This window comes from Oerskovia sp. 140933 (assembly GCF_059651515.1).
Window position 1 is genome coordinate 57,672 of record NZ_JAMXIO010000014.1, and the last position, 45,927, is coordinate 103,598.

37 protein-coding genes (1 of these 37 cut by a window edge) are annotated in these 45,927 nt (G+C 72.8%); 10 read left to right on the plus strand and 27 right to left on the minus strand.

What is annotated here, in order from left to right; translation table 11 throughout:
- Nucleotides 1-742, minus strand: the 5' portion of a protein-coding gene (locus NHG27_RS09495) for an esterase/lipase family protein (RefSeq protein WP_497016142.1). The gene continues 2 nt to the left of window position 1, outside the view; only the first 742 of its 744 coding nucleotides appear in the window; it begins with the start codon at nt 740-742; its stop codon straddles the left edge of the window (only 1 of its three bases is visible, at nt 1).
- A gap of 119 nt (nt 743-861) precedes the next feature.
- Nucleotides 862-1,251 (minus strand): YccF domain-containing protein, encoded by a 390-nt coding sequence (locus NHG27_RS09500; protein WP_193719563.1) that lies wholly within the window; start codon nt 1,249-1,251, stop codon nt 862-864.
- A gap of 130 nt (nt 1,252-1,381) precedes the next feature.
- Between NHG27_RS09500 and NHG27_RS09505 the strand changes: the two genes are divergently transcribed.
- Nucleotides 1,382-2,131 (plus strand): YggS family pyridoxal phosphate-dependent enzyme, encoded by a 750-nt coding sequence (locus NHG27_RS09505; protein WP_497016144.1) that lies wholly within the window; start codon nt 1,382-1,384, stop codon nt 2,129-2,131.
- A gap of 10 nt (nt 2,132-2,141) precedes the next feature.
- Here NHG27_RS09505 and NHG27_RS09510 read toward each other — a convergent pair whose 3' ends face one another.
- The 7 genes from NHG27_RS09510 to lplAB form a co-directional block, all read right to left on the minus strand.
- Nucleotides 2,142-3,101: an N-acetylmuramic acid 6-phosphate etherase gene (locus NHG27_RS09510; RefSeq protein WP_497016146.1), complete on the minus strand. Its 960-nt coding sequence runs from the start codon at nt 3,099-3,101 to the stop codon at nt 2,142-2,144.
- Complete coding sequence (locus tag NHG27_RS09515) at nt 3,098-4,378, minus strand: anhydro-N-acetylmuramic acid kinase (protein ID WP_497016147.1); 1,281 nt, start codon at nt 4,376-4,378, stop codon at nt 3,098-3,100. Before NHG27_RS09515 ends, NHG27_RS09510 begins: the two co-directional genes overlap by 4 nt.
- Complete coding sequence (locus NHG27_RS09520) at nt 4,375-5,925, minus strand: glycoside hydrolase family 3 N-terminal domain-containing protein (RefSeq protein ID WP_497016148.1); 1,551 nt, start codon at nt 5,923-5,925, stop codon at nt 4,375-4,377. Before NHG27_RS09520 ends, NHG27_RS09515 begins: the two co-directional genes overlap by 4 nt.
- Nucleotides 5,922-6,758, minus strand: a complete 837-nt coding sequence (locus NHG27_RS09525) for a carbohydrate ABC transporter permease (protein ID WP_407671873.1) — start codon at nt 6,756-6,758, stop codon at nt 5,922-5,924. Before NHG27_RS09525 ends, NHG27_RS09520 begins: the two co-directional genes overlap by 4 nt.
- A gap of 89 nt (nt 6,759-6,847) precedes the next feature.
- Entirely contained in the window at nt 6,848-7,756 is a 909-nt protein-coding gene (locus tag NHG27_RS09530) for a carbohydrate ABC transporter permease (protein ID WP_497016162.1), read from the minus strand.
- A gap of 136 nt (nt 7,757-7,892) precedes the next feature.
- A complete protein-coding gene (locus tag NHG27_RS09535; protein ID WP_497016149.1) occupies nt 7,893-9,200 on the minus strand; it encodes a sugar ABC transporter substrate-binding protein in 1,308 nt (435 codons plus the stop codon).
- A gap of 284 nt (nt 9,201-9,484) precedes the next feature.
- Nucleotides 9,485-10,534 carry a lipoate-protein ligase LplAB gene (lplAB, locus tag NHG27_RS09540; RefSeq protein ID WP_193719557.1) on the minus strand — a complete coding sequence of 350 codons (1,050 nt, stop codon included), beginning with the start codon at nt 10,532-10,534 and terminating at the stop codon, nt 9,485-9,487.
- A 229-nt stretch (nt 10,535-10,763) separates the two neighbouring features.
- Here lplAB and NHG27_RS09545 point away from each other — a divergent pair, with 229 nt between their 5' ends.
- From NHG27_RS09545 to NHG27_RS09555, 3 genes are read left to right on the plus strand one after another with little or no spacing between them, the layout of a single operon-like run.
- Nucleotides 10,764-11,936: a BadF/BadG/BcrA/BcrD ATPase family protein gene (locus NHG27_RS09545; protein WP_497016150.1), complete on the plus strand. Its 1,173-nt coding sequence runs from the start codon at nt 10,764-10,766 to the stop codon at nt 11,934-11,936.
- Complete coding sequence (locus NHG27_RS09550; RefSeq protein WP_193719555.1) at nt 11,933-12,820, plus strand: MurR/RpiR family transcriptional regulator; 888 nt, start codon at nt 11,933-11,935, stop codon at nt 12,818-12,820. The genes NHG27_RS09545 and NHG27_RS09550 overlap by 4 nt, the downstream gene beginning before the upstream one ends.
- Nucleotides 12,817-15,714, plus strand: a complete 2,898-nt coding sequence (locus NHG27_RS09555) for an FAD-binding and (Fe-S)-binding domain-containing protein (protein WP_497016151.1) — start codon at nt 12,817-12,819, stop codon at nt 15,712-15,714. Before NHG27_RS09550 ends, NHG27_RS09555 begins: the two co-directional genes overlap by 4 nt.
- A 56-nt stretch (nt 15,715-15,770) precedes the next feature.
- On the opposite strand, the gene cimA is transcribed toward NHG27_RS09555, so the two are convergent.
- A complete protein-coding gene (cimA, locus tag NHG27_RS09560) occupies nt 15,771-17,435 on the minus strand; it encodes a citramalate synthase (protein ID WP_193719553.1) in 1,665 nt (554 codons plus the stop codon).
- A gap of 382 nt (nt 17,436-17,817) precedes the next feature.
- On the opposite strand from cimA, the gene NHG27_RS09565 reads away from it, so the two are divergent.
- The gene (locus NHG27_RS09565; RefSeq protein WP_193719552.1) at nt 17,818-18,387 is read left to right on the plus strand and encodes a hypothetical protein; all 570 of its coding nucleotides are present in this window, start codon (nt 17,818-17,820) and stop codon (nt 18,385-18,387) included.
- 94 nt (nt 18,388-18,481) lie between these two features.
- On the opposite strand, the gene NHG27_RS09570 is transcribed toward NHG27_RS09565, so the two are convergent.
- Together NHG27_RS09570 and NHG27_RS09575 are read right to left on the minus strand one after the other, a co-directional pair.
- Nucleotides 18,482-19,612 (minus strand): branched-chain amino acid aminotransferase, encoded by a 1,131-nt coding sequence (locus NHG27_RS09570; RefSeq protein ID WP_193719551.1) that lies wholly within the window; start codon nt 19,610-19,612, stop codon nt 18,482-18,484.
- Between the two features lie 205 nt (nt 19,613-19,817).
- Nucleotides 19,818-20,861, minus strand: coding sequence for a 3-isopropylmalate dehydrogenase (locus NHG27_RS09575; protein ID WP_497016152.1), 1,044 nt, complete (start codon nt 20,859-20,861; stop codon nt 19,818-19,820).
- A gap of 256 nt (nt 20,862-21,117) precedes the next feature.
- Between NHG27_RS09575 and NHG27_RS09580 the strand changes: the two genes are divergently transcribed.
- Complete coding sequence (locus NHG27_RS09580) at nt 21,118-22,383, plus strand: ROK family transcriptional regulator (protein ID WP_193719549.1); 1,266 nt, start codon at nt 21,118-21,120, stop codon at nt 22,381-22,383.
- A 169-nt stretch (nt 22,384-22,552) separates the two neighbouring features.
- Here NHG27_RS09580 and NHG27_RS09585 read toward each other — a convergent pair whose 3' ends face one another.
- The 7 genes from NHG27_RS09585 to NHG27_RS09615 all read right to left on the minus strand — a co-directional run bounded on the left by NHG27_RS09585 (nt 22,553) and on the right by NHG27_RS09615 (nt 31,456).
- Nucleotides 22,553-23,182 (minus strand): ASCH domain-containing protein, encoded by a 630-nt coding sequence (locus NHG27_RS09585; protein WP_497016153.1) that lies wholly within the window; start codon nt 23,180-23,182, stop codon nt 22,553-22,555.
- A gap of 316 nt (nt 23,183-23,498) precedes the next feature.
- A complete protein-coding gene (ilvC, locus tag NHG27_RS09590; RefSeq protein WP_193719547.1) occupies nt 23,499-24,527 on the minus strand; it encodes a ketol-acid reductoisomerase in 1,029 nt (342 codons plus the stop codon).
- A gap of 90 nt (nt 24,528-24,617) precedes the next feature.
- Complete coding sequence (gene ilvN, locus NHG27_RS09595) at nt 24,618-25,142, minus strand: acetolactate synthase small subunit (RefSeq protein ID WP_193719546.1); 525 nt, start codon at nt 25,140-25,142, stop codon at nt 24,618-24,620.
- A gap of 21 nt (nt 25,143-25,163) precedes the next feature.
- Nucleotides 25,164-27,083, minus strand: a complete 1,920-nt coding sequence (locus NHG27_RS09600) for an acetolactate synthase large subunit (RefSeq protein ID WP_193719545.1) — start codon at nt 27,081-27,083, stop codon at nt 25,164-25,166.
- Between the two features lie 438 nt (nt 27,084-27,521).
- On the minus strand, nt 27,522-28,499 hold the full coding sequence (locus NHG27_RS09605) for a hypothetical protein (protein WP_497016154.1): 978 nt from the start codon (nt 28,497-28,499) through the stop codon (nt 27,522-27,524).
- Nucleotides 28,496-29,500: an ABC transporter ATP-binding protein gene (locus tag NHG27_RS09610; RefSeq protein WP_497016163.1), complete on the minus strand. Its 1,005-nt coding sequence runs from the start codon at nt 29,498-29,500 to the stop codon at nt 28,496-28,498. Before NHG27_RS09610 ends, NHG27_RS09605 begins: the two co-directional genes overlap by 4 nt.
- A gap of 105 nt (nt 29,501-29,605) precedes the next feature.
- Nucleotides 29,606-31,456, minus strand: a complete 1,851-nt coding sequence (locus tag NHG27_RS09615; protein WP_497016155.1) for a glycoside hydrolase family 13 protein — start codon at nt 31,454-31,456, stop codon at nt 29,606-29,608.
- Nucleotides 31,457-31,576: 120 nt separating this feature from the next.
- On the opposite strand from NHG27_RS09615, the gene NHG27_RS09620 reads away from it, so the two are divergent.
- Entirely contained in the window at nt 31,577-32,041 is a 465-nt protein-coding gene (locus tag NHG27_RS09620) for a GatB/YqeY domain-containing protein (protein ID WP_497016156.1), read from the plus strand.
- A gap of 207 nt (nt 32,042-32,248) precedes the next feature.
- Here the strand turns inward: NHG27_RS09620 and NHG27_RS09625 are convergent, their stop codons facing one another.
- Together NHG27_RS09625 and ilvD (NHG27_RS09630) are read right to left on the minus strand one after the other, a co-directional pair.
- Nucleotides 32,249-32,911, minus strand: coding sequence for a 4a-hydroxytetrahydrobiopterin dehydratase (locus NHG27_RS09625; protein ID WP_497016157.1), 663 nt, complete (start codon nt 32,909-32,911; stop codon nt 32,249-32,251).
- A 173-nt stretch (nt 32,912-33,084) separates the two neighbouring features.
- Nucleotides 33,085-34,785, minus strand: coding sequence for a dihydroxy-acid dehydratase (gene ilvD, locus NHG27_RS09630; RefSeq protein ID WP_497016158.1), 1,701 nt, complete (start codon nt 34,783-34,785; stop codon nt 33,085-33,087).
- Nucleotides 34,786-34,865: 80 nt separating this feature from the next.
- Here ilvD (NHG27_RS09630) and NHG27_RS09635 point away from each other — a divergent pair, with 80 nt between their 5' ends.
- A complete protein-coding gene (locus NHG27_RS09635) occupies nt 34,866-35,480 on the plus strand; it encodes a hypothetical protein (protein ID WP_497016159.1) in 615 nt (204 codons plus the stop codon).
- A gap of 99 nt (nt 35,481-35,579) precedes the next feature.
- Here NHG27_RS09635 and ilvD (NHG27_RS09640) read toward each other — a convergent pair whose 3' ends face one another.
- Nucleotides 35,580-37,442 carry a dihydroxy-acid dehydratase gene (gene ilvD / locus NHG27_RS09640; protein ID WP_193719538.1) on the minus strand — a complete coding sequence of 621 codons (1,863 nt, stop codon included), beginning with the start codon at nt 37,440-37,442 and terminating at the stop codon, nt 35,580-35,582.
- Between the two features lie 422 nt (nt 37,443-37,864).
- Between ilvD (NHG27_RS09640) and NHG27_RS09645 the strand changes: the two genes are divergently transcribed.
- Nucleotides 37,865-38,464 (plus strand): DoxX family protein, encoded by a 600-nt coding sequence (locus NHG27_RS09645; protein ID WP_227748374.1) that lies wholly within the window; start codon nt 37,865-37,867, stop codon nt 38,462-38,464.
- Between the two features lie 85 nt (nt 38,465-38,549).
- Here the strand turns inward: NHG27_RS09645 and NHG27_RS09650 are convergent, their stop codons facing one another.
- Nucleotides 38,550-40,112 carry a peptide MFS transporter gene (locus NHG27_RS09650; protein ID WP_193719537.1) on the minus strand — a complete coding sequence of 521 codons (1,563 nt, stop codon included), beginning with the start codon at nt 40,110-40,112 and terminating at the stop codon, nt 38,550-38,552.
- A gap of 100 nt (nt 40,113-40,212) precedes the next feature.
- Between NHG27_RS09650 and NHG27_RS09655 the strand changes: the two genes are divergently transcribed.
- Nucleotides 40,213-41,589: a cryptochrome/photolyase family protein gene (locus NHG27_RS09655; RefSeq protein WP_497016164.1), complete on the plus strand. Its 1,377-nt coding sequence runs from the start codon at nt 40,213-40,215 to the stop codon at nt 41,587-41,589.
- Between the two features lie 85 nt (nt 41,590-41,674).
- Here the strand turns inward: NHG27_RS09655 and NHG27_RS09660 are convergent, their stop codons facing one another.
- The 4 genes from NHG27_RS09660 to gatC are packed head-to-tail and all read right to left on the minus strand — an operon-like array spanning nt 41,675 to nt 45,598.
- A complete protein-coding gene (locus NHG27_RS09660; protein WP_321575345.1) occupies nt 41,675-42,247 on the minus strand; it encodes a GNAT family N-acetyltransferase in 573 nt (190 codons plus the stop codon).
- A gap of 32 nt (nt 42,248-42,279) precedes the next feature.
- Nucleotides 42,280-43,788: an Asp-tRNA(Asn)/Glu-tRNA(Gln) amidotransferase subunit GatB gene (gene gatB, locus NHG27_RS09665; RefSeq protein WP_193719536.1), complete on the minus strand. Its 1,509-nt coding sequence runs from the start codon at nt 43,786-43,788 to the stop codon at nt 42,280-42,282.
- On the minus strand, nt 43,785-45,302 hold the full coding sequence (gene gatA, locus NHG27_RS09670) for an Asp-tRNA(Asn)/Glu-tRNA(Gln) amidotransferase subunit GatA (protein WP_193719535.1): 1,518 nt from the start codon (nt 45,300-45,302) through the stop codon (nt 43,785-43,787). Before gatA ends, gatB begins: the two co-directional genes overlap by 4 nt.
- Entirely contained in the window at nt 45,302-45,598 is a 297-nt protein-coding gene (gene gatC, locus NHG27_RS09675; RefSeq protein WP_030152198.1) for an Asp-tRNA(Asn)/Glu-tRNA(Gln) amidotransferase subunit GatC, read from the minus strand. The genes gatA and gatC overlap by 1 nt, the downstream gene beginning before the upstream one ends.
- Nucleotides 45,599-45,927: the final 329 nt, after the last annotated feature.

Genomic DNA, 45,927 nt, shown 5'->3' on the forward strand with positions numbered 1-45,927 from the left:
ACCCCGTCGGCGGCGTCCGCTGCGGGGGCGTGCCGACGAGGCGTTCGACCAGGAGCGCGTGCAGCCTCGGGTCGGCGAGGGGCCGGAAGTGCCCCGGGGTGTCGAGCACGACGTCCTGCGCACCGTCGAGGGCGCTGCCGCCGGGGATGTGCGGGTCCCACCGGCTGTGCACCGACGTGATGCGTTCGTTGACGGCCCGCTCGGCGGACAGCGCGACGATCGTGGCGTCGTTCGGGACGAACGCGCGGACCGCGGGGGCGAGGAACCAGCGCGCGTAGGCGGAGCCGGCGAACGGCGTGTTGATCGCGATCATCGCGTCGATGCGGGCGCCGGGGTCCTCGCGCACCATGGCGAGCTTGCCGATGAGCCCGCCCTTGCTGTGCGCGACGACGACCACGTCGTGCAGGTCCTGTTCCCGGAGGTAGCGGCCCAGGAGGGCTGCTCCGTCGGCGACCGGTCGACGGTTGTCGCGCAGGTCCGGGAGCACGTGGACCGCGACCCCGTGGTCGTGGAGCAGCGTGGCGAGCGGCAGGAGGAACCGCCAGGACTCGTAGACCCCGGGGACGAGCACCACGGGCGGGCCGACCGGGTGGCCCGGTCGGCGCAGCTCGTCGGGCCCCGTGCGGGACAGCAGACCGGCCACCTGCCAGCGGAGCACGCACGCGTAGTCGAGCGCGCGCCACCACGTGCGTCGCAGGGCTCGTCCCAGGTACGGCACCTGGCCCTGTCGAGCGTCGCCCATGTCTCGCTCCCGTCGTCGCCGGACCGGGGCTCGGCGGCCGTGGTCGCCATCGGCCACCCACGGCTGCTCCGTGCTCCGCGGCCGCCCGGACTCCCCGGGCCCCACCCGATCCTGGCGCGTCAGGCGCCGAGGCGCGCGTTCGTCGGCACGATCTGCTTGCCGAGGGGCAGCAGCGAGACAGGGACCATCTTGAGGTTGGCGATGCCCAGCGGGATGCCGATGATCGAGACGAACAGCGGGATCGAGGTCACGACGTGCCCGATCGCGAGCCAGATCCCCGCGACGATCACCCAGATCACGTTGCCGATCGTGGAGAACGCCCCGGCCGTGGGCTTGTCGACGACCGTGCGCCCGAACGGCCACAGCGCGTAGCCCGCGATGCGGAAGCTCGCGATCCCGAACGGGATGGTCACGATGAGGACGCAGCAGACGATCCCTGCGGCGACGTACCCGAGCGCGAGCCACAGGCCCGCGAAGATCAGCCAGATGACGTTCAGGATCGCGTTCATGCCCTGATTCTCCCCCACGGCCGACCTCGCGGCCCAGCCCCGCAGGCGCGGCGCCCACCCGTGGTGCGCTGCGACGTCGGGCAGCGGACGCCCCCACCCGGGCGACGGGCCCCGAAACTAGACTGCTGCGGTGCCCTCCCCCCACGACACCCCCCTCGACCCACCCCGCACCATCGCCGACCGGTACGCCGCGGTCCGTGCCCGGATCGACGCCGCAGCCCTCGCCGCGGGGCGCGCGCCGGCGGACGTGCACCTGCTCGTCGCGACCAAGACGCAGGACGCCGCGGCGGTCCGTGAGGTCGTCGCCGCGGGTGCGACCCTGATCGGCGAGAACCGCGTCCAGGAGCTCGTCGCCAAGGCCCCCGACCTCGCCGACCTGGTCGCCGACGGCAGCGTCCGGGTCCACATGATCGGGCACCTGCAGCGCAACAAGGTCAACCAGGTCCTGGCCACGGCCTCGGGCGTCGAGTCGGTCGACTCGCTCGCGCTGGCCGAGGCGCTCGCGAGCCGTTGCGCACGCGAGGGCCGCACGCTCGACGTCATGGTCCAGGTCAACGTGTCGGGCGAGGAGTCCAAGGCGGGCGTCGGGCCCGACGGCGCCGCGCACCTCTCCCGTCAGGTCGCGGCCCTGGAGGGTCTTCGCCTCACGGGCTTCATGACGATCGGCGCGAACTCCCCCGACACGGCGCTCGTGCGCGCAGGGTTCGAGCGGCTGCGCCGGATCCGTGACGAGGTGCTCGCGAGCGGCGCCCCGGGGACGGGAGAGGCGCGCGAGCTGTCGATGGGCATGAGCGGGGACCTCGAGGCGGCGATCGCCGAGGGCGCGACGGTCGTGCGCGTGGGGACCGCGGTGTTCGGGGCCCGCCCTCCCGTCGGCTGACCGGCGCCGTTCAGGCCCCGAGCGCCTCGAGCGCGCGGCGCACGCCGGGCGCTCCGGCCCCGCGCAGGGCCTCGCGCGCCCGCTCGACCCCGACCCCCGCGAGCAGCATGACGAGCGCGACCTGGATCTCGCCGTCCGCGCGGTGCAGGACCTGCTCGCACTCGTCCGTGCCCAGACCCGTGGCCTGGACGAGCATGCGCACGATGCGCGCCCGGAGCTTCTGGTTGGTGGGGCGCACGTCGATCATGAGGTTCGAGTACGTCTTGCCGAGCCGGATCATGGTCGCGGTCGAGAAGGTGTTGAGCACGAGCTTCTGCGCCGTGGCGGCCTTCATGCGGGTCGAGCCCGTGACGACCTCGGGGCCCGTGTCGAGCAGGATCGCGACGTCGACGCGTGCGGCGAGGCGCGCCTGCGGGTTGGCGCTCACGAGCACGGTCGCGGCGCCCCGCTCCCGGGCGACGTCGAGCGCTCCGCCCACGTAGGGCGTGCGGCCGCTGGCGGCGAGACCGACGACCAGGTCGCCCGCACGCACCTGGTCGGCGTCGCGCCGGCCGAGCTCGACGTCGTCCTCGGCCCCTTCGACCGCGAGCATCATGGCGCCCGCGCCGCCCGCGAGGTGCGCCTCGAACCACTCGGCCCCGACCCCGTACGTGGGCAGGAGCTCGACCGCGTCGAGGACTCCCAGCCGGCCGGACGTGCCGGACCCGAAGTAGTGGACCTTGCCTCCGCCGCGCAGGGCGGCCACGGCGAGGTCGACGGCCGCGGTGATGCGGTCGGCCTGGGCGCGCACGGCGTCGGCGACGCCCGCGTCCTCGTCGGTGATGCGGCGCACGACCTCGGCCGTGGGCAGCAGGTCGATGTCGGTCGTGCGCGGGTTGCGCTCCTCGGTGGGTGACGCGAGCCGGAGCACCTCCTGCCACTCGTCGTCGGACGTGCGTCCGGCCTCCGTGGCGGGGCGGGTGTCGGTCATCGGTGCGTTCCCTTCGGCATCGGGGCGAGCCCGAACGGGGTGTTGGCCAGCACGAGCCGGCGGATGGGTCCGGAGGACGCGGGCCAGACGAGCGGGGTGGGCGGGGTGAGCGATCCGAGGACCGCGGCGCGGCGGGCCCCGGTCGAGCGACGACGCTGCGCGCCCTGAGCGGTCCCGGCGACGCCGTGGGCCGAGAGGAAGCCCAGGAGCGCGAACAGGTACGCCTCCTTGGCGTCGATCGGCATGCCGAGCTGGTCGGCCGTGAGGAGCTCGCAGCCGTCGGGCAGGTGGGTGCGCAGCCGGGCGATCAGCGTCGGGTTGTGGGCGCCACCTCCGGAGACGACGACGCGGCGCACGCGCTGGTCGGCGGCACCCTGCTGTGCACCGGCGACGGCGAGCAGCCCCTCCACGACGGTGACCGCGGTCAGCTCGGTGAGGGTCGCGACGAGGTCGGGCCCCGTGAGCTCGGGACGCACCGACGCGAGCTTGCGCGGCACGTACGTCGCGTCGAACAGCTCGCGACCGGTCGACTTGGGGGCCCTGGCCGCGAAGTAGGGGTCGTCGAGCAGGGCGCGCAGCGCGACCTGGTCCACGGTCCCGGCGGCGCCCAGGACGCCGTCGCGGTCGAAGGGCTCGCCGGTGAGGGCGTGCGCGGCGAGGTCGACGAGGCAGTTGCCGGGGCCGGTGTCCCACCCGGTCACGGGCGCCTCGACCTCGCCGACGAGCGTGACGTTCGCGATCCCGCCGATGTTGAGCGCGGCGCTGAGCCCGGCGGGCGCGCCGTCGGGCGACTGCGGGTCGCGGCCGAGCCACAGCGCGTCGAGCACGCTCACGAGGGGCGCTCCCTGGCCGCCCGCGGCGATGTCGGCGACGCGGAAGTCGCTGATGACGGGGCGCCGGGTGCGCTCGGCGATCCAGGCGGCGTTGCCGAGCTGGAGGCTGCCGTGCGCGCGGGCTCCGACGACCCAGTGGTAGAGCGTCTGCCCGTGCGACGCGACGAGGTCGACGTCACCGCCCGCGACGTCGTCGACGGCCTGGCGCCCGGCCTTGCCGAACTCCTGCCCGATGAGCGTGTCGAGCTGCGTGACCTCGCCCATGTCGACCGCGGCGGGTGGCAAGGCCTTGAGGATGCGTTCGCGCAGCGCGGCGGGCCACTCGTACTCGGTGTGCCCGAGGGGCCGCATGCGCAGCACCCCGTCGGGGCCGAGGTGGAAGTCCGCGGCGGCGGCGTCGATCGCGTCGACGGAGGTGCCGGAGGACAGGCCGAGGACGATCATCGGGACACCTCCGAGGTGAGGGCGGTCAGCTGCCCGACGGCGGCGCGTGCGTTGGCGCGCCCCGTGCCGCACGCCACGACCACGGTGGTCCGGTCGTCGAACCAGGCGGGGACCGCGTCGGGGAAGCCGGTGTGCACCACGACGAGGTCGGGGCGCGCGGCGCGCAGGACGTCGAGCGTCGCCGCCTCGCCGCTGCCGGGGACGGGTTCGCGCGTGATGGCGACCAGAGGGCGGCCCACGCTCGTCGCGACCTCGACGAGCACGGTCTCCCACCCCGCCGGGTCGCTGAGGGCGTGGACCCTCGCGTCGGGGAAGGGTGCGAGGAGCGCGGTCTGGACGTGCTGCGCGGTGCGCCCGGCAGCGTGGTCGAACCGCTGGCGCAGGTCGACGACGTCGGGCGCGGGGCCAGACGGGTCGAGGTGCGCGGCCGGCCCGTGGGTGCGCACGGCCCGCTCGGCCGCCTCCTGCCCGACGGCGGCGAGCGCCTCGAGCGCGGCCGTCGCCTCGGCGGGACCGCAGGTCACGCCCGCGGCGACCTGGCGGTCGCGCACCCGGCGCAGCATGCGGGCGGTGCGGGCGCCGGACTCACGCAGGCGCTCGATCGTGACCCGGCCCTGCTCGACGGCCGCGAGGAGCGCGGACTGCGCCTGGCGGAACAGGGCCTCGTCGTCGCGGCCGACCGTGGTGCCGAGGCACAGCAGGTCGGCCCCGGCCTCGACGGCCTGGACCGCGACCTCCCCGATCCCGTCGTCGCCCGTGACCGCACCCATGTCGAGCGCGTCCGTGATGATCGGGCCGTCGAAGCCCAGCTCGCGGGCGAGGGCCGCCGCGGCCGGCTCGAGCGACACCGGGCGCGGACCGATCGCGGGGACCAGCAGGTGCGCGGTCATGATCGAGTCGAGGTCGACGTCGGGCTCGAAGGCCCGCACGAACGGCGGCAGGTCGCGCTCGCGGATCGTGGCGAGCGGGTCGTCGACCACGGGCAGCGACAGGTGGGAGTCGACGTCGGTCGCCCCGTGGCCCGGGAAGTGCTTGCCGCAGGCCCCGACGCCGGCCCGGTGGAGGCCGCGCGTGAACGCGGCCCCGTGCCGCGCCACGCGCTCGGGAGTCGCGCCGAACGCACGGACGCCCACGACGGGGTTCTCGGTGCGGGAGTTGACGTCGAGCACGGGCGCGAGGTCGAGGTCCACGCCGGTCGCGGCGAGCAGGCGCCCGAGGGCGAGCGCGACGCGCTCGGTCAGGTCCTCGTCGTCGACGACCCCCAGGGCCGCGGCCCCCGGGATGCTCGAGCCCGTGCCGGCCTCGAGCCGGCTCACGTCCCCGCCCTCCTCGTCGACCGCGACCAGGAGGTCGGGCGAGACCTCGTGGAGGTGCGCCGAGAGCCGGGCGGTCGTGGCGACGTCGGGCGTGTTCTGCGCGAAGTAGATGACGCCGGCGAGCCCCTGCGCGCAGGCCGAGAGCAGCCAGGCGGGGGCGTCCGTCCCTGTGAAACCGGGGAGCAGGACGCCGTTGACGGCGCGCAGCGCGTCGTGGTGCACGGTGGTCATCCCTTCACCGACCCGGCGGTCAGGCCGGAGGACAGGTTGCGCTGCACGAGGACGAAGAAGACGATCACGGGCAGCGTGATGAGGGTCGAGGCGGCCATGACGGCGCCCCAGTCGGTCGTGTTCTCGCCGAAGAACTTCTGCAGGCCGATCGGCACGGTGTACTTGGCCGACTGCTGGAGGAACGTCAGGGCGAAGATGAACTCGTTCCACGCCGTGATGAACGAGAAGACGCTCGTGGCGACGACGCCAGGAGCGACCAGGGGAAGCAGGATCTTCCAGAACATGCGACCCCACGACGCGCCGTCGAGGTACGCGGCCTCCTCGAGCTCGACCGGGACGGCCGCGACGAAGCCGCGCAGCATCCAGATCGCGAACGACAGCGAGAAGGCGATGTACACGATCGTCAGGCCCAGGAGCGAGTTGAGCATGCCGAGGGTGCGCATCTGCAGGAACAGCGGGATGACGAGCGCCTCGAGCGGCACCATCTGCACCATGAGGACGAGCACGAGGATCGCCTTGCGGAACCGGAACCTGAAGCGGCTCACCGCGACGGCCGCGAGCAGCGCGAGCACCGACGAGAACACGACCGCGCCGACCGCGACGACGATCGAGTTGCGCAGGTAGGCGCCGAACCCGCCGTCGTCGATCACGGTCACGAAGTTGTCCCACGTGACACCCGCGGGCAGGAGCCGGGCGCCGCGCGTCGGGGCCTCCGGGTCGATCGCCGAGGAGAACATCCAGTAGGCCGGGAACAGCGCGAAGACGAGCAGCGCGACGATGCCGACGACCTTGCCCGCGGTGGGCAGGGGGCGCTTGCGCGCCTTGACGCGCAGGACCTGGGGTACGCGGTCGCCGGGCGCCCCGGACCCGGGCGTGCGGGCGGCCGACCGCGGGGTGCTGGACGGGGTGCCGGTCAGGGCGCTCACAGCTCCTCCTCCTTGAACAGGGTGCGCATGTACACGACGGTGATCCCGAGCAGGATCAGGGTGAGCAGCACGGCGATCGCCGAGCCCATCCCGTACTTGCCCTGCGCGAAGGACTGGATGTACGACCACACGCCGAGGTTGAAGACCTCCTTGTTGCCGCCGTTGCCCCCCGGCATGAGGTAGATCTGCGTGAAGACCTTGAAGTCCCAGATGGTCGACAGGATCGTGACGACCGCGAAGACGGGGCGCAGGATCGGCGCGGTGATGGTCCAGAACCGGCGCCAGGGCGTGGCGCCGTCCATCATCGCGGCCTCGTGCAGCTCCTTGGGGATCGTCAGCAGGCCCGCGAGGACCGTGATGGCGACGAACGGGAACCCGTGGTGCACGACGTTGAGGGTCGCGATCGCGTAGAAGCTCAGGCGCTCGGTGAACCAGTTCGTGGTCGCCGGGTCGATCAGCCCGACCGAGTCGAGCACCGAGGAGACCAGGCCGTTGAGCGGGTCGAAGATCCAGATCCACACGTAGGTGCCCGTGATGGCGGGCACGGCCCAGGCGACCATGATCGCGGTCGAGCAGATCGTGCGCCAGAACGTCCCCAGGTTGTTGAGGAACAGCGCGACGGCCGTCCCCAGGACGACGGTCAGCACCACGCACGCGACCGCGAAGCCGATCGTGTTGGGCAGGACGACGGACCACAGGAACGAGTCGCCGAAGATCGCGGCGTAGTTGTCGAACCCGATGTAGTTCGACTCCCCCGAGGCGATCTGGCGCAGGCCGTAGTCCTGCAGCGAGATCATCACGACGCGGGCGAGCGGCCACAGGAGCAGGACGCCGAGGACGGCGAGCGCGGGAGCGAGGAGCAGCCACGGTCGGATCGGCGACCTGTGGCCGAGCACGCCGTGCATGCCGTGCAGGCCTGCGCCGCGGCGCGGGCCGCCGGCGGTGGGGCCGGCGGTGGACGAGGGGGTCGGGGCCGGGTCCCGGCGCGTCAGCTGGTCGGCCGACGCGCCGGGAACCGGGTGCAGATCTGCCATGGGCTCGTCAGGACCCGAAGGTCTCGTTCATGTCGGCGGCCGCGGTGTCGGCGGCCTCCTGCACCGTGGCGCTGCCCGAGAGGATCGACTGCAGCATGGTCTCGACCGTCTTCTTGCCCTGGATCTGACCGTAGAGCGGCGTCACGGGGACGGAGGCGCCGGCCTCGACCATCTGCTGGGCGAACGGTGCGACGAGCGGGTCGTTCGCCTCGATGACCTTCTCCAGGAGCGAGGTCTGCCCCGGGAAGTAGCCCGACTGCTCACCCCACGCCTCGGCGAACTCGCCCGTCGTCATCATCTCGACGAACTCCCACGCGAGGTCCTGCTTCTCGCTGGCCGCGAAGACACCCAGGTGCGACCCTCCCAGGAAGGAGTCCGAGAGGCCCTCGGTCTCGCCCGGGATGGGGAACGCGCCGATCTTGTCGGCCATGTCCGGGACGTCCGCGACGATCTTGCCGGGGGTCCAGCTGCCGGAGATCATCATGCCGACGTTGCCCTGCTCGAAGTTGGACAGGAGATCCGTCTCCTTCCACGTCGTGGCAGCCGCGGTCGACAGTCCCGCGCTGGTCGCGAGGCCCGTGTAGAACTCGAGCCCCTTGACGGAGTCGGCAGAGGCGATCTCGGACGTCCAGGTGTCGCCGTCCTTGGCGGCCAGGTCGCCGCCGGCGCCCCAGACGAAGGGCATGGCGCCGTACTGGCTGTCGCCCGCGACGGGGAAGGGGATCAGGCCGGGGTTCGCGGCCTTGAGTGCCTCGCCCGCGGCCTGGAGCTCGGCCCAGGTGGTCGGGACCTCGATGCCCGCCGCCTCGAAGAGGTCCTTGCGGTAGACCACCGAGCGCACCCCGGCGTACCAGGGCATGCCGTACTGGGCTCCGTCGAGCGTCGCGGACTCGACCAGACCGGGGACGAGGTCCTCCTCGAGGCCCGCTTCCTTGATCTTGTCGGACAGGTCGGTCAGTGCGCCGACGTCGGCGAACTCGCCGGTCCACGTGGTGCCGAGCTCCGCGACGTCCGGGGTGGTGTTGCCGGCGATGGAGGTCGTGAACTTGTCGTGGGCGCTGGCCCACGGCTGGAACTCGATCTGGAGGTCTGCACCGGTCTCTTCCTTGAAAGCGGTGGTGACCTCGTCGAAGAACGCGTCCCCGTCGGGGTTGGTGCCCTCCATGATCCAGACCGTGAGGGTCTCGCCGGAGTGGTCTGCGGAGGCTGCGTCCCCCGCGGCCTCGCCGCCGCCGTTGTCCCCGCCGCCACACGCGGTGAGGCCGAGCGCCAGGAGGAGTGTGCCCGTGACGGCCACCGTGCTGCGTCGCTGCATGCCGTGACTTCCTTTCTGGTCGGCGGCCGCGTCGCGGCCAGCCGTTCGTCCCTGCGGACCTGATCGTTCGCACGGGCGCCGGACAGTCGGCACCCTTCGACTCTGAAACAAACTTACATCAGGCTGGGTTGTCGTGAAGATTACCGCCACGGCCGGGCAGAAGGAAGCCCGGCGAGAAGTTGTGACCTGTTGGTGACCTCGGCGCGCCAGGGACCGCGGTGCGGCCGCACGCCGGAGCGCGCCCCGGCACGCGTCCGCGCGGGCCGGGGCGCACCCTCAGCGCGTCACGGCACGCGCGCGGTCCACTCCTCGGTGCCGAACTTCGTCCGGACGAGCTCCTCGGCCTGTGCCCGCTCCTCGGGTGTCACCGCACCGTCGACCGTGCGGTACCGCGAGCGGAAGTGCGCCTTGAAGGCCTCGATGACCTCCTCGCGCGCCATGCCGGTCTGCGAGCGCACCGGGTCGACGCGCTTGTTCGCGCTCTTGGTGCCCTTGTCGCTCATCTTCTCGCGGCCGATGCGCAGGACCTCGAGCATCTTGTCGGCGTCGATGTCGTACGCCATGGTCACGTGGTGCAGCACCGCTCCCCCGCGCAGGCGCTTCTGCGCGGCGCCCGCGATCTTCCCGGCCGGGGACGCGATGTCGTTGAGCGGCTTGTACGTGGCGTTCACGCCGACGTCGGCGAGCGCGCCCAGCACCCAGTCGTCGAGGAACGCGTACGAGCGCTCGAAGCTCAGGCCCTCGACGAGCGAGGCGGGGACCGTCAAGGAGTAGGTGATGGTGTTGCCCGGCTCGACGAACATGGCGCCGCCGCCCGAGATCCGGCGCACCACGGTGATGCCGTGCTTCGCGGCCCCCTCGGGGTCCACCTCGTTCCTGAGGGACTGGAACGACCCGATGATGACGGCGGGCGCCCCCCACTCCCAGATGCGCAGGGTCGGACCGCGTCGACCCGCGTCGAGCTCCTCGGTGAGGACCTGGTCGAGCGCGAGGTGCATCGCGGGCTGCTCGGGGCCCTCGTGGATGATCTCGAACACGTGGTCGTCCCAGCCGGTCGCGTGCCCGAGCGCCCGGCGCACGGCGATCGCGACGGCCTCGGGCGAGAATCCGACCATGGTGATGTCGTCCGTGAGGACCGCCTCGACCGCGCGGGTCAGGTCGGCCACGGTCGACGTCTCGGGCAGGCCGGTCAGCGCCGCGTTGATGTCGTCGAGCGCGTCGTCGGGCTCGAGGAAGAAGTCTCCGCTCAGCGCGACGCGGGACAGCCTCCCGTCGTCCGTCTCGACGTCGACCGCCACGAGCTTGCCACCGGGAACCTTGTACTCGCCTCTCATGGGCTCCACGGTACGTGTCGCGCAAGGGGAGCTGCCGCTCCGCCGGTCGCCCGTCCGACCGAGGCCTGGTGACCTACCCCACACGAGGAGTAGCCTCCAGGCAGCGGGCCCCCTCGGGAGCGCGCCCCGCGTCGGGCGACCGACGCGTCGGACGCGGCGACACCGGGTGAACCGTGGCGCTTTTCTCCATATCCTGGCATCTGTCTGAAAATTCATGCCACAATGAGGCGTGACCAGGACGCCCGACGCCGCACCGGACCGCACACCGGCCCGAGCAGCCCCGCGAGCCGCCTCCCCGGCCTCCCCCCGCTGGGTCGTCGCGATCGACGTCGGAGGAAGCGGCAGCCGCCTCGCCGCAGCCCTGGTCCCGTCCGCTCCGGCAGCCGGGGCGCCCGCACCCCTGCCTGCGACGGGGGCAGCAGCGGCGGCGGCGGCCGACGATCACGGGCAGCGGGTGACCCTCACGGGTCGCGCCGTCTCGGTCGGCCCGGGGGGCAGCGACGTCGCCGACGTCGTGCACGACCTCGCGACCGCGTTCGTCGCCCGGTGCTCCGGAACCGTCGACGGCCGGCCCACGGTCGCCGCCGCCGCGGTCGGCGCGACGGGCGTCGCGACCCTCGTCCCGGACCCGTCCGCGGTCCACGAGGCGCTCCGGTCGAGCCTCGGGCCCGAGCGCACGGCCGTCGCCGCCGATGCCGTGACCGCGCACCTCGGTGCACTGGGCGGGCGCGCGGGGGCCGTGGTCGCGGTCGGGACCGGCGCGATCGCCCTGGGCACCGACCTCGCCGGGACGTGGCAGCGCGTCGACGGCTGGGGCCACCTCCTGGGCGACCTCGGGTCGGCCACGTGGATCGGCGCGCACGGCCTGCGTGCCGCGCTCGCCGCGCACGACGGCCGCGCGACAGGAGCGTCCGCGGCGCTCCTGGACGCCGCCACGGCCAGGTTCGGTCCCGCCACCACGTGGCCCGCCCAGCTCTACACGCGCGCCGACCGCGCCCAGGTCCTCGGTTCCTTCACGCCCGACGTCGCAGCCGCGGCCGCCGCGGGAGACCCGGCGGCCGTGCGGATCCTCACCGAGGCGGGTCGGCACCTCGCCGAGTCGCTCGCGGTGGCCCTCGTCCCGGCGCTGCCGCCGCTGGCCGCCGCCACGGGCGGGGTCCTCGCGGCCGGCCCGTCCCTGACGGGCGCTCTCGCGCGCCGGTTCGCGGCCCTGCGCCCCGACGCCGAGCTCGTCCCCTCCGCGGGCACCCCGCTCGACGGCGCGCTCCACCTCGCCCGCCGGCTCGCGACGGGGCCCGGCGCCCTCGTCGCCCACCCGCCGTGGCTGAGCCTCGCCGGTCCCGCACCCGCTGCCCGTCCCGACCCCAGCCGTCCCACCCCACCCCCAGGAGACCCGACATGACCGGAGATGGACTCGTCCGCATCCGCCAGGCGCTACCGACCCTCCGCCCGGCCGAGGCCCGGATCGCGGAGGCCGTGCTCGCGGACCCGGCCGCCGTCGTCGGGTCCACGATCAACGAGCTCGCGGCGCGCGCGGGGGCCTCGCAGGCGACGGTCGTGCGCTTCTGCCGGGCGATCGGCTACGCGGGCTACCCCGAGTTCCGGATCGACCTCGCCCAGGCGACGTCCCGGCGCGAGATGGAGATGGAGCGGTCGAACGTCGCGCACGGCGAGATCAACGAGACCGACACCGCCGAGGACGTCGTCGCGAAGATCGCTTTCCACGAGGCGCGGACCATCGAGGAGACCGCGCGCATGCTCGACCTCGCGGCCCTCGAGCAGGTCGCCGCGGCCGTCGCTGCCGCCCCTCGGATCGACGTGTTCGGTGTCGGGTCGAGCGGGCTGACGGGGCAGGACCTCGCGCAGAAGCTCCAGCGCATCGGGCTCGTGTGCTTCGCGTCCCCCGACCCGCACCTCCAGCTCCAGTCGGCCGCGCTCCTCGGCCCGGGGGCCGTCGCGATCGGGATCTCGCACAGCGGCCAGACGGTCGAGACCAACCACGCGCTGGGCATCGCGCACGAGCGCGGTGCGACGACCGTCGCGATCACGAACTTCCCCGAGTCGCCGCTGGGGCAGGTGGCCCGCATCGTCCTGGCCACCACGGCGCGCGAGACGCAGTTCCGGTCGGGGGCCCTGTCGAGCCGTATCGCCCAGCTCGCGGTCGTCGACTTCCTGTTCGTCCGGGTCGCGCAGCGCCTGTACGAGCAGACGAGCGCCAACCTCAAGGCGACCTACGACGCGGTCCAGCCCCACCGGCTGGACGGGGAGCGCAAGGCGCGCGCATGACGGTCTCGGCCGCGACGCGACGCGCTCTCGAGATCCGGACGGATCTCCTGACGCGGGTCGCGCACGCGCACGACGCGTCGCACTACCTGCTGCGCCCCGAGGCCGTGGCCCGGGCGCAGGACGTGCCCGACGTCGTCGCGGCCTTCACCGAGGCCCGTCGCCGCGGGCTGCCGGTCACGTTCCGGTCGGGCGGCACGAGCCTGTCGGGACAGGCGTCGGGCGCCGGCCTGCTCGTCGACACGCGCACGCGCTTCACGCGTGTCGAGGTGCTCGACGACGGCGCACGCGTGCGCTGCCAGCCGGGCGTGACGCTCCGCTCGGTCAACGCGCGGCTCCTGCGCCACGGGCGGCGTCTCGGCCCGGACCCCGCGAGCGAGATCGCGTGCACGATCGGCGGCGTCGTCGCGAACAACTCCTCGGGCATGGCGTGCGGGACGGTCGACACCGCGTACCGCACGGTCGACGCGATGACGCTGGTCCTGCCGAGCGGCTCCGTGCTCGACACGGGGGCGCCCGACGCCGACGAGCGCCTGCGCGCCCTCGAGCCTGCGCTGCACCGCGGCCTGGCCGCGCTCCGCGACCGGGTGCGCGCGAGCGGGTCCATGCGCGCGACCATCGCGCACCAGTACTCGATGAAGAACACCATGGGCTACGGCGTCAACGCGTTCGTGGACCACGAGTCCCCCGTCAAGATCCTCGAGCACCTGGTCGTCGGCTCGGAGGGGACGCTGGCGTTCGTGGCCGACGTGACGTTCCGGACCGTCCCGCTGCTGCCCGCGGCCTCGACGACCCTCCTCGTCTTCGACGCGCTCGAGCGCGCGACCGACGCCCTGGCGACCCTCACCGGGTCGGGGGCCCGCGCGATCGAGCTGCTCGACGCGGCGTCGCTGCGCGTCGCGGCCGCGGACCCGCTCGCCGACGCGTCGATGCGGGCCTTCGCGACCGCGACGACCGAGACGGCTCTGCTCGTCGAGTACCAGGCCACGACCGCCGACGCCCTCGACCCGTTCGAGGAGGCCGCGCGCGGCGTCATCGCCTCGCTCGACCTCGCGACGCCGGCCGCCCTGACGCGCGACCCCGCGGCCCGCGAGCGCCTGTGGCGCGTGCGCAAGGGCCTGTACACCGCGGTCGCCGGGGCTCGGGCGCCGGGCAGCACGGCCCTGCTGGAGGACCTCGTCGTCCCGGTGCCCGACCTCACCGCGACGGTCCGCGACCTGGGCGGGCTCTTCGCGCAGCACGGCTACGACGACGCCGTGACGTTCGGGCACGCCAAGGACGGCAACCTGCACTTCATGATCACGCCGCACCTGTCGGTGGGCGACGAGGTCGACCGCTTCGCGGCCTTCACCGAGGACATGGTGGGGCTGGTGCTCGGCCGGGGCGGGTCCCTCAAGGCCGAGCACGGCACGGGCCGCATCATGGCGCCCTTCGTCCGGCGCCAGTTCGGCGACGACCTGTACGCCGTGATGCGCGAGGTCAAGGCCCTGTGCGACCCGGAGGGGATCCTCAACCCCGGTGTGCTCCTCAGCGACGACGACGAGGCGCACCTCCAGCACCTCAAGCTCGTGCCGCCCGTCGGGACGTCCGCCGCGGGAGACCTCGCGGCCGTCGTCGACCGCTGCGTCGAGTGCGGGTACTGCGAGCCCGCGTGCCCGTCGCGGACGGTCACGACGACCCCACGCCAGCGCATCGCGCTGCTGCGCGAGATGGTCACGGCCGCCCCGGGCGAGCTCCGCGAGCTCGAGCGAGCCTACGAGTACTCGGCGGTCGACACGTGCGCCGTCGACTCGCTGTGCGTGACCGCGTGCCCGGTCGGGATCGACACGGGCAAGGTCATGAAGGTCCGGCGAGCGCAGCGACACGGCGGCGTGGTCCAGCGCGCCGGGCGCGTCGCGGCCGACCGCTGGGGCGGAGCGGTCACGGGCCTGCGCGGGGCGCTCGGCGTGGTCGACCTGCTGCCCACCCCCCTGGTCGCCGCCGCGTCCAGGGCCGGGCGCGCGGTGCTGGGCGACGACGTCGTGCCGCTCGTCGGGGCGGACCTGCCAGGGCCGGGGCCGCGACGCGTCTCGCCCGCTCCCCGTGGCCGCGCGGCCGCCGACCGGGACGACGACGCCCCAGCGGCATCCGTCGTCTTCTTCCAGTCCTGCACGGGCTCGCTCTTCTCGCCTGCCGGCTCCTCCCCCAGCCCGGGGGGCGTCGGTCCGGCGTTCCTCGCGCTGTGCGACCGCGCGGGGATCGCGGTCGCGATCCCCGAGGGCGTCGAGGGCCTGTGCTGCGGCACGCCCTGGGTCTCCAAGGGCCTGACCGACGGCGCGGCCGCGATGGCCGGGCGGACCTTCGACGCGCTCTGGGCCGCGACCGACGCCGGCCGCCTGCCCGTCGTCTCGGACGCGTCGAGCTGCACGCACGGCCTCGAGGGGGTCGGCGGGCACCTGACCGGGGAGGCGCGCGACCGGTTCGAGCGGCTGCGGGTCCTGGACGCCGTGACGTTCGTGCGGCGCGACGTCCTGCCCGTGCTCGAGGCGACCGGCCGCGATCCACGAGCCACGGGGCGCGCGATCGGCTCGCTCGTCCTGCACCCCACGTGCTCGTCGATCCACCTGGGGGTCGTCGGCGACCTCGAGGCGGTCGCACGCGCGGTGGCCGACGACGTCGTGCTCCCCCTCGACGCGGGGTGCTGCGGCTTCGCGGGCGACCGCGGGATGCTCCACCCCGAGCTCACGGCCGCCGCGACGCGCGCCGAGGCCGCCGAGGTCGCGGCCCACGCGCTCGAGCACGGCGCCGCGGACGCGTACGCGTCGAGCAACCGCACGTGCGAGATGGGACTGAGCAGGGCGACGGGGCGGGACTACGTCCACGTCGTCGAGCTGCTCGAGGCCGCGACGCGACCCTGAACCCCGGCGGCCCGGCCGGGACATGCACGTCCCGCCCCGGGCCGCGCCCAGGATCGTCAGCGGGCCGAGACGCCCGCGTGGACCAGGCCGTAGATCGCCGAGTCCGTCAGCGCCTCCCAGGCCGCCTCGATGAGGTTCGGCCCCACGCCCACCGTCGACCAGGACCGGGCGCCGTCGGTCGTCTCGATGAGCACGCGCGTGATCGCGTCGGTGCCCTGCTCGGTGTCGAGGATGCGGACCTTGAAGTCGATCAGCTCGAACGCCTCGATCTCCGGGTAGACGCGCCGCAGCGCGAGCCGCAGCGCGTGGTCGAGCGCGTTCACGGGCCCGTTGCCCTCGCCCGTCTTGACGATGCGCTTGCCGCCGGCGTGCAGCTTGACCGTGGCCTCCGCGGTCGCCTCGGTGCCGCGCCCCCCGGCCCGCTCGACGATCGTGCGCCAGCTCTCCACCCGGAAGTACTGCGGCCGCTCGCCCGCGATCTCCTCGCGCAGGAGCAGATCGAACGACGCGTCCGCGGCCTCGTACGTGTAGCCGCGGGCCTCGTCGTCCTTGACGCGGTTGGTCACGCGCGAGAGCACGTCGCCCTGGTCCGTCAGGTCGAAGCCCATCTCCCGGCCCTTGAGCTCGATCGAGGCGCGCCCCGCCATGTCGGAGATGAGCATGCGCATGTCGTTGCCGACGAGCGTGGGCTCGATGTGCTGGTAGAGGTCCGGGTCGACCTTGATCGCCGAGGCGTGCAGCCCGGCCTTGTGCGCGAACGCGCTCGCCCCGACGTACGGCTGGCGGGCGTACGGGGAGATGTTGGTGATCTCGCTGATCGCGTGCGCGATGCGCGTGGTCTCCTGCAGGCCGCCGTCGACGAGGAGCGAGCGCCCCTGCTTGAGCTCGAGGTTCGCGACGACCGTGATGAGGTCCGCGTTCCCGGTGCGCTCTCCGTAGCCGTTGACGGTCCCCTGGACGTGCGCGGCGCCCGCGGCGACGGCCGCGAGCGAGTTGGCGACCGCGCAGCCCGAGTCGTTGTGCGCGTGCATCCCCAGCAGCGGGTCCCCGGGCTGGGCGTGGAGCCCGTCCGGGATCCCGACGACGTCGCGCAGCTCCGTGACGATCTCACCCACCAGCTCCGGCAGCATGCCGCCGTTGGTGTCGCACAGCGCGACGACCTCGGCCCCCGCCGCGAACGCGGCCTCGACCGCGGCGCGCGAGTAGGCCGGGTCGAACCGGTAGCCGTCGAAGAAGTGCTCGGCGTCGAGGACCACGCGGCGCCCCTCGGCCACCAGGAACGCGACCGTGTCGGTGATCATGGCGAGGTTCTCGGCGCCCGTGGTCCGCAGGGCCCGCTCGGCGTGGCGGATGTCGGACTTGGCGACGAGCGTGATCACGGGCGCCTGCGATGCCAGGAGGGCACGGACCTGCTGGTCGTCGGCCGCCCGGACCCCGGCCTTGCGGGTCGCGCCGAACGCGGCCAGCACCGCGTTCTTGAGCGTGAGCTCGCTGGCCGCACGGGAGAAGAAGTCGGTGTCCTTGGGGATGGCCCCGGGCCAGCCGCCCTCGATGAACCCGACACCCAGCTCGTCCAGCAGGGGGGCGATCGCGAGCTTGTCGGCGACCGACAGGTTCATGCCCTCCTGCTGCGCGCCGTCGCGCAGCGTCGTGTCGTAGACGTGGAACGTCGGGGGTGCGCTCGCTGTGGCAGGAGCAAGGGGGTTCACCTGGGAAGTCATCGTGCCGCTCTCTGGGGTTCCGGGGTCCAGCGGTGCCGCCTGGGCGGGACCACTCTAGGCGGACCGGGCGAGGCGCTTGCGCGTGCCGCCCGGCGATTCCTCGTTCCCACGCGCCGGGCGGTCGCTCTCGTGAAGCTCGTGCCCGGCGCTTCGCTGTCCGACGAGGGTGGGGTCGGGCAACAAAAAAACCCCCCGAGGGTGCGGGAGGTTTGCGCGTCCGGTGTGGTGGCCGGGCGCGCTACTCGATAATGAGGTGGGAGACGAGGTGTGTCACAGGACACATGCTGCCACAGGAGTTGCCAGGATGGAACGGTGTCCACAGGCTGAGCACCTCGACCAGTGAGCGCCCGGAACGGCAGCCTGCAACGACAGGAGACGCATCATGAGCGACCCGAACTTCCCGCCCCGCAGCAACGTGCCACCGCCGGGGACCCCCGGATACCCCGCGGTGCCGCCGGCCATCCCGCCCGTCGTCCCACCCGACCCGCACGCGGACTTCGTCCCGCCCGAGCCCGTCAACCCCGCGGACCCGCGCCTCGCGGTCGAGGTGGGCCGCTTCTGGGCAGGTGCCGCCGCCACCGCACTGGTCGCCGCGCTGATCGGGCTCGTGGCGGTCATCATCCTCGAACGGATCTTCTCGCTCTCGCTCGTCCCCCCGCCGGACCTCTTCGCGACCGGCTCGCACCAGGCGGCGTTCGCGATCGACGGCGCGGTGCTGGCCCTCCTGGCGGCAGGGCTGCTCCACGTGCTGATCCTCACGACACCACGGCCTCGCGCGTTCTTCGGCTGGATCATGGCGCTCGTGATCGTCGTCATCACGGCCCTGCCGTTCGCCTGGACCTCGGACCTCACCGCGGCGGCCCTGTCCGGGCTCGTCAACCTGCTCATCGGGGTCGCGATCTGGTCGCTGCTCGCGGGGGTCGCGGGGCGCACGATCGTGCGGGCGGCCTGAGCCCGGGCCGAGACGCCGGGTGCGGAGCGGGTGTCGTCGACCGGGTCGATCGACCACACCCGCTCCGCCCCCCGGGGCAGCTCTGCGGCGAGCCTCAGGCCAGGCGCGTCATCCAGCCGTGGCGGTCGGCTGCCCGGCCGTTCTGGATGTCGGTGAGCTCGCCACGGATCGCGAGGGTCAGCTCGCCCGCGCCGCCGCCGCCGATCGTGTGGTCGAAGTTCGACCCGCCCAGGCGGCCGATCGGCGTCACGACCGCCGCCGTGCCGCACGCGAAGACCTCGGTCACGGCGCCCGACCGGATGTCGGCCAGGAGCTCCTCGAGCGGGATGCGCCGCTCGGTGACCTCGTGGCCGCGGTCGGTGAGGAGCTGGATGATCGACGAGCGTGTCACGCCCTCGAGGATCGAGCCCGTCAGCTCGGGCGTCTCGACCGACCCGTCGGCCTTGACGACGAACACGTTCATGCCGCCGAGCTCCTCGAGGTACGTGCCCGTCGACGAGTCGAGGAAGCAGACCTGCTCGAAGCCCTTCTCCTGCGCGAGGGTCTGCGGCAGCAGGCTCGACGCGTAGTTGCCGCCGCACTTGGCGTCGCCCGTCCCCCCCGCGCCGGCGCGGCTGTACTCGCGGTCGACCCAGATCGAGACGGGCTTCACGCCGCCCGAGAAGTACGGCCCCACGGGCGAGGCGATCACGAGGTACTCGGCCTCGAGCGAGGCCCGCACGCCGAGGAACGACTCGGAGGCGTACATGAACGGACGCAGGTACAGGCTCGCCTCCTCGCCGCTCGGGACCCACTCGATGTCGGTGCGCACGAGCGCCGTGATCGAGCCGATGAAGTCGTCGACCGATAGCGCGGGCAGCGCCAACCGGTGGGCCGACCGGGCGAAGCGGGCGGCGTTGGCCTCCGGGCGGAAGGTCCACACGGAACCGTCCTGGTGCCGGTACGCCTTGAGGCCCTCGAAGATCTCCTGGGCGTAGTGCAGCACCGCGGTCGCGGGGTCGAGCTGGAGGGGGCCGTACTTCTCGATGCGGCGGTCGATCCAGCCGTCGGTCGAGTTCCAGCTGATCCGGGCCATGTGGTCCGAGAACACGGTGCCGAACTTCGGGGCGGAGATCGCGGCCGCCCTGGCCTCGGGTGAGGTCGGGGTGTCCGAGGGGCGGATGTCGAAGAGCGCGACGAGGTCCTCGGCCGAGGAAGCGGGCTGCGCTGTGAGGGGGGAAGTCATGTCATGGGCCTTTCACCTGGCGACCCGGGTGGGTTCCTCGCCTAGTTTTCCATGACGGAGCGCCCTTCGGCGCCCGCAGGGCGGGCGAGAACTCCCGGGCCTTCGACGAGGACGTGGGAGCGGTGAGGACGGCAGAGGGTGCGCGCCGCCGTCGGACCCCTGCGCGGGGAGTCGACGGCGGCGCGACGGCGGGTCGGGAGTCCGATCAGCCGGCGACGCGGGCAGCGAGCTCGCGCCCCACCTCGGCCGTCGACCGTACTCGGTTCCCCCGCTCGGCGAGGTCCGCGGCGACCGCGGCCTCGACGCGCTGCGACTGCTCGGCGAGGCCGAGGTGGTCGAGCAGCATCGCGACGGACAGGATCGTGGCGGTGGGGTCCGCCTTGCCCTGGCCGGCGATGTCGGGAGCCGAGCCGTGCACCGGCTCGAACATGGAGGGGGCCGTGCGGTCGGGGTTGATGTTGGCCGAGGCCGCGAGGCCGATGCCGCCGGTGATCGCGGCGGCCTGGTCCGTCAGGATGTCGCCGAACAGGTTGTCGGTGACGATGACGTCGAATCGCGACGGGTTCGTCGTGAGGAAGATCGTGGCGGCGTCCACGTGCAGGTAGTCCGTGGTGACGTCCGGGAACTCGGCGTTGACGGCCTCGACCGTGCGGCGCCACAGGTGACCGGCGTGGACCAGGACGTTGTGCTTGTGCACGAGCGTCAGGTGCTTGCGGGGACGGGCCTGGGCCCGCGCGAACGCGTCGCGCACGACGCGCTCGACGCCGAACGCCGTGTTGACGGAGACCTCGGTCGCGAGCTCGTGCGGGGTGCCGACGCGCAGCGCGCCGCCGTTGCCGACGTACGGGCCCTCGGTGCCCTCACGGACCACGACGAAGTCGATCTCGCCCGGGTCCGCCAGCGGGGACCTCACACCGGGGTACAGCTTGCCCGGGCGCAGGTTGACGTAGTGGTCCAGCGCGAAGCGCAGCTTGAGGAGCAGCCCGCGCTCGAGGACGCCCGACGGGACCGTGGGGTCGCCGATCGCGCCCAGGAGGATCGCGTCGTGCGTGCGGATGGCCGCGAGGTCCTCGTCCGTGAGGGTCTCGCCGGTCGCGTGCCAGCGGCGCGCACCCAGGTCGAAGGGGGTCGTGGAGACCTTGACGTCGGAGCCCGTGAGCGCCGCCTCGAGGACCGCGAGGCCCTGCTCGACGACCTCGATGCCGATGCCGTCTCCGGCCACCACTGCCAAGTCGATGTTGCGCGTCATGCCGTGAACCGTACGCCTCGATGCCAGTCCTCGGGACGCACATCTCACGCCTTGAACGTCCTAGCCGTCCAGAACCGCACCATCTCGCGGGTCGGGCGGAGGCGTCTCGCCTGGGTGCGCTCCCACACGCCGGACGACGCGCCGGGGGACGCTCGATGGTGTAATGGAGCACGCCAGGGTTCCGACTTGCGCAGAACGCCAGAATACGCAACTCTTAGGAAACTTTCCTAAGACGTTGGCAGAGAGGCCGCACGCCGTGTCCCGCTTGCACATCCCGGGAACCCCCGGGTTGCTCCGCACGATCAACGATCGCGCGGCCCTCGAGCTCCTGCTCGACTCCGGTCCCATGACCCGGTCGCAGATCGGCGACCTCACCGGCGTCTCCCGTCCGACATCCTCCCAGATCGTGGCCCGGCTCGAGGCCGCCGGCCTCATCGAGTCCACCGGAGCCGTCCAGGGCGCCCGCGGCCCCCAGGCCGTCACCTACGCCGCCCGCACCGACGTCGTCGTGGGGCTCGCGCTCGACGTCCTGCCCCGCGGGGTCCAGGCCAGCGTCGTCGACGCCCGGGGCACCGTCCTCGGGAGCGCGGACGTCCCCACCTCCGAGGACCGCACCGCGGTGAGCGACGTCCGGGCCGCCTGGGACGCGGCCTGCGCCGACGCCGGCGTGCCCACCACGCGCGTCGGGGCGGTCGTCGCCGGCGTGCAGGCCGCCGCCGACCCGAGCACCGGGGACCTCTGGCTCGTCGGGGACCTGCCCGGCTGGCCGCGCCTCGCCGTCCGCTCCCTCCTGGAGCAGGAGTTCGACGTCCCGGTGCGCATCGAGAACGACGTCAACCTCGCCACCATCGCCGAGCGTGACGCCGGACGGTGCGCCGAGGAGAGCTTCTCGCTCCTCTGGATCGGCGGCGGCATCGGGCTCGGGACGCTGATCGACGGTCGGCTCCACCACGGCGCCACGGGGGCCGCGGGAGAGCTCGGCTACCTGCCGGTACCCATCACGGTCCGCGAGTACGACGACCACTCGCTGAACCTCCAGGACCTGGTCGGCGGCCGCCGGTTCGAGGAGCTCGCCGCACGCCACGGCGTCCCCGGCGACGGCTACGCCGACTACCTGGCGGCCATGGTCGCCGCGCCCGACAGCCCCGAGGTCGTCGCGCTCGTCGAGGACTTCGGCCGCCGCATCGCGACCGTGATCCAGCCGGTCGTCGCGGTCGTCGAGCCGCACCTGGTCGTCCTCGGCGGCCCCACCTGCATCGCGGGTGGCCAGCGCCTCGCCGACGTGACCCGCAGCCACCTCACGGACACCGAGCAGGGCGTGGCGGCGATCGTGCCCACCATGGTGCCCCTGGCTCCCGTCCTGCGCGGCGCCCAGGCCGTCGTCGCGGCGGACGTCCGCTCCCTCCTGCTCGACCGCGTCTCGACCCACCTCACCGACCACGGCTCGCACCCGGCCCCCGTCCAGACGGTGCGCGTCGGCGCGGTCACCTCCGGCGCCTCGGCGCCCTCACGCTCGGGGTAGTTCCTCTCACTGCCCCGACGGGCGGTGGTCGCGGCCTGGGACGGCGACCACCGCCCACCCTTTGCCGCCGCGCCCTGCCCGACGGCGCAGCTCCCAGCCGGCCGCCCCTCGCCCCCGCACCGTCGCACCGGGCCGACCCTGCGCCCGGCCCGCCGCCGCTCGGACGAGGTCAGCGAGCCCGCGGGAACCGCAGCTCGAACCTCTCGCAGACCACGGGCATGTCCTCCCGGAACTCGTGACCGACGAGCACGCGCGTGAAGTAGTCGCGGTGACCGGCGCGCCACGACTCGAGCGTCCGGTCGTCCTCGCCCTCGGCCGCCGCGAACTCCGCCGTGACCTCGTCGAACGGCACGATGTCGATCGACGTCGTGCGGATCAGCGCCCGCGGGTGCCCGTCGCCGTCGAGGATGATCGACAGCTCCCCGACCTGCGGCAGCGGCACGTCGTCGCCGTACTCCCAGTGCGACGACGACGTCGCGGTCTTCTCGCCCGCGAGCACCGCCGCCAGGAGCCCGTCGGCGAGCTCGGGGTTGTCGCCGAACGACCACGCAGGCGGCGGGACGGTCGCCGAGATGCCGAAGCCCGTCACGACCCCGACCTTCCCCTCCCCCGCCCGGACCCGCGCGGTCTCCCAGAACTCGAGGATCTCGGTCCCCTGCGGGTCCTCCTCGACCGTGCCGGGCTGTCCGACGACCGGGTCGCCCGACAGGTCCCTCACGTCGTCACGTCCCACGGAGGAAGCCGCCGGCTCCGTCCCCTCGCTCGCGCCGTCCGGTCCGCGGTCGTTGTCATGGCTCATACCTCCATGGTGGACCACGGACGCCCCGAGTGCCCGCCTTGTCGTGCTTTGACCACCGCGCGTCGCGCACTTCCACCCGCGCACGCCCGCACCCCGGCCCCCGTCAGCCCCGCCTGCTCCCTGGTCCTCCCCGAGGCGACCGGGACGGGCCGAGGAGGCTCCGCCGTCGGGCCGGGCGCCCCGGGCTCCCGACGACGAAGGAGGGTGACCCGTGCTGCGGATCGTGGTCGGGTCTGGCGGGAGGCCGCCAGGCCGGACGGAGGATCGTGCAGCACGGGTCACCCTCCTCAGAAGGTTCGCCGCAGCGAGGCGAGGGTCAGCGACCGACCGAACCCTCGGTGTAGTCGTCGTCGCCCGACTTCGCCCACGCGAACATGCCGCGCAGCTCGCGGCCCGTGGCCTCGATCGGGTGCGCCTCGCCCTTGGCACGGAGCTCCTTGAACTCGGGGGCGCCCGCGTCCTGGTCGTCGATGAAGCGCTTCGCGAACGCACCCGACTGGATGTCCGCGAGGACGGCCTTCATGTTCTCCTTGACCCGCGGGTCGATCACGCGCGGGCCCGAGACGTAGTCGCCGTACTCGGCCGTGTCGGAGACCGACCAGCGCTGCTTGGCGATGCCGCCCTCCCACATGAGGTCGACGATGAGCTTGAGCTCGTGCAGGACCTCGAAGTAGGCGATCTCCGGCTGGTAGCCGGCCTCGGTGAGGGTCTCGAACCCGTACTGGACGAGCTGCGACACGCCACCGCACAGGACGGCCTGCTCACCGAACAGGTCGGTCTCGGTCTCCTCGGTGAAGGTCGTCTTGATGACGCCGGCACGCGTGCCGCCGATCGCCTTCGCGTACGAGAGCGCGATGTCCCACGCGTGGCCCGACGCGTCCTTCTCGACGGCGATGATGTCGGGGATGCCGCGGCCCGCGACGAACTCGCGACGCACCGTGTGGCCCGGCGCCTTGGGGGCGACGAGGATGACGTCGACGCCCTCCGGGGCCTCGATGTAGCCGAAGCGGATGTTGAAGCCGTGCGCGAACGCGAGCGTCTTCCCGGCGGCGAGGTTCGGCTTGATCTCGTCGTTGTAGATCGAGCGCTGGTGCTGGTCCGGCGCCAGGATCATGATGAGGTCGGCCCACTCGGCGGCCTCCGCGACCGTCTTGACCTCGAAGCCCTCGTCGGTCGCCTTGGCGATCGACTTCGAGCCTTCCTTGAGCGCGATGACGACCTGGACGCCCGAGTCACGGAGGTTCAGCGCGTGCGCGTGACCCTGGCTGCCGTAGCCGACGACCGCGACCTTCTTCTGCTGGATGATCGAGAGGTCGGCGTCGTCGTCGTAGAAGAGCTCTGCCACGGTGTTACTCCTTGGGTTCTTGTGGTGATGGCGAACACGATAGTTCGACGTCGGTGGGCAGCACGGGCGTGTCCACCGGGAGGACAGGGGTCAGGCGGACCGGTGGGCGCGGTCGAGCGCCCTGTCGGTGATGGAGCGCGCGCCACGGCCGACGGCCACGGTGCCGGACTTGACGATCTCACGGACGCCGTACGGCTCGAGCGCGCCGAGGAGGGCACCCAGCTTCTCGGGCGTGCCGGTGGCCTCGATCGTGACGGCGTCGGGGACGACGTCGACGACCTTGGCGCGGAAGAGCTCGACGACCTCGAGGACGCCCGTGCGGTTCGCGCCGTCGGCGCGGACCTTGACGAGCAGGAGCTCGCGCTGGACCGAGGACGTCTGGTCGAGCTCGACGATCTTGATCACGTTGACGAGCTTGTTGAGCTGCTTGGTGACCTGCTCGAGCGGGTTCTGGTCGACGTCGACGACCACGGTGATGCGCGAGATCTCCTCGTGCTCCGTGGGGCCCACGGCGAGCGAGTGGATGTTGAACGCGCGGCGGGCGAACAGGCCCGCGACGCGCGTGAGCACGCCGGGCTTGTTCTCCACGAGCACGGAGAGGGTGTGACGGGACATGGTTTGCGGCTCTCCCCGGTCTCAGTCTTCGCGGTCCCACGCGGGCGAGATGCCGCGTGCGTACTGGATGTTGTCGTTGCTGACGCCCGAGGCGACCATGGGCCACACCATCGCGTCGCGCGAGACGTTGAAGTCGACGACGACGGGTCGGTCGTCGATCTCCATGGCCCGCTTGATCGCGGCGTCGACCTCGCTCGGCGACTCGACCCGGATGCCCTCGCAGCCGTAGGCGTCGGCGAGCTTGACGAAGTCCGGCACGCGCCGCGTCCCGTGCCCCGTGTGCAGGTCGGTGTTGGAGTAGCGGGACTCGTAGAACAGGGTCTGCCACTGGCGGACCATGCCGAGCGAGGAGTTGTTGATGAGCGCGACCTTGATGGGGATCTCGTTGATCGTGCAGGTCGCGAGCTCCTGGTTGGTCATCTGGAAGCAGCCGTCGCCGTCGATCGCCCACACGGTCTTGTCCGGCCGACCGACCTTGGCGCCCATCGCGGCCGGGATCGAGTAGCCCATGGTGCCCAGGCCGCCCGAGTTGAGCCACGTCCGGGGGTGCTCGTAGCGGATGAACTGCGCGGCCCACATCTGGTGCTGGCCGACGCCCGCGACGTAGATCGAGTCGGGGCCGGAGATCTCCCCGAGGCGCTGGATGACGTGCTGCGGCGCGAGGTGCCCGTCCTCGGGCTCGGAGTAGCCCAGCGGGTAGGTCTCGCGCCAGTCGTCGATCTGGCGCCACCACGCTGCCAGGTCCGGCTTGCCCTTGGCCGCGTGCTCGCGCTCGAGCTCGGGGAGCAGGTCGGAGATGACCTCGCGCAGGTCGCCCACGATGGGGACGTCGACCTCGCGGTTCTTGCCGATCTCGGCGGGGTCGATGTCGGCGTGCACGATCGCCGCGTGGGGCGCGAAGCTCGACAGCACGCCCGTCACGCGGTCGTCGAAGCGTGCGCCCAGCGCCACGATGAGGTCGGCCTTCTGGAGCGCCGCGACGGCGGGGACGGTGCCGTGCATGCCGGGCATGCCGAGGTTCTGCGGGTGCGAGTCGGGCAGCGCGCCGCGGGCCATGAGGGTCGTGACCGTGGCCGCCCCGGACAGGTCGACGAGCCTGCGCAGCTCGGCCGACGCGTCGGCGCGGATCACGCCGCCGCCCACGTAGAGCACGGGGCGCCGGGCGGACGCGAGCAGGCGCGCGGCCTCGCGGATCTGCTTGGAGTGGGGCTTGGTCACGGGGTGGTACCCGGGGAGCTGCAGCTCCTGGGGCCAGGAGAACGTGGTGCGCGCCTGCATCGCGGACTTCGCGATGTCCACGAGCACGGGGCCGGGGCGCCCGGTCTGGGCGATGTGGAAGGCCTCGGCGATGACGCGGGGGATCTCGTCGGCGTCGGTGACGAGGAAGTTGTGCTTGGTGATCGGCAGGGTGATGCCGACGATGTCCGCCTCCTGGAAGGCGTCGGTCCCGATCAGGGACGCGCCGACCTGGCCCGTGATGGCGACGAGCGGGATCGAGTCCATGTTGGCGTCGGCGATGGGCGTGACGAGGTTCGTCGCACCGGGGCCCGACGTCGCCATGGTCACCCCGACGCGACCCGTCGCGTGGGCGTAGCCCGAGGCCGCGTGGCCGCCGCCCTGCTCGTGGCGCACGAGGATGTGGCGGAGCCTCTTCGAGTCCATGAGCGGGTCGTACGTCGGCAGGATCGCGCCGCCGGGGATGCCGAAGACGACGTCCACACCGGCTTCCTCGAGCGAGCGGACGATCGACTGCGCGCCCGTGACCTCCTCCGGCCCGACGGCGGCGCTCACGGGGCGCTCACCCGTCACCGAGGCGCGTGCCCGGCTCTCGGGGCGGGCGGCGAGGCTCGCGGGGGAAGGGGCTGGCTTCGGCGCCGCGGCCTCGCCGGCGGGCGCGGGAGCGCTCGGCGTCGGCGGAGCCGGGTGGGGACCCTGGACCATCGGTATCTCCTGTTTCTCGGTGGCGACTGGCTGCCACCGGCTGGATCGAGCTCACCGTGGTGGTGCTGGTGGTGCTGGTGCTCTCCGTGCTGTTCTGCCGCGGGGTGGTGCGGGCCGGGTGACCGGCTCCGGAGCGGGGTGTGCCCGGAGGGGTGGTCATGACGGTCGTGGTCGTGACATGAAAAAACCCCTCGTACCCGGTGAGGGCTCTTCGAGGGGTGAGCGCGCTGACGAGACCTGGTTGCTTGGCCTCAGCCGGCGCGCTCAGGAAGTACTACGAGAAGGATCGTCTGCACGTTCTGCACCTTACGCCCTCGGTCCTGCGATGTCATGCGTCGAGCCGGACGTCTCAGGGAATGGGACGTCCGGCTCGACGGGGGTGGGCCGACCGGGGGCGACCGATGCTGGTGGCGGGCGGCCTGCCCGGGGGGCGGTCGTTCAGGACACGTCGCGCCGGCGGAAGAGGACGACCGCGAGGACCGTGAGCGCGGCGACCGCACCGAGCAGCACGAGGCCGCCCTGCGTCTGGGTGATCTCCCGCTGGACGTACTCGCACACCTGCCCCTGCTCAGTGATGCTGCAGACCGGCACCGCGTACTCGGAACCGCCGAAGATCCAGGCACCGAGGTTGTCGCGGAGCAGCCACCGCTGGAGCTCGGGCTGGACCTGCGGCACGACGAGCGACTCCACGACCAGGAACCAGACCGCGACGACGCCGATCGCCGCCGCGGTGTGGCGCAGGATGGTCCCCAGCGCAGCGCCCGCCAGCGCGACGAGCGCCGCCGCGGCGAGCGTCCGGCCCGCGACGTGCGCCAACGTCGTCCAGGTGGCGTCCGTGTCCCCCACCCGGCCGAAGGCCGCGTAGACGGCGTAGACGCCGGCCACGCCCAGCAGGAAGGTCGCCAGCACGACGGGGAGCGCACCGATCGCGGCGGCGGCCGCCTTGGACCAGTAGACCCGTGACCGACGCGGCTCGAACGTGAGCCACAGCCCCATCGCACCCGTGCTGATCTCGGCCGCGACGAAGGACGCCCCGACGAGCAGCGCGAACGCCACCCCCACGAGGGGCAGCGCCGAGACCTGCTCCTGCCCGGTCGTCGCGAACGTGGGCGTCTGCCCCACCCAGTCCTCCCAGGAGGGGGCCGCCATCTGGTCGCACCCGTAGTCGCTCGCGGGGTCCTCGGCCTGCCTCTCCTCGCAGTCGGCGACCCACTCGTCGCCCTCGGCCTCCCACAGGTCGACCTGGTCCTCGAAGAGGGCACGCATCTGCGCCTGCTCCTCGGCCGGCATGGGCCGCGCCTGCGTGAACGCGACGAAGACCAGCAGCATCGTGACGACGAGCAGCCCGAGGGCTGCCCACCTCACGGCCCCGCGGGCCCGGAACCTCGTGAGCTCGACCCGGAGCAGCCGCATCACGCCACCACCGTCTCGACGTCGGTCCGCGGGCCCGCGCTCGTCCCGCCAGGGCCGTGGTCCGCGGTCAGCTCGAGGAAGACCGACTCCAGGTCCACCGCGGCTGGTTGCAGCTCGTCGACCCACAGGTCGTGCGCCGCGAGGATCCGGGTCACGACCGACGGGTCGGGCACGGCGTCGACATGGAGCAGGTGCCCCTCGGGCCGGACCCTGTGCCCCGCGGCCTCGAGCACCCGCGCCGCACGGTCGCGCGCCCCGCCCTCCCGCGCCGCGTCCCCGCCGGGGTCCGAGACCCCGACCCGGACGGACCTGCCGCCGCTGCCCACGAGGTCCGCGACCGAACCGCTCGCGAGCAGCCTGCCCCGCGCGATGATCGAGACGGTGTCCGCGACCTGCTGGACCTCGGCCAGGATGTGGCTGCTGACGAGCACCGTCCTCCCACGGTCCGCGAGGCCGCGCATGGTCTCGCGGACCTCCCGGATCCCTGCCGGGTCGAGTCCGTTCGTCGGCTCGTCGAAGATCAGCAGGTCCGGGTCCTTGAGGAGCGTCGCCCCGATCGCGAGCCGCTGCTTCATGCCGAGCGAGTACGTCTTGTACCGGTCGCCCGCGCGGTCCTCGAGCCCGACCTCCGCGAGCACCGCGTCGACCCGTCCCGCGGGCGCACCGATCGCCCCGGCCAGCAGCTCCAGGTTCCGGCGGGCGCTGAAAGTCGGGAAGAACTTCGGGTGCTCGACGATCGCGCCGACCCGCCCGACGACCTGCGGCAGGTGCCGGGGCACCTCCTGCCCGAACAGGTGCATGGTGCCCTCGTCCGCCCGCACGAGCCCCAGGAGCATCCGGATGGTCGTCGTCTTGCCGGACCCGTTGGGTCCGAGGAACCCGTGCACACCCCCTGCCGGGACGTCGAGATCGAGATGCTCGACGCCCACCGAGCGCCCCTTCACGCTGCGGTACGACTTCCGCAGCCCGCGCGTCCTGACCGCCAGGTCCCCTGCTGCCGCCATCGGCTCTCCCCCTTCGACCGTGCCCACGCAGGCTCCTGCATGGCTGCCGTCCGTCCACGACGACGGCGCGGGCATCCTAGCGGCTTCGGACCGAGCCGGGCCGGCTCATCCGCGCCGGTGGACGGCCGCCTCCCACGGGCGCAACACCCGGGCCTCGCCGGGGCCTTGCCGCGCCGCGTCGTCGTGCGTCGCGATCAGGACCTCGGCGCCCTCCCACCCGGCGAGGGCGTCCGCCGGGACCTCCTGCTCGGAGCCGCTCACGTTGACCAGGACGAGCAGCTCGTCGCGCGACGCCGTGCTCGCGGCGGACGCTGCGCCGTCGGGCCCCTCGACGACGGGCGGCAGGTCGAGCGTGCGCGTGAAGGCGTACACGGCCTCGTGGTCGGGCAGGAGCATGCGGAAGTCACCCAGCGCGACGACCGGGACGTCGTGGCGCAGCGCGACCAGGCGGCGGTAGAAGTGGAAGACCGAGCCGGCGTCCGCCCGCTCGGCCTCCGCGTTGATCTCCACGTGGTTCGGGTTGACGGCGAGCCACGGCGTGCCCGTCGTGAAGCCCGCGTGCTCCGACGCGTCCCACTGCACGGGGGTCCGGGCGTTGTCGCGGCTCATGGCGCGCAGCGCGGCGAGCATCTGCTCCTCGGTCGCGACGCCCGTGTCGACCAGCTCGTGGAAGTGCCCCAGGGACTCGATGTCCTGGTACTGGTCGATCGACGTGAAGCCCGCGTTCGTCATCCCGAGCTCCTCGCCCTGGTAGACGTACGGCGTGCCGCGGTGCAGGTGCAGCAGCAGCGCGAGCGCCTTGGCCGAGGCGACGCGGTGCTCGCCGTCGTCGCCGAACCGCGACACGATGCGCGGCTGGTCGTGGTTGTTCCAGTAGAGCGAGTTCCAGCCGCGCTCCGCGAGCCCCGCCTGCCAGCGCCCGAACGTCGCCTTGAGGTCGGTCAGGCGCAGGGGCTTGACGTCCCACTTGCTCGAGCCGTGGTCGAGCCCGACGTGCTCGAACTGGAACACCATGTCGACCTCGTGACGATCGGGGTCCGTGAACAGCACGCCGTCCTCGATCGTCACGCCCGGGGTCTCCCCCACCGTCAGGAGCTGCTCGGGTCGCCCGGCGAAGACCTCGCGGTGCATCTCCTGGAGGAACTCGTGCACGCGCGGACCGCTCGTGTAGAACGGGCTGCCGTCGCCGTAGACGCCGTAGTGGACCTCGCCGTCGGGCAGCCCCGGGACCTTCGAGATGAGGTTGATGACGTCCATGCGGAACCCGTCGACGCCGCGGTCGAGCCACCACGTCATCATGTCGTGGACCGCGCGGCGGACGTCCGGGTTCTCCCAGTTGAGGTCCGGCTGCTTGCGCGAGAACAGGTGCAGGTAGTACTCGCCCGTCGCCTCGTCGTACTCCCACGCCGAGCCCCCGAAGAACGAGCGCCAGTTGTTGGGCTCGGCCCCGGGCGTCCCGGGCTCCATGCCCTCGCGCGCCGGACGCCACCAGTACCAGTCACGCCGCGCGTCAGTACGGCTGGAGCGCGACTCGCGGAACCAGGCGTGCTCGTCCGAGGAGTGGTTCACCACCAGGTCCATGACGACCCGCAGGCCCCGGTCGTGCGCCGCGGCCAGCAGGCGGTCGAAGTCCTCGAGCGTCCCGAACATCGGGTCGATGTCCTGGTAGTCGCTGATGTCGTAGCCGTTGTCGTCCTGGGGCGAGCGGTACACGGGCGAGAGCCACACCACGTCGACGCCCAGGGCCACGAGGTGGTCGAGCCGCCGCTCGATCCCGGGCAGGTCGCCGATCCCGTCGCCGTCCGAGTCCTGGAAGGACCGCGGGTAGATCTGGTAGACCACCGCGCTCGTCCACCAGGGCGGCTCGCCCGACGACCATCCGCCCGCAGGGTGCGGGGCGGACGCGGTGGCAGGGACAGGGGTGCTCGGCACGTCGCGTGCGGTCTCGTCGGTCACGACATCGAGCCTCTCACCCGTTCGGGAGCGGTGCCCGACGCCGGGCCGAGGACGGTGCCCGCACGTGCACGCACGACATTCCAGTAGGGTCCGAGCCGCCGGACCAGGCACCATGGACCCATGACCACCACGATCGAGCGGCTGACCGCCGACCTCACGACCGCCATGAAGGCCCGCGACGAGTTCGCCAAGAACACCCTGCGCCAGGTCATCGGTGCTGTCCGCACCGCCGAGAAGTCCGGGACGACCGCGCACGAGCTGACCGACGCAGAGGTCCAGACGATCCTGGCCGCCGAGGTCAAGAAGCGCCGCGAGAGCGCGCAGATCTACACCGACGCGGACGCGACCGAGCGTGCCGACAACGAGACCCGTGAGGCCGACTTCATCGAGAAGTACCTGCCCGCGAGCCTCACGCCGGCCGAGCTCGACGCGCTCGTGGCCTCCGCGATCGCCTCGACCGGCGCCTCGTCCATGAAGGACATGGGCACGGTCATGAAGACCGCCACGGCTGCGGCGGCAGGGATCGGTCGCGTCGACGGCAAGGCCCTCTCGCAGGCCGTCCGTCAGGCCCTCGGGGCGCTCTGACCCGGCTCGATACGGCGCCGCGGGAGACCCTGGTGCGCGAGGTGGTGCCCGCAGGGGCGCGCCCCGCGTGCCAGGGTCTTCCGCGTCCCGGGGCTCACCGGTCCCGGCACCCTCGAGCGACGTGGCCCGCCGCGCGACGTCCTGGTCCGGGGCTGCCGGACGCTGGTCGCCCCCGCGCCGGACGGAGGTGCACGCCGCGGCGACGGGTCAGTCGCGCGACTGCCACGTGCACAGGCACGCCTCGTTGCCCTCGACGTCGACCAGGACCCAGAACGCGGGCGCGCGCCGGTCCGAGACCAGGTGACCGCCCGCCGCGATGGCCGCGGTCACACGAGCCTCGACCTGGTCGTGCGGTACCGACACGTCCAGGTGGATGCGGTTGCGCTGGGGACGAGGAGCATCCATCTGCTGGAACCAGACCGGTGGCCCGTACCCCGCGGGGTCGGTGAGCCCCAGGCCCTCGTCCTCGGGCGGCGCCTCCGCGTAGCCGAGCACCGCTCGCCAGAAGGGCCGGACGGCGGGCCGGTCCAGGGCGTCGATCGCGATCTCGACCTCGAGCAGGCCGTCCGTCTCGGCAGGATGCTCGAGCTCCTTGGCCACGAGCGAGATCCGCCGCGCCAGGGTCAGGTCGCGCCGGCTCAGGCCGCCCACGTCGTGCGAGGACACGCGCACCGTGACGGTCGCGTAGCGCAGATCGACGTCGGGGTGGTGGTTCATGCCCTCGGCCAGCTCGCCGATCGCGTCGATCAGCTCGACGCCCGCGGTGAACGAGCCGGTGCGGAAACGGGTCTGCGCGGTGCCCAGGACGACGCGCCAGTCCTCCACCCCGTCGCTGTCGTGGAACTGTCGGGCGGTGATCGCGTCGCTCATGGCTGCTGCTCCGGGTGAGGGATCGGGGAACCGAGGTCGATCGAGGGCCGACGGGCCCCCGACCACTATCCCGCAGCCCGGTGCACGTCGCCAGCACTCGCGACCGCTGGTGCCGAGCACGGGGTCGAGGCCGTTCTGCCCGTCGGGACGACCACCACCCCGCGCGTGACCCCCTACTCGAGGATCGCGCCGCGCGAGGCCGACTGCACGAGCTTGGCGTACTTGGCGAGGACTCCCCGGGTGAACGTGGGGGCGAGGGGAGCCCAGCCGGCACGGCGGGCCTCGATCTCGGCCTCCTCGACCAGCAGGTCGAGCGTCTTGCGCGCGACGTCGAGGCGGATGCGGTCGCCGTCGCGCACGAACGCGATGGGGCCCGCGTCGACGGCCTCCGGAGCCACGTGCCCCACGCACAGCCCGGTCGTCCCGCCCGAGAAGCGCCCGTCGGTCAGGAGCAGCACGGTCTTGCCGAGCCCGGCCCCCTTGATGGCTCCCGTGATCGCGAGCATCTCGCGCATGCCCGGCCCGCCCTTGGGGCCCTCGTACCGGATGACGACGACGTCGCCGTCCGTGATGGTCCCGTCCTCGAGGGCGTCGAGGGCCGCGCGCTCGCGCTCGAACACGCGGGCGGTGCCCTCGAACACGTCGGAGTCGAAGCCCGCGGACTTCACGACGGCCCCCTCGGGGGCGAGCGAGCCGCCGAGGATCGTGATGCCGCCCGTGCGGTGGATGGGGTTGTCGAGCGCGCGCAGGATCTTGCCGTCGGGGTCGGGCGGCGCCAGGTCCGCGAGGTTCTCACTGACCGTCCGGCCCGTGACCGTCAGGGCGTCGCCGTGGATCAGCCCCGCGTCGAGCAGCGCCTTCATGACCACGGGCACGCCGCCGATGCGGTCGACGTCGTTCATGACGTACCGGCCGAACGGCTTGAGGTCGCCCAGGTGCGGGACCCTCGCGGCCACCCGGTCGAAGTCGGCGAGCGTCAGCTCGACCTCGGCCTCGTGCGCGATCGCGAGCAGGTGCAGGACCGCGTTGGTCGAGCCGCCGAACGCCATGACCACGGCGATAGCGTTCTCGAACGCCTCCTTGGTCATGATGTCGCGCGCCGTGATGCCGCGGCGCAGCAGCTCGACGACGGCCTCGCCCGAGCGGTGCGCGAAGTTGTCGCGGCGGCGGTCCGCGGAGGGCGGGGCGGCCGAGCCGGGCAACGACATACCCATGGCCTCGGCGACCGACGCCATGGTGTTCGCGGTGTACATGCCGCCGCACGCACCCTCGCCCGGGCAGATGGCCCGCTCGATGCGGTCCAGGTCCCCCTTGCTCATGAGTCCGCGCGAGCACGCCCCGACGGCCTCGAACGCGTCGATGAGCGTGACGTCCTTCTCGGTGCCGTCCTCGAGCTTGACCCAGCCGGGCATGATCGAGCCCGCGTAGAGGAACACGCTCGCGAGGTCGAGGCGGGCGGCGGCCATGAGCATGCCGGGCAGCGACTTGTCGCAGCCGGCCAGCAGCACGGACCCGTCGAGCCGCTCGGCCTGCATGACGGTCTCGACCGAGTCCGCGATGACGTCGCGGGACACGAGCGAGAAGTGCATGCCCTCGTGCCCCATCGAGATGCCGTCTGACACCGAGATCGTGCCGAACTGCAGCGGGTACCCGCCGCCCGCGTGCACGCCCTCCTTGGCCCCCTGCGCGAGCCGGTCGAGCGACAGGTTGCACGGCGTGATCTCGTTCCACGAGCTCGCGATGCCGATCTGGGGCTTGCCCCAGTCCTCGTCCCCCATCCCGACGGCGCGGAGCATCCCGCGCGAGGCCGTGGCCTCGATGCCGTCGGTCACGGTGCGGGAGCGGGGCTTGATGTCGATGTCGTCGCTGGCCATACCCGAGTATCTCCTCACGCGGTGCGGCGGGCCACAAGACGCCCGGCGGGCGCGGCGAGGGCGTGTGGCAGGATGCCCGCGTGACTGCAACGACGCCGCACCGTTCACCTGCCGACGCCCGCCCTCACGCCCTCGCGGCCCGCTGGCGGCGGGCCGTCGGTCTGCTCCCCCTCCTGCTCGTGGCCCTCGTGGGCTGCACCGGCACCGGCACCGGCACCGGGACCGCGGGCGGCGGGGCGGCCCCTGCACCGTCGGCCTCCGTGCCCGCACCGGGAGCCTCGGGCTCCCCCGGTGGGGGGACGCCCGGCGAGCCGGCCCCCGCCGTGCCGTCGCCCGGCGCCGTCACGGGCACGTCGCCGGAGGACGCCTTCCGTGCGTGGCTCGCCGCGAGCCGTGCGCCTGACGTGGAGACCGCCTGCGGGTACCTGGCTCCGGCGCTCGTCGACCGGATGGTCGCGGAGATGACGGCGCAGGGCTGGCCCGGCATCACGGACTGCGCGTCGATGACCACGACGACGGCCGGGCTCTACGCGGCCGTCGGCGACGTGGCGGAGGTCGAGGTCACGGTCCGGGAGGAGCGCCCCGACGCGACGGTCCTGGCCGTCGCCTACGCGGGAGGGGACTGCGGCACGGCCGTGATGGCTCCCGCAGGGACGTCGTGGGTCATCACGGAGCAGTCCGAGGAGCAGTGCTGACGCGCGACCTCCCCTGCCCCGCCCGCCGCTGACCGGCCCCGACGGCGACGGGCCCGCACCCGTGGCGGGTGCGGGCCCGTCGTCGGGCAGGTGGCGGGCTCAGCGCCGCTTGAGCAGCGACACGTCGCGCACCGCGCCGCGGTCGGCGGACGTCGCCATCGCGGCGTAGGCCTGGAGGGCCGGGGACACGTAGCGGTCGCGGTCGACGGGCTGCCACGGGTTCTCGCGCGCCTCCATCTTGGCGCGGCGCTCGGCGAGGACCTCGTCGGAGACGTTGATCCGGATGAGTCGCGTGTCGACGTCGATCTCGATCTCATCGCCGTCCTCGACCAGGCCGATCACGCCGCCCGCTGCGGCCTCCGGGGACACGTGGCCCACCGAGATGCCGCTCGAGCCGCCGGAGAAGCGGCCGTCGGTGATGAGCGCGCAGACCTTGCCCAGGCCGCGGCCCTTGATGAAGGACGTCGGGTAGAGCATCTCCTGCATGCCGGGCCCGCCCGCGGGCCCCTCGTAGCGCACGACGACGACGTGACCGGGCTGGACCTGCTTGGTGAGGATCTTCTCGACGGCCTCGTCCTGCGACTCGCACACGAGGGCCGTGCCGACGAAGTGGAAGACGTCGGGGTCGACGCCGGCGGTCTTGAAGACGGCGCCGTCCTCGGCGAGGTTGCCGCGCAGCACGGCCAGGCCGCCCTCGACCGTGTACGCGTTCTCGAGGTCACGGATGCAGCCGTTCGCGGCGTCGGTGTCGAGGTGGTCCCAGCGGTTCGAGGTGGAGAACGCCTGCGTCGTGCGCACGCCGCCGGGGGCCGCGTGGAACAGCTCGACGGCCCGCTCGGTGGCCTTGCCGCCACGGACGTCCCAGTCGTCGAGCCACTCGCGCAGGGTGGGGGTGTGCACCGACGTCACGTCGTGGTCCAGGAGCCCGGCGCGGTCGAGCTCGCCCAGCAGCGCGGGGATGCCGCCCGCGCGGTGGACGTCCTCCATGTGGAAGTCGGGGTGGTTCGGCGCGACCTTGGACAGGCAGGGGACCTGGCGGCTGATGCGCTCGATGTCCGTCAGGTCGAAGTCGATCTCGCCTTCCTGGGCGGCCGCGAGGACGTGCAGGACCGTGTTGGTCGAGCCGCCCATCGCGACGTCGAGCGTCATGGCGTTGGCGAACGCGGCCTTGGTCGCGATGTTGCGCGGCGCGGCCGAGTCGTCCTCCTCGTCGTAGTACCGGCGCGCGAGGTCGACGATGGTCCGGCCGGCCTCGAGGAACAGCTCACGGCGGGCGGAGTGCGTCGCGAGGGTCGAGCCGTTGCCGGGCAGCGACAGGCCCAGGGCCTCGGTGAGGCAGTTCATCGAGTTCGCGGTGAACATGCCAGAGCACGAGCCGCACGTGGGGCACGCGGCCTCCTCGACCTGCGCGAGGGCCTCGTCGCTGACGTTGTCGTCCGCGGCGTAGTTGATCGCGTTGACGAGGTTCAGGCGCGTGGAGGCCACGCCGTCGGCGACGACGACCTTGCCGGCCTCCATGGGGCCGCCCGACACGAAGATGACGGGGATGTCGAGGCGCAGCGCGGCGTTGAGCATGCCGGGCGTGATCTTGTCGCAGTTGGAGATGCACACGAGCGCGTCGGCGCAGTGCGCGTTGACCATGTACTCGACCGAGTCCGCGATGAGGTCACGGCTGGGCAGCGAGTAGAGCATGCCCGCGTGGCCCATCGCGATGCCGTCGTCGACCGCGATGGTGTTGAACTCCTTGGAGACGCCGCCGGCCTCGCGGATCGCCGACGCGACCAGGTCGCCCATGTCCTTGAGGTGGACGTGGCCCGGTACGAACTGCGTGTACGAGTTCGCGATCGCGATGATCGGCTTGCCGAAGTCCTCCGAGCCCATGCCGGTGGCGCGCCAGAGCGCGCGGGCACCGGACATGTTGCGGCCGTGGGTGGACGTCCGAGAGCGCAGGGGGCGACTCATGGCGGTTCAGCTCCTTCACGTGGTGCTGCGGCCTGGGAGGTGACCGCTCGGACACACTACGCCCGCCCCGTGCGTGGGACGTCGGTCGTCCGGCTCGTGGTCCCCGCCGGGGCAGCGCTCCCACGGCGCTGCGTACGGGGGTTCCCCCTACGTAGCACCCCCGATACGGGAAAACCCGTCAATTCGCTCAAAGTGTTGCGGGCCGCTTCACCCGGGTGGGAGGTTGGCACGGCTGCCCCGGCAGCGCAGATGCCCGCCGAGACGTGCCGAGGACATGCCCGTGCACGCCCGTCGCCTGCCGGTCCTCGCCGACCGCGGGGGCGCTCGCAGCCCTCGCCGCCAGTCCTCGAACCACGCCCCCGGTGCCCCCGGCGTCCGTCGCCCGCACCGCACGGGCCACCATCGATCAGGGAGACCAGACCATGAGCCACGCCACCGCACTTCCGAGCCGGAACCCGCGCGCCACCGCGACCGACCCCGCCCGCACCTCCGAGACCGGGGTGGCCGCCCCCGACGACACGACGCGCCCCCGGGTCGTCACGAGCGCCGCGGCGCGCGGAGCTCTCGCGCTCCTGCGCATCGCGGTCTCGATCGTCTTCCTGTGGCCCGTGCTCGACAAGACGCTGGGCCTGGGCTACGCGACGCCGTCCGAGCGGGCCTGGCTCAACGGGGGCTCGCCCACGCAGGGGTACCTCTCCTCGCTCGAGGGGCCGCTGGCCGGGACCTTCGGCGCCCTGGCCGGACCGGCGACCGACTGGCTCTTCATGCTGGGCATGGGCGCCACGGGGCTCGCGCTGCTGCTGGGCGTCGGGACCCGGGTCGCCGCGGTCTCGGGCACGCTCCTCATGGCGATGCTGTGGGCCACGACCTGGCCCCTGGCCGCGGGGTCGAACAACCCGATCGTCGAGGACCACGTCGTGACGGCTCTCGTCGTGATCGTCGTGGCGCTGACCCGCGCGGGCGAGACGTTCGGCCTGGGCGGCCTCGCCGCGCGCGTCGGTGTCCCGGGCTGGATGCGCTGACGTCCCGTCCCGACGGCGCCCCGCGCCCGGGTGCATCGCTGCACCCGGGCGCGTGGCGTCGTCGGGCAGCCGCGTGCCCGCGGGGTCAGGACGTCGCGGCCACCGCCTCCTGCTCGTCCGCGTGGCGGATGTGACGCGTGACCCACGGCGCGAGCGCGAACAGGACGAGCGCGAAGGCCATCGTGATGGCCCCCACGACACCGAAGTACGCGGTGTCCGAGGCGCCCTCCGTGACCTGCACGATCTGGGCCGTGATCGCCTGCCCGGCCGCCGGGGCCAGGAACCACAGCGCCATGGCCTGGCTCCGGAAGGCCCGCGGCGCGAGCAGCGTCGTCGCGGCCAGCCCCACGGGCGACAGGCACAGCTCGCCGAGCGTCTGGATGACGTACACCGAGACCAGGACCCAGGCGGGCGCCTTCTCGTCCGCGAAGATCGCCGACGCGCCGGAGAGCCACAGGAACGAGAGCGCGGCGAGCGTGAGGCCCATCGCGAACTTCACGGCTGTCGGCGGACGGTCCTTGGTCTTGACCCAGATCCAGGCGAACACCGGCGCCAGGATCACGATCGAGAACGGGTTCACGGACTGGAAGAACGCGGGCTCGATCGCGATGCCGAAGAAGGAGAGCTCGGTCCGGTTCTTCGCGAAGCTCGACAGCGTCGTGGCCGCCTGCTCGAAGATCATGAAGAACAGCATCGCCGCGACGAACAGCGGGATGTACGCGGTGAGCCGGGACCGCTCGGGTGCCGTGACCTTGGGCGAGCGGAACATGACCAGGAAGTACGCGATGGGGGCAGCGAACGCGATGTAGGACAGGGTGTCGATGAACGTCGAGATCCCGAACGCCCCGGACACGGCCCAGGCGAGCAGCCCCGCGACGGCGATGCCCGCGAGGATGAACAGGCCCAGACGCGCGAGCTTGGGGTACTCCTCGCGCGTGAGCGGGTTCGGGACCGAGTCCCCGGCCCCGCCCAGGTACTTGCGTCCTGCGACGAAGAACACGAGCGCGATCGCCATGCCGACCGCCGCGACCGCGAAGCCCGCGTGGTAGCCCCACATCCGGTTGACGAACCCGACGATGATCGGCGAGACGAGCGAGCCCAGGTTGATGCCCATGTAGAAGATCGAGAACGCCGAGTCGCGGCGCGGGTCGTCGCGCGAGTACAGCTCGCCCACCATGGACGACACGTTGGGCTTGAGCAGACCCGTGCCGAGGGCCACGAGCGCGATGCCGAGCATCGAGAAGCCCGCCCCGGGGATCGTCAGCGCGACGTGTCCCGCCGCGATGATGATCCCGCCGTAGAGCACCGAACGGCGGGAGCCGATCATCCGGTCGGCGAGCCAGCCGCCCACGACCGACAGCAGGTAGACGCCCGTGCCGTAGATCGAGACCAGGGCGAGCCCGGTCACCTCGTCGAGGGCCAGGCCACCGTTGGCGACGGTGTCCGTCAGGTAGAACAGGAGGATGGCCCGCATCCCGTAGTAGCTGAACCGCTCCCACAGCTCGGTGGTGAACAGCGTCATCAGCCCGATGGGGTGCCCGAAGAATGCGCGATCACGGGGGACGGTGCGCGTCGGGGGCGCCGTCTCGGACTCGAGCCGTGGGTCCGGGAGGTCGGGCTGGACGGGTCGCTCGTCGTTACCGCTCATGGATCGTATTTTCCCACCGGCCGGTTGGTCGGGCCAATCCGGGTGGTCGTGGCGGACGTCACCACCGCGGCCCGGCTAGCGTGGTCGGATGCCTTCCTCCGTGCCGACCGTCCTGTGGTTCCGCCGCGACCTGCGCCTGACCGACAACCCGGCCCTCGCCGAGGCCGTGGGCGAGGCGCGCACGACGGGGGGCGACGTCGTCGGGCTGTACGTCCTGGACCCCGCGCTGTGGGCGTCGGCCGGGCCCGTGCGGCAGGCGTACCTGGCACGGAGCCTGCGGGCGCTGCACGGCGCGACGGGCGGCCGGCTCGTGGTGCGCCACGGCGACCCGCGCACGGTCGTGCCGGCGGTGTGCGCCGAGACCGGGGCGCGGTCGGTCCACGCCGCCGCGAGCTACGAGCCGTACGGGCGTCGTCGCGACGACGCGGTCGAGGAGCTCCTCGCCGCCGACGGTGTGGGCCTGCGCCGCACGGGGTCGCCCTACGCGGTCGCGCCCGGGCGGGTCCTCACCCGGGGCGGGACGCCGTTCCAGGTCTTCACGCCGTTCCGCACGGCGTGGCTCGAGCACGGCTGGCGCTCCCCCGCTCCCCTGCCCGACGACGTCGCGTGGGCCGCCCTCGCGTCCGACGGCCTCCCGGACTCGCCTCGGACGGGAGCACGCCTGCCTGCGGCCGGCGAGGCCGCGGCCCACGACCGCTGGCACGCCTTCCTCGCGGACGGGCTCGCGGACTACCCGACAGACCGCGACCGACCGGACCTCGCCGGGACGTCGTACCTGTCGCCCGCGCTCAAGTGGGGTGAGATCCACCCGCGGACGCTGCTCGCGGACCTCGCGGCGGCCGTGCGCTCGGGGTCCGTGCCGGAGGAGTCCGCCGCGACCTACCGCTCGGAGCTCGCGTGGCGCGAGTTCCACGCCGACGTCCTGTTCCACCACCCCGGAGCCGCCCGGCGCTCGCTGCGGACCGTGGTCCCCGACGACGCCTGGGCCACGGGCCGGACCGAGGACGCGCTGCTCGCCGCGTGGCGCGAGGGCCGCACGGGCTACCCCATGGTCGACGCCGGGATGCGCCAGCTCCTCGCCACCGGGTGGATGCACAACCGCGTCCGGATGCTCGTCGCGTCGTTCCTCGTCAAGGACCTGCACGTGCGCTGGCAGCGCGGGGCCGAGCACTTCATGGCCCACCTCGTCGACGGCGACGTGTCGCAGAACCAGCTCAACTGGCAGTGGGTCGCGGGGACCGGGCGCGACGCCGCACCCTACTTCCGCATCTTCAACCCCGTCACGCAGGGCCTGAAGTTCGACCCAGACGGGGCCTACGTGCGCGAGTGGGTACCCGAGCTGCGCGGCATCACCGGCAAGGCCGTGCACGAGCCGTGGAAGGTCCCCGGTGGTGCTCCCGGGTATCCCGAGCGGGTCGTGGACCACGCGGTCGAGCGCAAGGCGTCGCTCGAGGACTTCGCGCGCGGACGCGGCTGAGGGCCCGTCGACCGCGCCCGGTGACGGCAGGACGGGCGCGACCCGGAGGTCACGCCCGTCCTGACAAGCCGCTGGGGCACCCGATTCAGAGCCCCGCGCGGAACTCGTCCTCGAGGATGCTCATCACGATCGCGTCCGCCCAGCCGTCGCCGTCCCGGAACGCGTCCCGGAGCCGACCCTCCTCACGGAAGCCCAACGACTCGTAGAGCATGCGCGCCCGCGGGTTGATGCTGAGCACGTCGAGGCTCACGCGGTGCAGGTGCGGCCCCTCGGGGTGGTCGAACGCGAAGCGCAGCACCTCGAAGATGGCCTCACGCCCGTAGCCGCGCCCCCGGTAATTCGAGAGCAGGACCAGGCGGAGGTTGGCCGAGAGCGCGTGGTCGTCGATGTCGTTGAGGACGATCTCCCCGAACATCTCGTCGCTCACGAGCTGACCGTCGCGCTGCGCCGCCGACGTGATGGCCCAGTCGTAGCGGCCCTCACGGTCGCTGACCGTCGCGGCCCACTCGTCGATCTGCTCGCGCGTGAACTCTGCCGTGGTCCCCGTGAGCCGGTTCGACTCCGGGTCCTGCACCGACTCCCACATGCGCTCGGCGTCGCGAGCCTCGATTGGCCGCAGCCGCACCATCTCTCCGAAGAGCTCGGGTCCGCGCGTCACGCGGCCACCTCCCTTGTGCTCCGGGGCACGGCTCAGCCGATCCGCTCGATGACCAGCTCGCGGACGCGCCCGGCGTCGGCCTGGCCCCGGGTGGCCTTCATGACGGCGCCGATGATCGCACCGATCGGCCCCAGGTTGCCCGAGCGGACCTTCTCGACGATGTCGGGCTGCGCCGCGAGGGCCGCGTCGATCGCCTCGAGGAGCGCGCCGTCGTCCGACACGACCTCGAGCCCGCGGGCCACGACCACGGCCTCCGGGTCGCCCTCGCCCGCGAGGACACCCTCGAGGACCTGGCGGGCCAGCTTGTCGTTGATGCGACCCGAGTCCACGAGGGCCTGGAGCTGAGCGATCTGCGTCGGGGTGACCGCGATCTCCGCGAGCTCGGTCTCGCTCGTCTTGGCGTAGCGGGCGAGCTCGCCCATCCACCACTTGCGCGCGGCCGCGGGGCTCGCGCCGGCAGCGACCGTGGCCTCGATCAGGTCGAGCGCTCCGGCGTTCACGACGTCCCGCATCTCGGCGTCCGCGTAGCCCCACTCCCGCTGCAGGCGGTTGCGACGGGCCACGGGGAGCTCCGGCAGCGTGGCACGGATCTGCTCGACCCAGTCACGGCTCGGGGCGACCGGCACCAGGTCCGGCTCCGGGAAGTAGCGGTAGTCCTCGGCGTCGGACTTCACGCGACCGGCGGTCGTGATCGAGGTGTCCTCGTGCCAGTGACGCGTCTCCTGGATGACCGTGCCGCCCTCGTCGAGGACGGCGGCCTGGCGCGAGACCTCGTAGCGGACCGCGCGCTCGATCGAGCGGAACGAGTTCACGTTCTTGGTCTCGGTGCGCGTGCCCAGGGGCGACTCGGGGGTCGCCCGCAGCGACAGGTTCACGTCGGCGCGGACGTTCCCGCGCTCCATGCGTGCCTCCGACACGTCGAGGGCACGGAAGATGTCTCGCAGCGTCTGGACGTACGCGCGAGCGACCTCCGGGGCGCGCTCACCCGCGCCCGTGATGGGGCGCGTGACGATCTCCACGAGCGGGATGCCCGCGCGGTTGTAGTCCACGAGCGAGTACTCGGCACCGTGGATACGACCGGTCGCCCCACCCACGTGGGTGTTCTTGCCGGCGTCCTCCTCCATGTGCGCGCGCTCGATGTCGACGCGGAAGATCGAGCCGTCCTCGAGCTCGACGTCCAGGTAGCCGTCGAACGCGATGGGCTCGTCGTACTGCGACGTCTGGAAGTTCTTGGGCACGTCCGGGTAGAAGTAGTTCTTCCGGGCGAAGCGGCAGGACTCGGCGATCTGGCAGTTGAGCGCGAGCCCGATCTTGATCGCGTACTCGACGGCCTTGCCGTTGACCACGGGCAGCGCACCCGGCAGTCCGAGGCTCACCGGGGTCACCTGCGTGTTGGGCTCCCCGCCGAACTCGACCTCGGCCGCGCAGAACATCTTGGTCCGGGTGCCGAGCTCGACGTGCACCTCGATCCCGATGACCGGGTCGTAGCGGCGGACGGCCTCGTCGTAGTCGACCAGGTCCACGGTTGCGTGTGCGCTCATCGCGCGACCTCCAGCTCCGGGGCCTTGGCCAGCAGGGGCCCGCCCCACGTGTTCTCCAGGGCGGCCTCGAGGGCGGCACCCACGCGGTACAGACGGTCGTCGGCCTTGGCCGGCGCGAGGATCTGGAAGCCGACGGGCAGGCCGTCGTCCGACAGACCGTTCGGCAGCGACATGCCCGGGACGCCCGCGAGGTTCGCGGGGATCGTCGCGACGTCGTTGAGGTACATCGCGAGCGGGTCGTCGAGCTTCTCGCCGAACTTGAAGGCCGTCGTCGGGGCCGTCGGGGAGACCAGGACGTCCGCCTGGGCGAACGCTGCGTCGAAGTCCCGCTGGATGAGCGTGCGGACCTTCTGCGCGCTGCCGTAGTAGGCGTCGTAGTAGCCCGCCGACAGGGCGTAGGTGCCGAGGATGATGCGGCGCTTGACCTCGTCGCCGAACCCCTGGCCTCGGGTCGCGGCCATGACGCGCTCGGCCGTGACGGGGCCGTCCTCGGGTTCGACGCGCAGGCCGAAGCGCATGCCGTCGAACTTGGCGAGGTTGCTGGACGCCTCGCTCGGCATGATCAGGTAGTAGGCGCCGAGCGCGTACTTGAAGTGCGGGCACGAGACCTCGATGATCTCGGCGCCGAGCGACCTCAGCAGGTCGAGCGACTCCGTGAAGCGTGCGCTCACGCCCTCCTGGTAGCCCTCTCCCGAGAGCTCGGAGACCACGCCGACGCGCAGTCCGCGCAGGTCGCCGATCGCGCCCTGGCGGGCGGCGTCGACGAGCAGCGGCAGGTCCTCGTTGATCGAGGTCGAGTCGCGCGGGTCGTGGCCGCCGATGAGCTCGTGCAGGAGCGCCGAGTCGAGGACGGTCCGCGTCACGGGGCCCGCCTGGTCGAGCGAGGACGCCATGGCGATGAGGCCGTAGCGGGACACGCCGCCGTAGGTGGGCTTGACGCCGACCGTGCCGGTCACGGCCCCGGGCTGGCGGATCGAGCCACCGGTGTCCGTGCCGATCGCGAGCGGGGCCTCGTACGCGGCGACGGCCGCGGCCGAGCCACCGCCCGATCCGCCGGGGATCCGGTCGAGGTCCCACGGGTTGTGCGTGTTGCCGTACGCGGAGTGCTCGGTCGAGGAGCCCATCGCGAACTCGTCCATGTTCGTCTTGCCGAGGATCGGCAGGCCCGCGGCGCGGATGCGCTCGACGAGCGTCGCGTCGTACGGGGGGATCCAGCCCTCGAGGATCTTGGAGCCTGCGGTCGTCGGCAGCCCCTTGGTCACCACGACGTCCTTGACGGCGATCGGGACGCCCGCCAGGGGGTGCAGGTCCTCGCCCGCAGCGCGGCGCGAGTCGACGTCACGGGCCGTCGCGAGGGCGTCCTCGGTGCTCACGTGCAGGAACGCGTGGACCGCGGGGTCCACGTCGCCGATGCGGTCGAGGTGGGCCTGCGTCGCCTCGACGCTGCTCACCTCCCCGGACACCAGGTGCGCGGCGAGGTCCGCGGCACTCAGCCGCGTCAGGTCGTTCGTCATCATTCCTCCCCGAGGATCTGCGGGACGCTGAAGCGTCCGTCTTCGCTGGCCGGTGCTGCGGCGAGGACGTCCTCGACGGGCAGGGGCGGCACGGGGACGTCGTCTCGGAAGACGTTGGTCAGCGGGAGCGGGTGGCTCGTGGCGGGGACGTCAGGAGTGGCGACCTCGCTCACCTGGGCGATCGCATCGACGATCACGTCGAGCTCGCCGGCGAGGCGGTCGAGCTCCTCGGGCCGGAGGTCGATGCGGGCCAGCACGGCGACGCGCGCGACCTCATCACGGGAGATGGTGGACATGGTGGCCAGTCTAGTGCCCGACGACGACGCTCACCGGGGCCGTGCCGGCCCGTCGTCCGACGGGTCGTCGAGGGCAGGTCCGTGGGACGGATGCGGCGCGGGTGGCTCCGAACCGGGTCGTGGAGGGAGTGCCCTGAGGTCGGCTCCTGGGTCTCCGGTGACCGAGCGGGTGTGTCCGGGGACGGGAAGGCCCCGGCACGGGTGGGTGCTGGGGCTGTGGGGTGTTGGGGGTATGCCAAAGGCCCACCCCGTGAGGGGTGGGCCTTTGGTGAATGGTTGTCCGGCGGCGACCTACTCTCCCACCCCGTCTCCAGGGCAGTACCATCGGC

Bases quoted from the DNA above. Each gene is read 5' to 3' on its own strand.
- NHG27_RS09500 (WP_193719563.1), bottom strand. From the start codon at position 1,251: ATGAACGCGATCCTGAACGTCATCTGGCTGATCTTCGCGGGCCTGTGG.
- NHG27_RS09510 (WP_497016146.1), bottom strand. From the start codon at position 3,101: ATGACCGACACCCGCCCCGCCACGGAGGCCGGACGCACGTCCGACGAC.
- NHG27_RS09515 (WP_497016147.1), bottom strand. From the start codon at position 4,378: ATGATCGTCCTCGGCCTGTCCTCCGGCACCTCCGTCGACGCGATCGAC.
- NHG27_RS09520 (WP_497016148.1), bottom strand. From the start codon at position 5,925: ATGACCACCGTGCACCACGACGCGCTGCGCGCCGTCAACGGCGTCCTG.
- NHG27_RS09530 (WP_497016162.1), bottom strand. From the start codon at position 7,756: ATGCACGGCGTGCTCGGCCACAGGTCGCCGATCCGACCGTGGCTGCTC.
- NHG27_RS09535 (WP_497016149.1), bottom strand. From the start codon at position 9,200: ATGCAGCGACGCAGCACGGTGGCCGTCACGGGCACACTCCTCCTGGCG.
- lplAB (WP_193719557.1), bottom strand. From the start codon at position 10,534: ATGAGAGGCGAGTACAAGGTTCCCGGTGGCAAGCTCGTGGCGGTCGAC.
- NHG27_RS09550 (WP_193719555.1), top strand. From the start codon at position 11,933: ATGACCGGAGATGGACTCGTCCGCATCCGCCAGGCGCTACCGACCCTC.
- NHG27_RS09555 (WP_497016151.1), top strand. From the start codon at position 12,817: ATGACGGTCTCGGCCGCGACGCGACGCGCTCTCGAGATCCGGACGGAT.
- cimA (WP_193719553.1), bottom strand. From the start codon at position 17,435: ATGACTTCCCAGGTGAACCCCCTTGCTCCTGCCACAGCGAGCGCACCC.
- NHG27_RS09565 (WP_193719552.1), top strand. From the start codon at position 17,818: ATGAGCGACCCGAACTTCCCGCCCCGCAGCAACGTGCCACCGCCGGGG.
- NHG27_RS09570 (WP_193719551.1), bottom strand. From the start codon at position 19,612: ATGACTTCCCCCCTCACAGCGCAGCCCGCTTCCTCGGCCGAGGACCTC.
- NHG27_RS09575 (WP_497016152.1), bottom strand. From the start codon at position 20,861: ATGACGCGCAACATCGACTTGGCAGTGGTGGCCGGAGACGGCATCGGC.
- NHG27_RS09585 (WP_497016153.1), bottom strand. From the start codon at position 23,182: ATGAGCCATGACAACGACCGCGGACCGGACGGCGCGAGCGAGGGGACG.
- ilvN (WP_193719546.1), bottom strand. From the start codon at position 25,142: ATGTCCCGTCACACCCTCTCCGTGCTCGTGGAGAACAAGCCCGGCGTG.
- NHG27_RS09600 (WP_193719545.1), bottom strand. From the start codon at position 27,083: ATGGTCCAGGGTCCCCACCCGGCTCCGCCGACGCCGAGCGCTCCCGCG.
- NHG27_RS09610 (WP_497016163.1), bottom strand. From the start codon at position 29,500: ATGGCGGCAGCAGGGGACCTGGCGGTCAGGACGCGCGGGCTGCGGAAG.
- NHG27_RS09620 (WP_497016156.1), top strand. From the start codon at position 31,577: ATGACCACCACGATCGAGCGGCTGACCGCCGACCTCACGACCGCCATG.
- NHG27_RS09625 (WP_497016157.1), bottom strand. From the start codon at position 32,911: ATGAGCGACGCGATCACCGCCCGACAGTTCCACGACAGCGACGGGGTG.
- ilvD (WP_497016158.1), bottom strand. From the start codon at position 34,785: ATGGCCAGCGACGACATCGACATCAAGCCCCGCTCCCGCACCGTGACC.
- ilvD (WP_193719538.1), bottom strand. From the start codon at position 37,442: ATGAGTCGCCCCCTGCGCTCTCGGACGTCCACCCACGGCCGCAACATG.
- NHG27_RS09645 (WP_227748374.1), top strand. From the start codon at position 37,865: ATGAGCCACGCCACCGCACTTCCGAGCCGGAACCCGCGCGCCACCGCG.
- NHG27_RS09650 (WP_193719537.1), bottom strand. From the start codon at position 40,112: ATGAGCGGTAACGACGAGCGACCCGTCCAGCCCGACCTCCCGGACCCA.
- gatB (WP_193719536.1), bottom strand. From the start codon at position 43,788: ATGAGCGCACACGCAACCGTGGACCTGGTCGACTACGACGAGGCCGTC.
- gatA (WP_193719535.1), bottom strand. From the start codon at position 45,302: ATGACGAACGACCTGACGCGGCTGAGTGCCGCGGACCTCGCCGCGCAC.
- gatC (WP_030152198.1), bottom strand. From the start codon at position 45,598: ATGTCCACCATCTCCCGTGATGAGGTCGCGCGCGTCGCCGTGCTGGCC.